This is a genomic window from Kitasatospora sp. NPDC034023, assembly GCF_055575795.1.
In genome coordinates, this window is the sequence record NZ_JBVIRY010000043.1 from 1 (window position 1) to 57,157 (window position 57,157).

Below are 57,157 nucleotides of genomic sequence, written 5' to 3' on the forward strand. Positions count from 1 at the left end.
CTGTCCGCTGCCTAATCAGACGGGCTTGGACCCTCTACCGCTGGGATACCCGGCCTCGAAGCCCCCGCATCCGATGACCTACTGGCGGACGCCCTTACCCACACCCAAGTGCCGGACCAGGAAGCGCTCCGAGGCCGCCACCTCGAAGTCCGGCACCTCCAGGTGGCCGCCGGGGTTGGCGTGCAGCGTCTTCTCCCGCGAACCGAACGCGCCGAACAATGCCAGCGCCCCCTCGCGCGGAACCAGCTCGTCGTCCCACTGCAGGACGAACTCCAACGGCACGCCCACCCGCGCCGCCGCCTCCGCCTGCGCCGCGTGCCCCGCCAGCCCGAACACCGCCGCGACGATGCGCGGTTCGGCCGCCGCGAGCGGAATGCCGACCGCACTCCCCAACGACAGCCCCCAGAACCCGACCGGGCCGAGGCCCTCCCCCACCGTGCCGAGCGCATCCAGCACGGCCACCCACTCCGGCACCGCCCGCTCCGCGAGCGCCGCCGTGTACCGCGCCACCCACGCGCTGATCGGCCGCCGGGCCGCCAGCAACTCCCCGATCTCCGTCACGAACCGCTCGTCCTGCGCGGTGCGCGGCCGCTCCCCGTGCCCCGGCGCGTCCAGTGACACCGCGCCGAAGCCGTACCGCGCGACACACCTCCGGGCCCGCTCCGCCACCGCCAGCTTGTCGCCGCCACCCCCGTGCCCGAGCAGCACCAGCGGCCGCCCGTCGAGCGGCCGCCCGTCCGGCCACCAGAGCACACCGGGCACACCGGGCACACCGGGCACACCGGGCACACCGTCGAGGGTAAAGCCGCGCTGCGTGACGCCGTCCGAGCTGATCTCCGAGGTGAAGTGCACCCAGCCATGATGGCGCCCGACACACGTTCGAGTCGCGGGTTTCCCCGCCCTGGCCGATTGTCGCCCCCGCCCTCGGGCGGCGAGGACGGGCCGGGCCCTGGCTGCCGGACCGGTCCCGCTGTCAGACCGGTCCGGCAGAGTGCCGATCATGTTCAACGGACTGCACGACATCGACTGGGAGCGGCTGTCGCACGCCTACGGGAGCGCCGAGGAGGTGCCGGACCTGCTGGCGGCCCTGGCCTCGCCGGACGAGCAGGAGCGGGCCGCCGCACTCGACCACTACTACAGCGCCGTCCTCCACCAGGGCAGCATCTACTCTGCCACCACGGCCACCCTGCCGTTCCTTTTCGAGCTGGTGGACGACCCCGCCGTGCCCGGGCGGGCCGCGATCGTCGAGCTGCTGGTGAGCATCGGCCGCGAGGCGGCGGACCACGAGGCGTACGGGTTCGCCGGTGGGGACGTTTCCGACTCGCTGGCCCTCCTGCGCCGGCGCGCGGACGTGTTCGTGCGGTTCGCCTCGGACCACGACGCCGACCGCTTGCTGCGGCAGGCCGCCATCCCCGCGCTCGGGCTGCTCGTCGACGACGTCCCGCGCGCGGTGGCGGTGCTGCGCGAGCGGCTGAGCGCCGAACCCGGGGTGGTCGAACGGCTGCTGCTGGTCGAGGCGATGGCCACGCTGGCCCTGCGCCGCCCCGAGGCGGTGGGCGAGGCGACGGCGTGGCTCACCGCCCTGGCCGACGACGAGGCCCTGGACACCACCACCCGGCTCGCCGCCCTCGTCCACCGCACCCGCTGCGCGACGGAGCCGGGCGGGGGCGAGGTCACGGCCGCGATCGGGCTGCTGCGGCGGGAGGCGGAGCCGGCCGACGGCTGGTGGGTTTCGCCCCGGCCCGTCCAGGAGAAGCCGCCGATCGAGCCGGGCAGCGCTCCGGGGTACGTCATCGCCGCATTCGAGGAGTTGGAGCGCCACTCGGTGGTCCACTCGCCGACCACCCGGCTGCTGCGCACCTTCCACCAGGTGCTGGACGCCCGGGTGGTCGACCGCACCGCACTGCTCGCGGAGCAGCTGCGCAGCCCGGATCCCGGCGCCCGCCTCGACGCCCTGCGGATGACCGCCGAGCTCGTCACGTCCTGGCGGGGCGACCACGGTTCGCTCATCGGCATGGTCGCCGAGCGGCTGGCCGACCCGCATCCCGAGGTGGTTGCCGAGGCCGCGGCCGTCCTCGGCACCTGCCACGCCGTCGCCGGCCCCGCCCGCGAGGCCCTCGCCGCCCTCGTCGCGGCCCAGCGCGCGGAGTTCGGGCCCGAGGTGTGGTCCTCGCCCCAGCCGCACCGGCGCCGGGCCCACCAGGAGGCGGTACTGGCGCTGGCCCACCTCGGCGACGAACGGGCCCGGCCGGGACTGCTGACGGCGCTGGACAGCGGAGCCGACGCCTGGCGGGCGGTCGGTGTCGCGCGCCATCTCCCCTCCGCTGCAGGGACCTTGGCGCCACGCCTGGCCAAGATGCTGCGGGGCTTCGACCTGGATACGCAGTGGAGCGACACGGAGGTGGGATCGGTCCTCGCCGCCCTCGGGGCGCTCGGGGACACGGCGGCGCTGCCGGCCGTCACGGAGGTGCTCGACGCGGCGGTGCGGGAGAAACAGTGGCGTACCGCCTCCACCGCGCTGCAGAACCTGCGGCGCTTCGGCCCGGCGGCCGCAGGTGCGGGCACGGGTACGGGTGCCGACTCGGGCTCGGGCTCGGGCTCGGGCACGTTGGCGCGGATCCGGGCGCTGACGACGGCCGCCGAGGCGGATCCGAGCGTGGTGGCCGCCGCCCTCGCCGCGCTGTGGGCGGTCGGAGGCGATCCGGCGGAGGTCCTGCCGCTGCTGCTCCCCGCGCTCGATGCCACCGGCCCCTTCCGGGTGAACGAGGCCGCCGACGTCCTCGGCGGGATCGGTCCCGCCGCGGCGGCCGCCCTGCCCCGGCTGCGCGCGTTGCTGGCCGACGACTACGACTGGGTGCGCGTCCACTGCGCCGCCGCGCTGTGGGAGATCGGCGGCGAGCCCGAGGCCCCGGCCGTCCTCGGCGCGCTGCTCCCGGCCTGGGAGAGGAACTCCGCGACCGGCGGCCACGTCGCCGCCTGCCTGGAGCGGATGGGTGCCGCCGCCGCGCCGGCCGTCCCGCTGCTGCGGGCGCAGCTCGAACTGCCGCGCCGGGGCGGCCGGTTCGGGACGATCGAGGAGGACGAGAAGCTGCAACGCCAGTGCCGCGCACTCCTCGCCCGCCTCGACGCGGCCGGCGTGACGTCAGCCGGTGTGACGCCGACCGGTCTGCCGGTGTGACACCGGCCGGTGTGCCGGCGGCCGGCGTGCAGGCGGCCGGCGTGCAGGCGGCCGGCGTGCAGGCGGCCGGCGTGCAGGCATGACGTCGGCCGGGCGGCGCCACTCTCCGGGGCGCTGAAACGGGCGGGAAGCAGGGAGCGGAAAGTCGGCCGATCCGACGTCCCGCTCCTCCGCCGTGGCCCGGCAACCGGGCCGCTACCGCGCGTCCGCGGCCTCCCGCAGGAAGTCCAGCACCAGGGCGGTCGTCTCCTCCGGCCGCTCCAGGCTCGGCAGGTGGCCGGACCAGGACAGTTCGAGGTATCGGGCGTTCGGGAGCAAGCCGGGGAGGGCGGCGGCGATCTCGCGGAAGTCCGGCACGTCGTGGGCGCCGCCGACGGCCAGGGTGGGGGCCTTGATCAGGGAGAGGTCGACGTCCTCCCGGTCCGGGCCGGTCGTCGCCTCCGCCTGCACGTCGAAGGCGTGCCGCTGCATCCGCCGGACGTTCGCGCGGACCGTCTCGTCCGCCTCCGGCCCCAGCCAGGTCTCGACGTTCAGCTCGACGGCCCCGTCGATGTCCCCGGCCTCGATCAGCTCGTCCTCGCGGCCCCCGAAGGCACGCAGCGTCTCGCTGGGCTGGTGCCCGGGCATGCCCGGGGCCAGCAGCACCAGCGCCGTCACCGCGTCCGGGCGCAGCGCGGCCGCCGTCAGGGCGATCCGGCCGCCGTGCGAGGAGCCGACCAGCGCCGCGGACTCGATGCCCAGGTGGTCCAGCAGGGCCAGGACATCCCCGGCGTCGCTGTAGGGGCCGTCCGCGAGCGGCGAGTCACCGAAGCCCCGGAAGTCGCACCGCACCGCCCGGTACCCGGCGTCGACCAGCCGCTGCCACTGCGCGTCCCACATCCGCCGGTCGCATACCGAGGAGTGCAGCAGCACCACGGCGGGCCCGCTGCCTGATACGTCATGAGAAAGGATCATCGGCTGGATGGTAGCGACCCGGCCCACGGATTCCCAAGCGGATTTACGCGCGGCCTTCAGGCCTCCTGCCAGGCTTTTTGCCCCGCCTTGTGCCCGGCCACCCGCCAGGCCTTCCGCCAGGCCTTCGGTCAGGCCGCTGCCCGCGCCGGCCCCCAGCCCCTCCGCACCTCGCGTCGATCCCCGGCGGCCCTTCCGGCCGTGGCTCTGCAGGAGGGCCCGCACGGGAGTAAGCGCTTCCGTCCGCACCTGGGCTCTGGGTGGGTGAGGAGGTGCTCATGGGAGAAGCGAAGAGCGGGCCGAACGACGAGTTCCAGGCGTTCATCGTCGCGGTCTGGCCGCGCCTGGTACGGACGGCGTACCTGCTGGCCGGCGAGCAGTACGCGGCGGAGGACCTGGTGCAGTCCGCGGCGGAGAAGGCCTGCGCGGCCTGGTCGAAGGTACGGCGGGCGGACGATCCGTACGCCTACGTGCGGCGGATCCTGGTCAACCAGCACGCCCGCCGGTGGCGGCGCCGGCTGCCGGAGCTGCTGGTGGACGCGGTGCCGGACGCGGCGGGACCGGAGGACGGGTTCGCCCGGTCCGACCAGCGCGGGGCGCTGCTCACCGCGCTGGCGACGCTGCCGCCGCGCCAGCGGGAGGCGGTGGTGCTGCGGCACTGGGAGGACCTGAGCGACAGCCAGACGGCGACGGCCATGGGGTGCTCGGTCGGCGCGGTGCGCAGCCACGCGGCGAAGGGCATCGCGCGGCTGCGGCAGGTCACGGAGCTGGTGGGACTCAAGGACACGACACACATCGGAGGAGCGGTATGAGCGCGGACGTGGACGCCGGCAAGGACCTGTGGATCGGGCTCGGCCTGGCCGAGGCGGCGGCGGAGGCGAAGGTCGGCCCGGCACCGGTCGCGGACATCGTGGCGGGCGGCCACCGGCGGCGGAACCGCCGCCGTACGGTGGTCGGCGCGGTGGCGCTGGCCTCGGTGGTGGCCCTGACGGGCGGGGTGCTGGCGCAGTTGCACCCCGGCCCGGCGGCCACCCAGCATGTCGCCCCCGCCGGGATCGGAGCCCCCGCCGGCGCCGGAGCTGTCGGGACCGGAGCCGCCGGAACCGGAGCGGTCGGCGAGTCCGCCACCGTCCCGACGGCCGGAGCCGCCACCCCCGGCGCGCGCGACCCGTTCACCCCGGTCCGGGTCCGGCTCGGGCAGGGTGTCGCCAACGGCAAGACCTGGGAGATCTGGCAGGCGCTCTGGCCGGCGGCGCCGAAGGAGCGGGCGTACGAACAGGCGCTGGCGGTGTGGCAGGAGCGCACGCCCTTCGACTCCACCGTCCCCAAGCCCACTCCGGAGTACGTCGCCCAGTACTGGGACCCCGACTCCGATGTCATCAACACCTACTTCACCGTGGACGGGGTGCGCCTGGGCCACGACGCGGAGGGCAGCACCCCGTCCCCGGGCAAGCTCGACCCGCGCGAGCGGACCGTCCACGGCGGCGGCCTGTTCGGCCGCAGCAGCAAGGACGGCATCGTGCCGCCGGCGGACGTGGTGACGCTCTCCATCGGCCCCGACGTCGGCCGGGTGCTGGTGACCTGGGCGGACGGCACGACCACCGAGCCCCAGCCCGTCACCGTCGGCGACTCCCCGACCCGCCGCATGGTGGTCGCCCGCCCGGGGACGATGCGGGCGACGTCCTGGCAGTTCTTCGACAAGAACGGCAACAAGCTCCCGGACGAGGGCACCAAGTACCTCACCGAGCCGCCCTCCTGCCCTGCTGGGGGGTGGGAAGTCGGCCCCGCCGACTTCCCACTCCGCCCGGGGAACGGTTTCAGCCCACCGCGTCCAGCAGCAGCCTCGCCGCCACCGCGGTGCCGTCCGTGCGGATCTCGCCCGCGACGGCGGCGGCCCGCCGGGTGGTCTCCGGGGTCAGGGCCTGCCGGAGGGCGGTGGCCAGGGAGTCGGCCGTCGGGGTGGGGCCGTCGTGGGCGACGCCGATGCCCAACTCGGCCACCCGCGACGCCCAGTACGGCTGGTCGACGATCTGCGGGACCAGGACCTGGGGCACACCGGCGCGGGCGGCCGTGGTGGTGGTGCCCGCGCCGCCGTGGTGGACGACGGCCGCGACCCGACGGAACAGCGCCTGCTGGTTGACCTCCCCGACGGCGAAGCAGTCGTCCGCGCCGTCGACCTCGGCCAGCTGGGCCCAGCCGCGTCCCAGCAGCACCCGGCGGCCCTGCGCGCGGACGGCGTCGACCGCCGCCCGGGCCGCGCCCGGCGCGTCGCGCAGCGGCATGCTGCCGAAGCCGACGTACACCGGTGCCTCGCCGGCCGCCAGGAAGGCCTCCAGGTCGGCGGGCAGCGGGCGCTCGTCCGGCAGGATCCACGCGCCGGTCTGCTCCACCTCGAGGTCGGCCGGCAGCCGCCACGGGTCGAGCGTCGGGTCGGTGGCCAGCCACGGGCGGTCGGTGAGGACGTGGTCGCGGACGTTCTCGACCACCGGCAGCCCGACGGCCGCCCGGTGGTCGTTGACCGGCCCGCCGAACAGCGCGTTCATGGCCCCGATGTTGAGTTCCCACAGCTCCCGGTGGTCGGTCACCTCCGCCGGGTACGGCTGTATCGGGTACTCGAACGGCCGGTGGTGCGGGGAGGGAAGGACGGTCGGCTGCAGCGCGAGGTACGCGAAGCGCGCGCCCAGCTTCTCGGCTGCCGCCTGCGCCCCGGCCACGGCCGGGAACAGCCCGGTCGCCACCACCGCGCCACCCGGCTCGGCCGCCCCGAGCACCGCCTCGTAGAACTGCTCGACCAGCGCGGCCGCCCGCTTCGGCAGGTCCGACGGCGCCGGCGGCGGCCCGCTCACCAGCGAACGCACCGACTGGCCGACCGGCACCAGGTCCACCCCGACCTCGGCCAGCCGCGCCGCGAACTCCTCGTCCGGCGGCGCGCACACCCGCACCTGCACGCCGAGCTCCCGCAGCCGCAGCGCCAACCCGGCCAGCGGCTCGACATCCCCGCGCGACCCGTACGCCGACAACACCACTCGCATTCGTGACTCTCCCGTTTTCGCCGGTCCTTGGGCTTGAGTTGGTGATTCTGCGGCATGACGGGGGCCTTGCGGCAAGGCCCCCGTGGCTCTATATCTTGAGAGTGGCGAGGAGTGAGTTCACCTCCTCTGCTTCCCTCACCTCGTCCTCCATTCCCCTCGGCCGTTCGACCCTTCCGCCTTTCGCTCTGTCAGACTCTGTCCATGCGAACGATCATCGAGGGCATGGCCGATCAACTGACCACCGTGCCGGGCGTGGTGGGCGTGATGCTCGGGGGCAGCCGGGCGCGGGGCGAGCACAGTGCGGGCTCGGACTGGGATCTCGGGGTGTACTACCGGGGCGACCTCGACCTGGAAGCGCTGCGGGCACTGGCCGGCCCCGGCGTGGAGGTCGCCGGGCCGGGCGGCTGGGGGCCGTGGGTGAACGGCGGCGCGTGGCTGCGGGTCGACGGCGTCGCCGTGGACTGGATCCTGCGGGACCTGGACCGCGTCGAGCAGGTGTGGGCGGACTGCCGCGAGGGCCGCTACGAGGTAGGGGTGCAACCGGGCCATCCGCTCGGATTCTGGTCGCCCTGCTACCCCGGCGAGGTGGCGTGCGGGCAGGTACTTGCCGACCCTGCCGGCGAGTTGACGGCTCTGAAGCGGCAGGCCGCACGCTACCCCGAGCCGCTCCGCGAGGCCCTGACGGCGGCCGCCTGGGAGGCCGGGTTCCTGCTCGACGTCGCCGAGAAGGGAGCCGCCCGCGCGGACGCGCTGTACGTCTCGCTCTGCCTGTCCCAGGCGTTCGGCGTCCTGGTGCAGGCCCTGCACGCCCACGACCGCCGCTGGTGCCTCAACGAGAAGGGTGCCCTGGCCGTCGCCGAGCAACTCACCGCCGCACCCGAGGACTTCGGCCGGCGAGTCCGCACCCTCCTCGCGGCACCCGGCGGATCGGCGCACGACCTGACCGCGACGGTCTCCCGGGCACAGGAGCTGACCCGGGAGACCGTCGTGGAGCTCGGACGCTGACCGACCATCAGGCGGAGCGGCCCTCAGGCCGAGCGGCCTCAGGCAGATCGGACGGACTGCCGTCCGGACGGTGTTCCGCTCGGTTCGGCGTCACGGCGGACGGGGCTCCATGAGTCCCTCTCATGACCCCGGCCTATGAGTTCCTCGCATGACCCCGACCCATGAGTCCCTCTCATGACCCCGACCCATGAGCCCCGCTCATGACCCCGACCCATGAACCCCCCTCATGACCCCGACCCATGAGTCCCCCTCATGACCTTCCCGGTAGCGCCGCCGGCGGCGGCCCGGCCCGCCGCGCTCAGCACCGCCCGTACGCCGGCTGTGAGGACGGAGGTGTCCCGTCCGGCGCCCCAGACGACCCGGCCTCCGATCCGTGCCTCGACGTAGGCGACCGCTTCGGGCCCGGAGCCCACCGCGTGTTCGCTGAAGGAGAGGATCTCTGCCCCGACCGCGTCCGCGACGGCGTCCAGCGGTCCGACGCCGGTGCCGCGCCGTCCGTCGACCTCGGCCCAGTCGTCACCCACCTGCCAGGCCCATGAGGAACTCTCATCGAGGTACTCCGCCCGGAACAGCCGGTACAGCTCCTCGCCCGTCACTTCCCTGCCGCTGTCGTCGGTCGCCTGCTGTACGGTCCGCGCGAACTCGATCTGCAGTCGTCGGGGCAGCTCGAGCCCTTCGCCGGCGCGCAGCAGATAGGCGATGCCGCCCTTGCCGGACTGGCTGTTGACGCGGATCACCGCCTCGTAGTCGCGGCCCAGGTCGGCCGGGTCGATCGGCAGGTAGGGCACCGACCAGGGTGCCTCCCGTTCGGGGACGCCCAGTTCGGCGGCGGTTTTGGCGTGTTGCACGAACCCCTTCTTGATGGCGTCCTGGTGGGTGCCGGAGAAGGCGGTGTGCACCAGGTCGCCGGCGTACGGGTGTCGTTCGTGGACGGGCAGCCGGTTGCAGTGTTCGACGGTGCGCCGGATCTCGTCGATGTCGGACAGGTCGAGCATCGGGTCGACGCCCTGGGTGTGCAGGTTGAGTGCCAGGGTGACCAGGTCGACGTTCCCGGTGCGCTCGCCGTTGCCGAACAGGCAGCCTTCGATCCGCTGTGCGCCGGCCAGCACCGCGAGTTCGGCGCAGGCGACGCCCGTGCCCCGGTCGTTGTGCGGGTGGACGGAGAGGATCACCGCGTCGCGCCGTTCCAGGTGCCGGTCCATGTACTCGATCTGGTCGGCGTAGACGTTGGGTGTGGCGATCTCGACGGTCGCCGGCAGGTTGTGGATGACCGGACGGTCGGGACTCGCGTCCCACAGCCGGGTCAGCCCGTTGCACACCTCCAGCACGTAGTCGGGTTCGGTCAGGTTGAACACCTCGGGCGAGAACTGGAACCGCAGGCCGTCCCGGCCCTCCCCGAGCCGGGCCGTGTGGGTGGCGGCTTCGGTGATGAGCGCCCGCAGCTCCGCCCGTTCCTTGCCGAGGACGACGTCCCGCCACAGCGGCGCGGTCGCGGTGTAGAGGTGGACGACGACGTGCGGCAGGCCGGCGACGGCCTCGAAGGTGCGCTCGATCAGGTCCGCCCGGGCGGCGGTGAAGACGACGACCGTGACGTCTTCGGGGACGGCGCCGGGGGTGGTGGCGAGTTGGCGGACGAAGTCGAAGTCGGCGCGGCTGGCGGAGGGGTAGCCGACTTCGATCTCCTTGAAGCCCATGGCCAGGAAGAGGTCGAACATCCGTTGCTTGCGCGTCGGGTCCATCGGTTCGGCGAGGGCCTGGTTGCCGTCCCGCAGGTCGACGGGCACCCACAGCGGCGCCCGCTCGATGCGCCGGCCGGGCCAGCGCCGCATCAGGGCGGGGACGTGGACCCGGTCGTGGGCGGGGCGGTAGCGGTGGGAGGGCATGGCGCCGCCGCGTTGCGGGTTCCAGGCGGGGGTGTCGGCCGGGACGGGCCCGGCGGGGGCGTGCAGGGTCGGGAAGATCATGCGAGTTCCTCATGACGCATACCGGTGACCGGCAGGTCGGCGCCCCGCAGCGGGGTGCCGGTCCGGTCACGCCCCGCTGCGGCCACCAAGAAGAAGGCCCCCCACGGGGAGGATCCACGGCTGCATGTTGGGTAGAGTACCCACGACACAAGTCCTCAGACAACCTGACAGGTGAGCCCGATGATCCCGCTCCGCCCCTCCCCCCTCGCCGAGCAGGCCGCCGCGCGGATCGAGGAGCAGATCCGGTCCGGCCAGTGGCCGGTGGGCGGGAAGCTGCCGGGCGAGGTCGCACTGGCCAAGGAGTTGGGTGTCGGCCGCTCGACGATCCGGGAGGCGCTGCGCACGCTCGCCGCGGCCGCAATGGTGCAGAGCCGCCAGGGCTCCGGGGTGTTCGTCACCGCCGACCGCCCCGCCGAGGACTGGCCTGCCCGGCTGCGCCGCGCCGAACTGGCGCACGTCTACGAGGTGCGGACGATGGTCGAGGTGCAGGCCGCCCGCCTCGCGGCCACCCGGCGCACGGAGGCGGACCTCGCCGCCCTCGACGCCGCACTGGCGGCCCGCCGCGCGGCGGGCGGGGCCGACGACACCGCCTTCGTGGACGCCGACATCGCCCTGCACACCGCCCTCGTGACCGCTGCCCACAATCCCGTCCTGGACGACCTCTTCGCCCAGTTCGCCCCGGTTCTGCGGGAGCAACTGGTCACCCTGATCGGCCTGTTCGACCTTCGGGCCGAGGACCCGAACCAGGGCTACGACTCGCACGCCGCTCTCGTCCGCGCCGTTCACGAGGGCGACCCGGAGGCCGCCGGTCGGGTCCTGGCGGCCGAGCTGGAGGCCACCCGCTCCCGCCTCCTGGCGGACTGAGCCTTCCGACGGACCGCACCGGCGAACGTGCCCGGTGAACCCGCCGAGGCCCGGTCCCGTTGAGTCCGGTGGAGCACCTGCCACGGGCGCTCCCGATACGGCGTCACACAGTTTTCACACGGCGGCCACCCGCCGGCCGCGCGACGCGTTGACACTGTGTCAAGCGAGTCCGGAACAGCCTGCTCCGCATGCATACAGTCAACGACTGAATGACATTGTGTCCCATGTGTGTGCAAGCACCGCCCAGGTGGCGAACGGGCTTTCACTCCAATCACACGGTATGACTAGTATCGCTTCGTCAAAAACCCGTGCCCGGACGGCCCGGCCCCTTACCGGCCGGCCGCCAGCCCCAAGGAGTCTGCTCTGCGCGCGCGTGCGAATCGGCGGCCCCCGACGCCGAAGGGCCCCCGCAGGCGTCCACGCCTGTCCCTGCGGACGGCGCTGCTCGTCCTGGCCGTCGTCCCCAGCATCGCCCTCGTCGTCCTCTGGGCGGTCACCAGCGGCGAGACCGTCTTCGACTTCCAGCGGCAGGCCGCCCAGGGCCTCCTGGCCCAGAAGGCCGGCCAGCCGTCGAACATCGTCTACTACAACCTCCAGGAGGAGCGCCGGCTCAGCGCCGAGGCACTCGCCCGGCCCGGCGCCAACACCGACCAGCTACGCCGCCAGCGGCAGTCGACCGACGACGCGGTGCGCCAGTTCCAGAGCCTGTCCGGCGAGACCGCCGACAGCGCGCCCGGGGAGGTGCGCAGCGCCGTCGCCGAGGCCCGCCAGGCCATGGGCAAGCTGGCCGAGCAGCGCGCCGCCGTGGACCGCGGATCGGTCGACCAGCAGACCGTCTACGCCTACTACACCGACCTGATCGCGGTGGACCTGCGGCTGTTCACCGCGCTCAGCCACGTGGACACCGGCGAGGTCACCTGGATCTCCAAGACCCTGGTCAACGCCTTCTGGGCGAAGGAGATGCTGGCCCGCGAGGACGCCGTCCTGGCTCGCGGCTGGCCCACCGGCCGGCTGAGCACCGCCGACTACCAGGCCGTCCAACAGGCCATCGGCGCGCAGGACCACCTGCTCACCGTCCAGGTCCTCCCGTACATCCCGGACGGCGAGGCCCCCGCCTGGCACGACCTGATGAACAGCCCGGCCTGGCAGGCCAAGGCCGCCGTCGAACAGCAGCTGACCAAGCCCACCGCCGCCGACGCGGCCGGCACCGTCAAGCTGCCCGCCGCCCAGGACCAGTGGCGCCAGGCCCTCGACCAGCTCAACCCCCCGCTGGTCAAGGCGATCGAGACCCGCACCAGCGGCATCGTCGAGGTCGGCAAGGGCACCATCCTGAGCCTGCTGACCCGGGTCGTGCTGACCACCGTCATCGGCCTGATCACGGTCGTCGCGGTGGTCATCGCCTCCTGGCGGATCAGCCGCTCGCTGCGCCGCCGCATCAAGGAACTGCACACCCAGGCCGAGGAGATGCGGCGCACCCTGCCCGAGGTGGTCGAGCGCCTCGGGCGCGGCGAGCAGGTGGACGTCGAGGCCGAGACCCGCACCATCACCGCCGGCCCGCACGGCAACGGCACCGACGAGCTGGCCCGCCTCGGCCTGGCCCTCAACCTGGCCCGCGCCTCCGCCCTGGAGGCCGCCGTCGGCCAGGCCGAGCAGCACCGCGGCTTCGAACGGCTGCTGCAGCGCATCGCCCGCCGCACCCAGCTGCTGATCGGCCGCCAGCTGCGCAAGCTGGACGAGCTGGAGCGCAAGCACGAGGACCCGGAGGTCCTGGAGGGCCTGTTCGACCTCGACCACCTCACCGCCCGTCTGCGCCGCTACGAGGAGAACCTCGTGATCATGGCCGGCGGCCAGCCGCAGCGGCGCTGGCGCAAGCCCGTCCCGCTGCTGGACGTGCTGCGCGCCGCGCAGGGCGAGGTGCAGGACTACCGCCGGATCATGCTCGACGTCGAGGGCCACCCGTGGCTGTCCGAGCGGGCCGTCGGACCGGTCGCGCACGTGCTCGCCGAGCTGATGGAGAACGCCACCACCTTCTCCAAGCCGCCCACGCCGGTCGAGGTCCGGGCCGCCCTGGTCGGCCGCGGGCTCGCGATCGAGATCGAGGACCGCGGCCTGGGCATGGACCCGGCGCAGTACGACGCGGCCAACGAGCTGATGAGCCGTCCGCCGCGCACCGACGTGCTGGCCCGGGCCGACGACATCCGCCTCGGCTTCCACGTGGTCGCCCGCCTCGCCACGCTGCACGGGCTGAAGATCGAGTTCCGCCCGTCGGCCTTCGGCGGTACCCGGGTGGTCGTGCTCGTCCCGGACGAGCTGGTCATCGACGGCGACACCGGGCTGCCGGACGGCTCCCCCGGCGCGCCCGCCGAGCCCATCCCGCTGGTCCGGCGCTCGCGCCGGGCGGTGCGCTCGGCCTCCGACGAGGTGCCCGCCCAAGAACCGGCCGGACCGCCGGTCGCACCGGTGGAGTCCTTCGGACAGGGCCACTTCGTGCCGCAGGCCGCGCCCGTGCCACTGGCGGTGGCGGCGGCTCCCTACCCGGCGGGCCCCTACCCGGCGGGCCCCTACCCAGCGGGCCCCTACCAGGCTGCGCCCGAGCAGGAGGTGCCCCACCCGGCAGCCCCCGCGCACGAGGGTCCCGTACCGGCGGATCCGGTCCAGGAGGCACCCGTACAGGAGGCAGCCGTACAGGAGGCCTTCCCACCGGTGCCGGCGGCCCCCGCCCTGGAGGCGCCGTACCCGTCGGTTCCCGTCCAGGAGCCGTTCCCGCAGGGGCCCTCCTCGCAGCCGCCCTTCCAGGAGCAGCCCCTCCCGCAATCCGCCCTCCCGCAATCCGCCCTCCCGCTGTCCCCGCTCCCGCCCGAGCATCCGATCGAGCACAGCTCCCCCGGCGACCCCGCGCCCGCGGGGGACACCCCGGCCTACCCGGACATCGCCTACGCCCGGGTCACCGAGGCCGAGGCCCCGTACGCCGACGAGCAGTACCGCCCGGCCGACCACTACCGGCTGGCCGAGCGGCGCAGCACCCGCGAGTACCCCACCTCGGTGCCGTACAGCCCGGCCGAGGGCGGGCAGCCGCCGCTGCCGCAGCGCGTGCGGCAGGCCAGCCTGGCCGCCGAGCTGCGGGTGCCGCCGCCGGCCCCGCAGTGGGTCGAGCGCCCCGCCGATCGCCCCGTCGAGGCCGGATCCGGGGCCGGGTCCCAGGCCGGGACCGGGGTCACCGCCGACGCCGCCGCACCGCCCGCGGGCCCGTTCCAGCGCTCCGACCGCCCGGTGCGGCGCGCGGGTGCGGCAATCGGTGCCTTCCAGCGCCAGTCCCGTGCCGCCCGGGCGCAGGACAGCGGCGAGCACCGGCTGCCCGCGGGCCCCACCCCGGCGGCTCCCCCCGCCCCCGGCGCCCCCGCCGGTCCCCCGGCTCCCGCGCCCGGCCCCTCCCCCTGGGCCCTGCCTGCCGCGGACTCCCGAACCACACGAACGGATGACCAGTGATGAACCGCACGATCGCCACCCACCAGGACCTGGACTGGCTGCTGGACGGACTCGTCGACTCGGTGCCCGGGACCAGGAACGCCGTCCTGCTCTCCGACGACGGTCTCGTGGTGAGCCACTCCCGCACCATCGAGCGGGCCGACGCCGAGCGCCTGGCCGCCGTCGCCACCGGCCAGCAGAGCCTGGCCCGCGGCGTCGGGCAGCTCTTCGACGGCGGGCCGGTGCACCAGGTGATCGTCGAGCTCGCCGAGTGCTGGCTGTTCATCATCGCCGCCGCCCAGGGCACCCACCTGGCCGTGGTCGCCTCCCAGGAGGTGGACGCCGAGGTGATGTCCGTCGCGATGCACACCCTGGTGCAGCAGGTCGGCCAGAAGCTCACCACCCCGGCCCGCAGCGAGAACGCCCCTGGTGCCCCCGCCTCGTTCGACGTGTTCGCCGCCCGGAACCGGGGCTGACCCGGGTGGGCCCGTACGGGAACGACGCCGCGCGGGAGGACCCCCTGCGGCGCGGCGCGGTGCCGCACTGGAGCGAGCTGGAGGAGGACGCGGAGGACGAGACGGGCAGCATGGTCCGCCCGTACACCATCACCCGCGGCCGCACCGCGCCCGAGCGGGACGACCTCACCCTCATCACCGTGCTCACCACGGTCGAGGAGGAGGCCGCCGTGGCCCTGGCGCGGGGCAGCCGCGCCGGTGCCCGCGGCCTCCAGCCCGAGCACCGTCTGATCCTCGACCGCTGCCGGCGCCCGGCAGCCGTCGCCGAGGTGTCGGCCGGCCTGGACCTCCCGGTCTCGGTCACCAAGATCCTGCTGGGCGACCTGGTCGCCCAGGGCCTGCTGAAGGCCCGGGCGCCGCTCTCGGTGGCCCGGGCCGCCGGGGGCGTGGACCTCGGCCTGCTCACGGCCGTACGCGAAGGACTCCGGAGACTCTGAACATGGCAACCCCCCGCTCCGCCATCGGCGACCCCACCGCCACCCACTCCGCCACCCACTCCGCCATCGACAGCCCCGCGGCCGCCCCGGCCGCCCCGGCCGCCGTCAAGATCCTCATCGCCGGCGGCTTCGGCGTCGGCAAGACCACCCTGGTCGGCTCGGTCAGCGAGGTCACCCCGCTGCGCACCGAGGAGTACCTGACCCGGGCCAGCGTCGGCGTGGACGACCTGTCCGGCGTCGACCAGAAGGACACCACCACCGTCGCCCTGGACTTCGGCCGGATCACCGTCAGCCCCGAGCTGGTCGTCTACCTGTTCGGCACGCCCGGGCAGGAACGCTTCTGGTTCATGTGGAACGACCTGGTCAACGGCGCCCTCGGCGGGATCGTCATCGCCGACACCCGCAGGTTGGAGACCAGCTTCGCCTCGATCGACTTCTTCGAGAGCCGGGGCATCCCGTTCGTGGTCGCGATCAACTGCTTCCACAACACCAACACCCGTACCCCCGACGAGATCCGGGCCGCGCTCGACCTCGACCCGCAGGTGCCGATGCTGCTCGGTGACGTACGCGAGCGCGCCTTCGGGCGGGACCTGCTGCTCGCCCTGGTCGACCACCTGATGGAACTCGCCGCCGCCTCCCCCGTCGGCTGAACCGTCCTTCCTCCTCCCCCGGCTATACGTCATCCCAGCTTCACCCGTCATCCCAGCCTCACACGTCGTCCCAGCCTCACCCGTCCCCCGGCTGAACCGCACTTCCCTGGGAGCACCAGCATGACCACACCCCTGCGCGTCCTCGTCCACGGCGGCGGCATCGGCGGCCTCACCCTCGCCACCGCCCTGGCCAAGCGCGGCCACCACGTCGATGTCGCCGAGCTGCGCGAGCAGTTGGAGGCGCTCGGCGTCGGCATCATCCAGCCGTCCAACGCCCTGCACGTGATGCGCGAGATCGGCGTCCTGGACGCCTGCCTGGCCGCCGGCTTCGAGTGGGAGGTGCTGACCATCTGCGACCCGGCCGGCGCCACCCTCGCCAAGATCCCGCAGCCCCGGATGGGCGACGCCCCGTCCAACAACGGCATACCGCGTCCCGCCCTCGCCCGGGTCCTCGCCGACGCGGCCGCCAAGGCCGGCGCGACCGTCCGCTTCGGCACCACCATCGCCTCGATCTCGGACCACACCAGCGGCGATGGTGGCGGCGCAGGCGCAGGCGGCGGCGCAGGCGCAGGCGGCGGCGCAGGCGCAGGCGGCGGCGTCGACGTCACCCTCACCGACGGCCACGCCGCCCGCTACGACCTGGTCGTCGGCTTCGACGGCATCGGCTCGCCGCTGCGCAAGCACCTGTACGGCGAGACGTACGCCCCCGAGTACACCGGCTTCGCCAACTGGCGCGTGACGCTGCCGCGTTCCCCCGAGGTGCGAGGCGTGGTGATGTCCGCCGGCAACCTCGAGGCGAAGGCGCTGCTCACCCCGATCAGCGAGGAACTCATGTACCTGGGCTCGGTGTTCGCCGAGGCCGAGAACTTCCGTCCGGACCCGGAGCGCGCCCACGAGCAGCTGCGCGAGCGCCTGGCCGGCTTCGACGGCCCGATCGCCGAGGCGCTGGCGCAGGTCACCGACCCGGCCGCCGTGGTCTACTCGCGGATCTCCCAGGTCACCGTCGAGGACCCGTGGCACGTCGGCCGGATCGTCCTCGCGGGCGACGCCGCCCACGCCTCCACCCCGCATCTGGCCCAGGGCGCCGCGATGGCCGTCGAGGACGCGCTTGTGCTCGCCCAGAGCCTGGACGCCGCCGACACCGTCCCGGCCGCCCTCACCGCCTGGGAGGAGCGCCGCCGCCCGCGCGCCATGTGGGTCCAGGGCCTGTCCCGCGCGATCCTCAAGCAGGAGACCGGCACCCCGACCACCCCGGAGGAGGACGAGCTCCTCAAGGTGGGCATCCCGGGCGCGGCGCACGTCCTCGTCCAGCCGTACTGACGGCTACGCCTGGTCGGCTGCCGGCAGCCGGCAGCCGACAGCCGACCAGGCTCAGCGGAGTGCTTCAGCGCGCCGCTGGGTCTGCCAGCTGCCGATCCGGTGGATGGTGTAGATGATCAGCACCCCGGCGAGGACGTCGAGTGCGGCGGCCACGGTGCCCAGGTACACGGCACGGCGCAGATCGTCCTCCGAGAGCGCGTCCTGCATGACCTGGTACGTGTAGGCCCGCCCCACGTAACCCCCGATCACCCACGCTCCCCACCAGGCGGCGAGCAGCGGACCGGGATTCGACCGCCGGGGCGCGCTGGCCTTCCAGATGTCCGTCACGACCTGGTACGGGATCCACAGGTTCGCCACCGGGGTGATCCAGGCACCGACCGTCCAGCCCCGGGCCCGGCGCTGGCTGCTCGGGCCGCCCAGCGACTCCGCGTTGATCCGCGCCCGCCACAGCCAGGCCAGGAACACCACGCCGGCCGCGACGACCAGTACCAGGCCCTTCCAGAAGGTGAAGAAGCTCGAGAAGTCATCGGCCGCCTGGAGCTCCGACTCGGTCGCGTTCCCCGCGAGGGCGTCCTCGACCGCGAGGTAGACGCGCCAGTCTGCCACCGTGAGCAGGACGTCGTACAGCAGCGACAGGAGGATCAGGACCGTCACGGCGACACCCCAGCCGGTCACGGCCCGGCGCTGCCCCGTTCCGCCCCCGCCCGTGCTCTCGAACGTGCTGCCTTGCTGCGGATGGTCCACGTTTCCCCCAGAGTTCGTGTTCACCAGAGTCCGATCAACTGCAGTGCCCGATAGCCGAGCCAGCCCGCCAGGACCACCGCGACCACCAGCCCGAAACCCGTGTGAGCAGCGATGTGCGTCACGAACCAGGCTCTCAAGACCATCGTCCGCCGACGCGGCCCCGAGGACGCCAGCGCTGTCCCCACCGCACGAGCCACCTCGGCTGCGGGCGTTTCCCTCGCGCCGAGACTCGCTCGCTGGTTCCAGCCCCGCCACCCCTTGAGCCGGAGCCCCACCGGGAACACGCGGGGCGTCCAGGAGCCGTCGAAGACGATGACGGCGGAGATCCAGTGCTCGCCGGTGCCCGACCCTTCCGGCGGTACGGGCTCGGGCAGGTACGCGCTCAGCCGGGCGACCAGGTCGGACGGGGCGCCGCCCGGAACCAGCAGGACCAGTTTCTTCGCGGGCTGGGTGGTTCGCGCCTGCTCGACTTCCCACCACAGCCCGTCCCCCTGCCCGAGGCGCAGGACGATGAGCTGGGACAGGTCCATCAGCCGCAGCACGGTGGGCTTCCAGTCGTCCAGCGGCAGGTAGAAGCGGGCCGCGCCGAGATGCGGCAGGCGCTCCTCCGGCCGGCCCACCGCGATCACGGGGCCGACGGCGCCCAGAGCGCCCGCGAGCTGCTCCTCCCGCGTGTGGAGGTTGATCTCCGCTACGTCGTCGACCTGGGCGGCGCTGTCGTCGTCACCGAAACTGCGCAGGTAGAGGACGGGTTGGCGGCCGCTCAGCAGCAGGGCCCGGGCCGCCGGTCGAGCCGCGTACGGGCGGGTGCGGCGCAAGATCAGGAAGCCTGCCGCCAGGGCCGCCAGACCGCCGAACAGCAGCAGGAACTGCGCCTCCAGCGGCATCTTGTGGCCTTGCTTCTCCGACTCGGTGACCGCGTAGAATCCGCCCCCGAACAGCATCAGTCCCAGGCCGTTGGCCAGCCGGAGCGCCCTGTGCCACGGCTGCCGGCGCGGCACGTACCGGCTGACGATCCGCACGAGCTCCGCCGCCCCCGACCGGCGGCGGTGGCGCAGCCACAGGACCGGCCCGAGCAACACCAGGGCGGGCGCCCCGAACCAGAGTGCCAGGGTCGCGTTCCGGCCCACCTGCTGGCCCATGCCCACGCTGACCAGCAGGTGCAACGCGACGTAGGCCGACAGGGCAGTGAGCCCCGTGACCAGTCGGGCGAAATTCCGCAGGCGCGACGACACTTCGGCTCACCCCCAAGCTCTCCCCCGACAGTGTGAGCGGAATGCCCCGAGTCCATACCACTTTTGACTGATCGTCATGCACGCGGAGACCGTCTTGTATCCGTACGGGACGGCGGGGCACGGCAGCACCCCGGCGGACGGCCTGCACGCCGGTCGAGACCGGGTACTTCCGGTTCGCCCGGCCTGCGGCTCCGGGCGATCGGCTGCTCGCGCTCGATCAGCGGCGCTTCGAACTCACCGGGCACGACGGGTTCGTACGGATCAACCTGCTCAACGAAGCGGCGCTGGACGGGCTGACGGCCCTCGCCCGTTCATCTCCCCGCCGAGGGTTCCGCTGACGGCCCCGCCGGTGGCCCCGCCGACGGCCCTGCTGATCTGCCCGCGTCGTGCCCAGACCGCCGCCGAGATGCGGGCCAGGAGGCGGGCGGCCGGATCGGTGCGGTCGGTGCCGGAGGCGAGCGGGCCGGTGTAGCAGACGGCGAGGAGGTACGACGGGCAGTCCCTGGGGTGAATGAGGCCCACGCTGTGGCGGACGCCGGGGAACCAGCCGTTCTTGAACGCGATCCGGGTGCCCGGGGGGAGGCCGGCGGCGAGGTCCACCCGGAAGTCGTTGTCTTCGAGGAGCGCGAGGAGTTCGGGCTCCCCGGCGAGCGAGTGCAGCAGCCGGACCAGGTCGCGGGCGCTGACCCGGTTGTGCACGCCCGCTTCGCGCGCCGCGTAGTCCTCGATCCCGCGCGGGCTGGCGCTGCGGGTCGCCCCCGCGCGGCGCCAGACGTCGGCGACGGCCTGCGGGGTGGTGCGGGCCAGGCAGAGGTTGGTGGCGAGGTTGGAGGAGTGCGTGATCATCCGCTCGGCGAGGAGGCGGAGGGGCACGTGGGTACCCAACAGCTCCCAGGGAAGCGGATCGCTGTCCCAGTCCGGATCGTTGCCGAAGTCCCCGCCCACGACGGACGCGAAGCGGTTCACCACCGGAACCTCGGCATCGAGGTTCACCCGGCTACGGGTCAGCGCGGCCAGCACCGCGACCTTCATCGTGCTCGCGGCGTCGTGCAGTTCATCCGGATTACGGACGAATACCGGCTCCGCCACGCCCGCCCAAGGGGCCACCACCACAGAGAGCATGGAGGAAGAGTAGGGGACGGTGAGGCCGCTCCGACCCCCACCGCCACCGCGTGAAGGAAAAGGAGTGGGAAGTCGGCCGACCCGACTTCCCGCTCTCCGCCACGGGCTCTCGGCAAGGCAACGCGTCAGGCGAGGGCGCCGAGGATAGGCGCCCAGGTGGCACCGGTGAGTGCGGCCACCGCCTGCTGCTCGGTGAGCGGGGGCGCGGCCCGGGTCGGCTTCGGCGTCTCGCTGCCGGTGCCGCCGCCGGTGCTGTTCCACTGCACCATCTGGAGCTGCGCGCCGGTCGACTTCAGGGTCACCGTCACCGTCCAGCGGTGGGCGGTGTCGGCACCCGCCGGGTGCTTGGCCGCGTTCTGCTCGGCCATCACCACGGCACCGCCGGGAATCGCGGCACTGCTCGGCAGCTCGCTCAGCGTGCAGATGTCACCCTTAGCGCGCGCGGGCGTCCGATCGCAGCTCAGCCCGTCGCCGTCCCTGAGCGGCAGCTTGAGCCGCACGGCAGAGACGCCGACGAAGGCGGCGCCCTGACCGTCGTCCAGGACCAGTCCACCGTTGGCGACGTACCCGCCGGACGGGTCCGAGGGGTTGTTGCTCTGCCCGGTCTCCTGGCTGAACCGGCCCCCGGGGAACGTCGCCTCCAGGGCCTGGATCATCTGGGTGTCGGTGATCGCGGAACGGGGCGTCGCCAGCGCAGCCACGGTCTCCATGTCGGATCCCGCGGAGCGGCCCCAGGTGAGCGCGCCGGGCATCACCAGGCCGGCGGCCGCGAGCACGGCGCAGGCACCGACCCCGGCGATGACGCCGGCGGTGCGCAGCCGCCGGCGGCTGCGCCCGCGCTCGACGGCTCCGCGCATGAGCGTGGTGAGATCGGGGTCGAGGGAGTCGGTCGTGCGGTCCAGGGCATGTGCGAGGTCTGCTTCGAACGGCATGCTGGCGTCACCTTTTCTGTCGCTGCTGGGGGCTGTGTGGCGGCTTTGACCTGCGTGCACCGGTACTCGGTGCGGCACTCGGTGCGGCACTCGGTGCGGCACTCGGTGCGGCACTCAGTGCGGAACCAGGTCGGACAGGCTGTCGCCGAGCAACGCACGCACCCTGCCGAGCGCGCGGGTGCCCTGGGAGCGGACCGCGCTGCTGCTCAGCTTGAGCATCCGGGCGGTCTCCTCGATGCTGCGGTCCTCCCAGTAGCGCAGCAGCAGCACCGCCCGGTCGCGGGGCGGCAGTTGGCCGAGCGCGTCCAGCAGGGTGAGCCGCAGCGCGGTGTCCGGACCGGACGCCGCACTGTCGGGCATGGTCCCGACGGGGCGCTCCCCGGTGCTCCGCCGACGCCGCAGGCTGAGGAAGGTGCGGACCAGGACCGTCTGCGCATAGGCCTCCGGGCTGTCCGCACCGGCCACCCGCTTCCAGTGCACGTACACCCGGCTGAGGGTTTCCTGGACCAGGTCCTCGGCGAGGTGCGCGTCGCCGGCCGCGAGGACGTACGCCGAGCGGTACAGCGCCTTCGCCCTCGCCGCCACGAACTCCAGGTACTCGGCCTCCTGTGCTGATTTCACGCGGTCCCCGCCCGTTCTCTTGTTCCGTGATCCCCGTGCATACCCCTGATGACTACGTGGGGCGCCAGGATGTCGCGCGGGCGGGAACCCTTTCTTCAGGGAGCCGGAATACGGTCGGCCCCCGAGCGAAGACCTCCGGCGACAACCGCCAGGTCTCGGCTCAGGGGCCGACGTACGCGAACACGCCTCCGCGAGGGTGTCACATCACCGTGTCACAGCAAGGCGTCACAGCAAGGCGTCGCACCAAGGCGTCGCAGCAAGGTCAGGCGTCGGCGCTGCCGCCCCGGCCGCGCTCGCGCAGCGAGATGCGGTTGCCGTCCGGATCCACGGCCTCGATGGCGATGCCGAACCTGTAGTCCTCCGGCTCCGGGCGGTCGAAGGTCACACCACGGTCGCGGAAGACCTTGAAGTCCGCCCGCAGATCATCCGATTCGAGGATGACCGGACCGGGCGCGGCGCCCAGCAGCACCTCGGACGGCTGCCCCGCGGCCGCGTCGTCGGCCCACAGGATGATCTCGACCGGGCTGCCGGGGACGCCCACGGTGAGGAAACGCCCACCCGGGTTCGGGAAGTCGATGCGCTTCTCCAGGCCGAGCTGCTCCGTGTAGAACCTCAGCGCGCGGTCCTGATCGGTGACGTAGAGCGTGACGTACATGACGTTGGTGAGCATCACGGTGTCCTTCCATCTGTCGGTCTGCGGTACTTCACCGACGGACCCCGGCAGACGAATGTGACGGACGGACGAGAGAAGGCTCCGCGATCCGCCGGTCCGGTCGGCCGTCAGGCGCCGGTCAGCACGGCCGGCACGCCGTCCGTCTCCCTGAGGGAGGCCGACAGGGCGCGCGCCTCGTGCTCGGTCATCCGGGGAGTGTCGTACGGCACGGCGTTGACCCAGCGCTGGGTCAACCGGGCGATCCGCTCGCCGTAGCGCCGCGCGGTGATCCGGTCGCCGCGCGATCCGGCGTGCTCCGGCCCCAGATCGGCATGACTCTGACTCATCAGACCCAGCCACGAACCCAGCCGGTTCACATCGTCGCGGGTGCCGCCGCTCCAGTTGTTGCCCGGCATGTCGCCCACGCCGATCCACTGCATGCCCAACTGCGCGGCGAAGACCGCCAGCTGCTCCAGGACCGTCAGCTTGTCGCCGCTCTGCGACGCGGACATGGTGAACCCCCCGGCCAGCTTGTCCTTCCACGCCTGCGTGACGAACGGCGTGAACGCCGCCTCCATGAACGCCTTGAACACCGCCGACACGCTGCCCATCAGCGTCGGGCAGCCGAGGACGATCGCATCGGAGCGCTCGAGCAGCGCCAGCACCTCGGCATCGTGCCAGCGGCCCGCGACGACGTCCTCGGGCCGGACCTCGACGAGATACACCCGGGCGCCCGGCACCTGCCGCGCCCCGTCGGCGAGGTGCTCGGCCAGCACCCGGGTGTGCCCGTGCACCGAGTGGAAGACCACCGTCACCGTGACCTCCGGCGGCTCCTGCCCACGGTCAACGCCCGCGCCCTGCGTGCGGTCAGCACCCTCGCCCTGCCCACGGTCAACGCCCTCGCCCTGCGCACGGTCAACACCACTGAATGCCATGTCTCTTCACTACTTCCGGTCGATCGTGGGGAAGCTCCCCGCTTGCCCACCCATCACAGCCCGCGCACGGCACGGCATCAACGCCGAACTCCGGCACACAGCGATCGGCCCCACCGATCGATCGCGTTAGCCTGGTCCCGTGGACAGGATCGAACTGGAAGCATTCGTCGCCGTCGCCGAAGAACTCCACTTCGGCCGCGCCGCCGCCCGCCTGCACCGGGGGCAACCCACCGTCAGCGACGCCGTCAGACGGCTGGAGAACACCCTCGGCGGACGGCTGTTCCACCGCACCAGCCGCCGGGTGGCGCTGACCGACCTCGGCGAAGCACTGCTGCCCGACGCCCACGCCACCCTCGCCCAGCTGCGCCGCTTCCACCAACGCGGACGTTCCCTCGCCGCCGGCGGCCGGACCCGCGCCACCCTCGTCGTCGCCCACGCCGAATACACCGGCCACCAGTTGCTGCTGCACTGTCTGCCGCAACTGCGCGACCGCTTCCCCGACGTGGCGATCGTGCCGGAGGCCATGCCGACCACCGCCCAACTCACCGCCCTGCGGGCCGAGACCATCGGGCTGGGCATCGGCTGGGCGACCGGCGACATCACCGGCGTCCGGGCGAGGGTCCTGTCCACCGAGAGGTTCGTGGCACTCGTCCCCGCGGCCCACCCCTTCGCCGGACACGCCGAGCTCCACGCGTCCGAACTGTCCACCACCGACCTGCTCACCTGGCCCCACCAGATCAACAGCGGCCTCTGCGACCGGCTCCTGTCCGCCTTCCACATCGGCGGGGCCGACCTGCGCATCATCAGGACCGCCGACAGCGTGCACGCCATCGCCGCCCACGTCGCCGCCGGCACGGGCATCGGCATCACCGTCGAATCCGCACTCGACCACCAGCCGCCCGGCCTGCGCGTCATTCCCCTCGCCGGTCCCTCGACCACCGTCGACCAGGTCGTCCTCACCCCCACCGAGCCGTCGGACACCGCCACCGCCCTGCTCGACCTGCTGCTGCGCGCCGCGGCACAGTCACTCCCACGCCCGGCATGAGCAAAGCTCATGGAAGAGCATCCCCCTTCGAACCCATCCGACTGCCGGTCGCCCCCGCAGGTGACCGGCGGGTCAGCGGGCCGGGTCCTCGAACTGCCGGATCTTGTCACCGGCGGAGAAGACCTGCCGCCCGCCGGCGTCGAGGGCCGTGAGGTCGGTGGCGGTACCCGGCTTCACCGCGTAGGCGAAGAACCCCCGCCCGCCGGGTGCGGCCGTGATGGCGACCGGCCGGGGTGCGCCCGCGCTGCTGTGGGCGAGGAGGCCCGCCACGCTGGGGTCGGCGGCGCCGTACACGAGCAGGACGCGGTCGTCCAGGCCGTCGACGGCGACGTTGACCGGAACGGTCTTCGAGACCGGCGGGTCGCAGCCGTGCCCGGTGGCTCGGTGGTCGACCGAGGCCTGGGTGCAGAGTTGCCCGTTCTCGGCCAGGAGGTCCACCTGCCAGGGGATACCGTCCACTTCCCCCTGGGCGATCACCGCGACCCGCGGTGCGTCCGTGCCGGGGAGGGTGGTGGCGGCCGCCGGGGCGGGGGCCGCGGGCGAGCCCGAGCCCGCGGGGCCGCAGGCGGCGAGCGCCGCGGCCAGGGAGAGCAGGATGACGGGGCGGGTCCGGCGCATGACCGTTCCTTCCGGTACCGGAGCGGAGGGCGGGGCCCGCGCCCGACGGCGCGGGCCCCTCGTGCTGGACGTCCTCGGTCAGTTCGTCGCGAACGCCTTCGAGCAGGGCGCCGAGCCGTTCCCGTACCACCGCAGGTAGTACGCCGTGCTGGTGTTGACCCCGATGCCGCGCGGGTCGACGTGGTCCCTGCCGTCCACGTCCCAGCTGTAGCTGGAGAACACCTTCTGGGAGCCGCTGGTCTTGACGAGCGAGACGTAGAAGTTGTGGGCGGAACCGCCCTCGCAGGCCCAGCCGCCGATGTGCACCAGGCCACCGCTGGGAACGAAGTCCGAGCTCGCGTGGTACGACCCCGCGCCCCAGGCCTGCCAGAAGTCGGTGGCCTGCGCCGAGCCGGTGGCGAGTCCGGCCGCCAGAACCGTGGTGGCCGCGATGGTGGCTGTGCTCAGGACCTTTCGGAACATGTGCGTTCTCCTGTCATCAGAGTGATTCACACGCCGGATTGGCAACCTCGCATGAGCTTCGAGCGCGACGGCCTCGACACCATCCGGCTTCGACACCATCCGGCCTCGACACGATCCGGCCCCGCCCTCGGAGGAAATCCTGCGCGGGCGACCACGACACCGAATTGTAGAAATGCGCATGACAGAAGAGGCTCGAGCGGCGGCCCCACCCCCCACCCACCGGCACCCCCTGGGGCCCGGCGCCCGGAGGGCGACAACGACAGCGGGCCCCTCGACCGGTGAACAGGTCGAGGGGCTCGTGGTGATGACGGTTGGTCAGCTCGCGCTGGGCTTCGGCGCCGGCAGGGTCGCCGAGCCGGCGATCAGCGGCCATTCGCGGTGGAACGGGGGCAGCGGCAGCTTGCCCTCGATGATCGGGGTGCCGAAGATCTTCAGATGGGCGGTCAGCGCGCCGTTCAGGTCGACGCCGCCGAGCAGCGACCAACTGCCCTGCGCCTGCGGCGGGTTGCCTGAGGAGACGGTCAGGGAGCCTTCGGCCTGGGCCTTCAGGTAGGGGGCGACCGTGGTCTCCACGCCGACGGTGTCGTACAGGCCGACACTGATCTCGGCGCCGAGCGCGGCCCGCACGCCGGCCTTGCCGTTGAGCCGCACGTGGACCGGGGTGACCTTGGTCTCGGCGTTGGTGACCGGGGTCCAGCCCTTGCCGCCGGTGTAGTCGGCGCGGACGGCCCAGGTGCCGGTCGCGTCCTGTTCCGCTTCCAGGTGCACCTGGCCGTCGGCGCTGACCTCCAGGTAGCAGGTCAGGCCGAGGTTGACGACCACAGGCAGGCCGGCGACGGTCAGTACGGGGCTGGCCTGCAGCTTGGCGAAGGGCACACGGATGGGCGCCGCACCGGTGTTGCGGATGACGTCGCCGGTGACCTTCCACTGGGCGTGGGCGCCCAGGTCGAAGCCGATCGACGCGGTGCGCGGGCTGCCTGCGGCGGCGCCGTGGTAGGCGAAGTGGACGGCCGGGTGGAGCTGGAGCGAGCCGGAGGCGTCCAGGCTGGCACCTTCGGGCAGCGGCACAGGGGCCTTGAGGTTCACTTCCAGGGTGCCGGAGGCGTCGGCCTGCACGCCGTTGAGGTCGGCGCCGACGGTCGCCTTGAGGTCCTTGACCAGCGGGGTCACCGTGATGCCGTGCGGGTCGACGGGCACACTGCCGTCGGCCTCGGTGCCGCCGAGGAGTTCGGCGAGGGTGGCGGGGCGGGTGGCCAGGTTGAGGGTGTTGCCCGCGCCGGGGTGGACGGCGGTGACGGCGACCAGCGCGCCCTGCGGCGCGGCGGCGGTGGGCGGGCTGGCGATCAGCTGGCCGGGCTGGACGGCGGCCGCAACGGGAGCGGCTGACGGGGCGGCAGCGGTCGACGGGGCAGCGGGAGACGGCGCGGCGGGAGACGGGACAGCGGCAGCGCTCGGGGAGGCCGCGCCCGTCGGGGCCGGACCGGCGGCCGCCGCCAGGACGGCCGTGCCGCCCGCCGGGTCGTACGCGGTCAGCTGCAGGCTCTTCGTCGCCGCCGTGACCGCGGCGCCGTCCTTGCCGGGGCTGCCGATCGCGGCTTGCCGGTCTCCGGCGGGTGCGGCGGTGACGGCCGCCTGGCCGGCGGTCGGTCGGCTGGTGGCGGGCGGGGCCGCCTTGGCGCGCGGGGCGCCGCCTGCGGGCGCGGCCGCGGCCGGGCTGCCCCCGGCGGCGGTCGGACTCGCGTCGGCGACGGTGGCGGCCGCCGGGGCGGCGCCGGTCTGGGAGGTTCCGGGGCTGGTCGGCCCGCACGCGGCGGCCCCGGCGAGGATGACGGTGAGGACGGCGGGGCCCGCGGCCCTGCCTATGGAGCTCTTGAACACGCGGCGTCATGTTACTGACGAGGAATAAGTTTGTCGAAGGCAGGCCAAACGGACGACCAACGCCGGGTGAACCAGTGGTCACCCTAGGCGTGCCGCTCGTCCTGCCGCCGGCCCCGTCGCTCGCCCTGCCCCCGGCCCTGTCGCTCGTCCCGCCACCGGCCGCGCCCCCAGCCGTGCCACCGGCCGCGCCTCGCCGGGCAGTGGGCCCGCCGCGTCGCCCCCGGCGGCCAGCTCCGCGAGGTAGCGCGAGCGCGCCATCGGCTCCGCCCCCAGGCTGCGCACGTGCGGTCCGTCCCACTGCGCGTCGAGCAGCCGCCCGCCGGCCGCACCGAACCGCGCGCCGAGGTCGGCGACGGCGACCCGGGCGGCGTCCGGGCGGCGGTGGAACATCGAGTCGAGGCTCAGCACCGGCCCGACCACCACCCCGAACACCCCGCCGATCAGCTCCTCCCCCTCCCACACCTCCGCGCTGTGTGCCGCCCCGAGCGCGTGCAGCTGTGCCATCATCGACGCCAACTCATCGGTGAGCCACACCGGTTGACGCCCATCGGCGCAGGCCGCCAGCACCTGCCCGAAGGCCCGGTCCGCGCTCGTCCACCACGCCGACCGGTTGCGCAGTCGCCGGGCCAGCCGGCTCCCGAGCCGTACGCCGTCGGCCGCGATCACCGGCCGGGGGTCGGGCGACCACCACGCCAGCGCGTACGGGTCCTCCGCGCCCGGCAGCAGCGGCAGCTCCCCCGCTTCGACGGCGTCCCCGTACACCGCCTCGTTGTACGCGCTCGCGTACATGTCCGCGGCCGGCAGCGGGAACAGTCCGCGCCGGTACGCCGCCAGCAGCTCCCGCGGCCCGAGTGCGCCGCCGAACGCCACCGGGCCGTCGCCCGGGGCGAGTCGGAGGTCCAGCGCGTCGAAGGTGGCGGCGGCGTCGGGGCGGCCGCTCATCGCGCCTCCCCCAGATATCCTTCCGCCTCCAGCTCCGCCAGGTAGTGGTCGATCAATTCATCGCCCACCGGCGGTAGTTCGATGCCGCTCCCGACCAGCGCCGCGTCCGTGTTCGCCCGGTCGAACAGGGGGAACGTCGGCCGGAAGTACATCTCGCTGATCGACAGCTCCGACCCGGGCGCGCGATCCACGAACAGGGGGACGAACGGCGCGATCGGATGGGTCGGGTTCCCGGCCGCGAACCGGACCAGGCCCTGCACCCATTCCCCGTAGGGCAGTTGGACGATCCGGTGGCCGCGCGCCCGCAGCCGGTCGGCGAGGTCGGCGAGGACGCCCGGCTGCGGCGAGGTGAGGTGGTAGACCTCTCCGTCGGCGGGCGCGTGGGCGGCGATGTGGGCGATGGCGTGGGTGAAACGGTCGGCCGGGACGAAGTCGAGCAGCAGCTCGACGTCCGGGCATGTCCCGCTGTCCGCCAGGTACTTGATCAGCGCGCAAAGTTCGGTACCGGTGTTCATCACGCCGTTGGTCAGGTCCCCGGTGACGTCGTTGGTGCGCAGCACGGTGACCGGCAGCCCGACCTCGGCCGCGTTGTGCAGCAGCTGCTCGGCCACCCATTTGCTCTCGACGTAGCCGACGCCGATCCGTTCGGGGTGGGCGAGCTGGGTCCGCTCGGTGACCTTGCCGACGCCCGCCGCTCCGAAGCCGGCCAGGACGGCGAGGGTGGAGAGGTAGTGCACGGGGATGCCCCGACTGTGCCCGGCGAGCCGGACGATCTCGCGGGTGCCGCCGACGTTGGAGTCGCGCAGCTGGCGGTACGGGTAGAGGAAGTTGACCTGCCCGCCGAGGTGGTGGATCGCGTCCAGGTTGCCCGCCATCCAGTGGAACCGACGTTCTGTGAGCCCTATTCGGTCCTTGGTGAGGTCGCCCACCAGCGGCACCACCCGGCTGTCGGCGAGGTCGTGCCGCAGGAAGCGCTGCTGGGTGGCCCGCAGCCGTTCCAGGGCGTGCTCCTCGTCGGGCGCCCGAACCAGGCAGTGGATCCGGGCCCGGGTGGTGGCGAGCAGCGCGTGCAGCAGGTGCGCGCCGCAGAAGCCGGTGGCGCCGGTGAGCAGGATCTCGGCGGGTTCAGCGCGGGAGGGCGCGGGGCTCCAGGACTGGCCGACGGGGTCGGTGAGCCGGGCCTCCGCGAACCAGTCGACCGGTGCTTCCCTGGCGCTCGGGCCGCCTCCGCCCGGTTCCGTGTGCGCGCCGCCGCCCACGCCACCGCCGCCCCTACGCGCCTCCTGCAGCGCCGCCGCGAAGGGCCGCAGCTCGGGCTCGCGCAGCAGCGCGCGGGTGAGCGTCCGCACCCGGCCGACGTCGACGCCGAACATGATCCGGGCGCGCGCCAGCATCTCCATCGCCAGCAGCGAGGTGCCGCCGAGTGCGAAGAAGTCGTCGTCGGGGCCGACGGTCTCGACGCCGAGCAGCTCCGCCCAGAGGTGCCCGACCGCCTCCTCGATCGGATAGCCCTCGCCACCGCCCGCGTCCGCCGCCTTGGGCGCCGTCCGTACCGGGGCGTCCGGCAGCCGGCGCCGGTCGATCTTGCCGGCCGCCGTGAGCGGCATCGCCTCCAGCGGCACGAACTCGGCCGGCACCAGGTACTCCGGCAGCCGCTCGGCCAGGAACGCCCGGATCCCCGCGGCGCCGTCCACCGCCCCGGCCGCGAGCGTGTAGTAGGCGGTGAGGGCCCGGCTGCCGTCCGCCGCCGTCCCGCCGGCCGAGACCCGGGCCTGCCGGACGTCCGGATGCGCGGCCAGCACCGCCTCGATCTCCGCCGGGTCCACCCGGTGGCCGCGCACCTTCATCTGGTCGTCGAAGCGCCCGAGGATCTCCAGCTGGCCGTCCGCCCGCCACCGTCCGGCGTCGCCGGTGCGGTACATCCGCTCGCCGGGCAGCGGCGCGTACGGGTCGGGCAGGAACGTTTCGGCGGTGAGCCCGGGGCTGCGCCAGTAGCCCCGGGCGAGACCGGGCCCGCCGAGGTGGATGTGTCCCTTCTCGCCGGGCCGGACCGGGCGCAGCCGCGAGTCCAGCACGTGCACCCGCACGCCCGGCAGCGGCCGCCCGATCGGCACCGGCGCGGCCGGGGCCCCGCCCGTGCCCGCGCCGTCCAGCAGCTCCGCCGTGACCTCGCAGAGCATCGAGGTGACGGCCGCCTCGGTGACCCCGTACGCGTTGAGCAGCCGCGTGCCCGGCAGCCGCTCCAGGCAGCCTCGGCAGTCGGCGGCGTGCACGACGTCCCCGCCGACCACCACCAGGCGCAGCCTTTCCGGGCCGCCTCCGCCGGACGGGAGCAGGTCGAGCACGTGGTGCCAGTAGGCGGGGGTGAAGTCGGCGACGGCCAGGCCGAGCCCGGGCAGCCGGCCGACCAGCTCGGTGGGCGCCCAGGTGCCGCCCCCACTGCCGCCGCCCAGGACGACCGTCGCGCCCGCGAGCAGCGCGCCCAGCACCTGCTCGAGCGCGGTGTCGGAGCCCAGTGCGGCCAGCTGAAGGACGCGCTCGCCGGGCGCGAGCCGGTATGCGTGGACGATCCGGTCGAGGGTGAACACCAGCGCACGGTGGGTGACCGGGACGCCCTTGGGGCGGCCGGTCGTGCCGGAGGTGTAGATCAGGTACGCGAGGTCGTCCGGTACGACGCCGTCGCCGAGCCGGGCTTGCCCGACCTCGGTCCCGGTCCTGGTGCCGGTGCCGGTGCCGGTCCCGCTGAAGTCGTCGGGCCGGGGCTGCCCGGGCCCGGCGCCGCCCTTCGACGGGGACGGGGCCGAGGCCGGGGCGTCCCCCACGCCGCCGCCGTCCGCCCGCACCGCCGTCACCCCCGGAAACTCGTGACCGTCGGTGATCACCACCCGGGCCCCGCTGTCCTCCACCAGCCGCGCCAGCCGCCGCGGCGGATGCGCCGGGTCCAGCGGCAGGAAGGCCCCGCCCGCCTTGAGCACGCCCAGCCAGGCGGTCACCAGCCCGGCCCCGCGTTCCAGGCAGATCGGCACCACCTGCTCCGGCCCCGTTCCGTACGCCCGCAGCTCGGAGGCCAGCCGGTCGCTGCGCAGGTCGAGTTCGCGGTAACTCAGCGTGGTGCCCTCGGCGATGACGGCGAGCGCCTGCGGGTCGTGCGCCGCCCGCGTGCGGAACAGCCCGTGCACCGTGTCGGCGAACCCGGCCGGGGCCCGCCGGACGCCCTCGGAACCCGCGAACCCCAGCTCCGCCGGCCGCCACTCCCGCTCCACCCAGGCCCGGCAGTCGGCCCGCTCGGCCGGGCCGTACACCTGCCGCCACCCGCCGGGAACGGTCAAGTCCCCCGGCCAGACCGCGTACTGACCGTTGTCGTTGCGGACCACGGCGTGACGTCCGGAACTCGCATCCGTTCGTACGCCCTGTGCGCTGTCTGCTGCGTCATCCACCGGCTTGACCTCGTGCTGTGGCGGCAGAATGCTTGGGGGTGCGACATTTCCGACTATACGCACTCACGGCACATTGAGTAACGTCCGGTCGCCCACCGACCGGACGCCGCGCACGTGCGCGAAGAAGCGCCGGTCCGAGCACGAGTACGCGCCCGGTCCCGACCGCCGACACGCGCCCAGTCCCCAGCCCTCGGACGCCCGGTGACACCCGGACCGCCCGGGCCCCGCCCTCGCCCGAACTCCCCCGCCCGACCGGCGGGGCGATGTCGCGGAGGAGGTAGCCTCGTTGACACGCCGGCGACAACGCCTGATGGCCTGTTACCTGCTCTGGATGGTGCTGTTCACCGGCATCTACTACACCAACCCGGGCCAACGGATCATCTGGTGGACGGGCATCGGCCTCGGCGGCGTCGCCGCCATCGTGGTCGGCATCCGCCTCAACCACCCCGCGCACGCGCGCTTCTGGTACCTGCTGGCGCTCGCCAACCTGAGCTTCACCGCAGGCGAAGTGGTGCAGGCGGTCCAGCTGGACATCCTGCACCTGCCCAACCCGTTCCCCTCCGTCGCGGACGGCTTCTACCTCGCCGAGTTCGTGCTGTACGCGGCCGGCGTGCTCGGCTTCATCCGCTGGCGCACCGCCCGTCAGGACCGCGCCGGACTGCTTGACGCGCTGATCCCCACCATCGGCCTGGCCCTGCTCTCCTGGATCTACCTGATCCTCCCGTACACCCACAGCCCCGACCTGACCTGGTTCCAGCGGGCCGTCTCGATGGCCTACCCGCTCGGCGACGTGGTCGTCCTCGCCCTGCTGCTGCGCCTGCTGACCCCGCGCGGCGGCAACTCCCGCTCGCTGCAGCTGCTCGCCGTCGGCACCGTCGGCCTGCTCGTCTCCGACGTGCTGTACGGGCTGATCCAGCTGCACGGCACCTGGCGCATCGGCACGCCCGTCGAACTCGGCTGGGCCGCCTTCTACACCGCCTGGGGCGCGGCCGCCCTGCACCCGTCGATGGTCGAGCTGACCAGACCCGTCCCCACCCAGCAACCGGACCTCAGTGCCGCCCGGCTCGTCCTGCTCACCCTCACCTCGCTGATCGCCCCGGCGATCCTGATCATCGAATCGCTGAACGGGAACACCGGCAACGCGGGCGTGATCGGCGCCTTCTCCGCGCTCCTCTACCTGCTCGTACTCGCCCGGCTCGCGGTGGTCGTCTCCGCCCGCAGACAGGCCATCGCCCGCGAACGGGCGCTGCGCGAGGCGGGCGCCCGGCTGACCGCGGCCGTCACCGTGGTGGAGGCCGCGGACGCCGTCCAGTCCGCGGCCTCCACCCTGATGCCCGCCGAACCCGGGCACGTCGCCCTGCTCGCCGTCGCCGAGGCCGGCGTGCTGCACGTCCGGCACGCCGAACACGACGCGGCCGAGCATCGGCTGGGAACCGCCTCCGACTCCGACCAGGTGCTGGCCCTCGCCGCCTACCGCGAGAGCCGACTGCTGCCCGTCGAGTCCGTCGACCTGCCCGGCCACGAGCTGACCGGGCACCTCGACAGCCTGACGTACGCCCTGATCTGCCCGCTCACCCTCGCCGAACGCCCCTCCGGCGACCCGCTGATCGGCGCCCTCATCGTCACCGGCACCGAGCAGGAACTGGCCAGCCTCTGGAGCTCACTGGAGATCCTCGCCGCGCAGGCCGCCCTCGCCGTCGAACGGGTCGTACTGAGCCAGGAGGTCAACCGCCGCAACAGCGAGCTGTACTTCCGCACGCTCGTCCAGAACGCCAGCGACGTCATCCTGATCCTCGACGCCGACGACGGCGTGCGCTACGCCTCCCCCTCCGCCGAGTCCGTGCTCGGCAACCCCGCACTGGAAGGCACCCTGCTCATCGACCTCGTCCCGCCCGAGGACAGCCGGGACGTCAGCAAGGCGCTCGCCCGGATGCGCGGCTCGACACCCCCGCCCCGCGGCGAGCAGCCCCGCGAACAGTCCAGGGAACAGCTGCGCGAGCACTGGCGGCTGCTGCGCCAGGACCGCACCCCGATCGAGGCCGAGGTCCGCTTCAACGACCTGCGCGCCGACCCGACCGTCGGCGCCCTGGTGCTCACCCTGCGCGACGTCACCGAGCAGCGGCAGATGGAGCGCGAGCTGACCCACCGGGCCTTCCACGACTCCCTCACCGGCCTTGCCAACCGGGTGCTGTTCCAGGACCGGGTCGGGCACGCGCTGTCCCGCGGCGAGCGCAGCGGGTCCGTCACCGGGGTGCTCTTCATCGACCTGGACGACTTCAAGGTGGTCAACGACACCCAGGGTCACGCGGTCGGCGACGAGCTGCTGGTCGCCGTCTCCCTCCGGATCTCCACCACGCTGCGCTCCTCCGACACAGCCGCCCGGCTCGGCGGCGACGAGTTCGCGGTGCTGGTGGAGGACGCGATGCGGACCTCGGACGTGGACACCATCGCGGCCGGCGTGCTGGAGGTCTTCACCGAGCCGTTCAAGCTCAAGGCGGGCGCGGTCCGGGTGAACGCCAGCATCGGCGTGGCGACCACCGAGGACAGCGTCGACGCCGCCGAACTGCTCACCCACGCCGACCTCGCGCTCTACTCCGCCAAGGCGGCCGGCCGCCGCCAGTGGTGCCACTACCGGCCGGCCCTGCAGGCCGGGCTGGTGGAACGGCACGAGATGAACGAGCACCTCGACTCCGCGATCGCGGAATCGGCGTTCCAGCTGTACTACCAGCCGATCGTCGACCTGCGCACCGGCGACCTGGTCGCCTTCGAAGCCCTGGTCCGCTGGCCGCACGACCGGCGCGGCATGGTCCTGCCCGACGAATTCATCGCCCTCGCCGAGGAGAGCGGCCAGATCGTCCCGCTCGGCGCCTGGGTCCTCGAACGCGCCACCCAGGAGGCCGCCGCCTGGCACGCCGCCAGCTCCACCGCCCGCACCACCGCCGGCCGCCTCCCGCTCCGGGTCAACGTCAACGTCTCCGCCCGCCAGTTCCGCGACGCCGGCTTCGTCGACGTGGTCCGCCACGCCATCGCCACCTCCGGCATCGACCCGCACACCCTCGTCCTGGAACTCACCGAATCCGTCCTGATGCGCCGCGACGACCGCATCCACGCCGACATGGCCATCCTCTCCGGACTCGGCGTCGGCATCGCCATCGACGACTTCGGCACCGGCTACTCCTCGCTCTCCTACCTGCGGGAGTTCCCGATCTCCCTACTCAAGATCGACAAATCCTTCATCGACGGCCTCGGCCACTCCCACCAGCAGTACGCCCTGGTCGAGGGCATCGCCCGCATCGCCGACACCCTCGGTGTCCAGGTCATCGCCGAGGGCATCGAACACCCCGAACAGCGCGACCTCCTCGCCGCCATGGGCTGCCCCCTCGGCCAGGGCTACCTCTTCGCCCACCCCATGGACTCCCCCCACGCCCGCTCCCTCGTCCGCAACACCACCTACGAACCGGCGTGAGGGGCCCGCGTGAGGGGAAGGCTCGTCGGGAGGCCCGCCCGGTGATCCTCGTGCAGCGCCCTCGACAGCACCGTCAGCAGCGCGAGCGTCGGCATCGCGTGTCCGGCCTCGATCGCGCGCAGGTGGGTCTCGGGCAGACCGGAGCGGGTGGCGAGGTCGGCGAGGGTGAGGCCGAGGGCGGCACGGCGGTCCCGGACGGCGCGGGCCAGGGTTGCGGCGGGATCGCCGTCGGGATGGGCGGGGAAGTCCTCGATCAGGGGGCGCGCGTGGTCCACCGGGGTCTCCTCATCGTCCTGTGAGGGCGCACAGTTTGACACACCGTCACCAGCCGGAAAGGCCAAGGGGCGGTCAAGGTTCCTTGACCGCCCCTTGGTTCCGGACGCCCGCCCGGAGAGCTCAGGGGTTCGCGCGGCTCAGGGGTTCGCGCGGCTCAAAGATTTGCGCGGCTCAGGGATTTGCGCGGCTCAGGGATTTGCGCGGATCAGGTCGAGCAGTCCGGGGAAGCGCTTGTCCAGGTCCTCGCGGCGGAGGGTGGCCGCGCGACTGTTGCCGCGGTCGACCTGACGGACCAGGCCGGCCTCGCGCAGGACGCGGAAGTGGTGGGTGATCGTGGACTTGGAGACCGGAAGGTTGAAGGAGGCGCAGGTGCGTGCCGCCCCCTCGGCTTCCTGCAACAGGGCGGAGATCACCCCGTAGCGCAGCGGATCGGCGAGTGCGTTCAGGACCATCCGCAGATCCATCTCCTCGGTCGAGGGGTGGCCTTCCGGGTCGGGCATCGGATCCTCCTTCCTCAGACATCCTCAGGTATGGGTTGCATCGTACCTCGCCCGCATGGCACCGTAAGGTTCGAAAAATTCCTTACCTGGCCGTTCCGCGGTCGGGCCGAGCCTGGAGTTGTGCCCCATGAGTACGCAGACCACGTCGTCTGCCACGCCGCCGGTGGTAACGGAAGCGCAGCAGCCCGGCCGAACGCTGACACTGGCCGCGGTTCTCCTCGCAGTGTTCGTCGTGCCCATGTCCATCTCCGGCACGGCGGTCGCCCTCCCCGACATCGGCACCAGCACCCACGCCGACCTCGCCCCGCTCCAGTGGGTGGTGAACGCCTTCAACGTCGCGTTCGCCTGCTTCACCCTGGTCTGGGGCTCGATCGCCGATGTCATCGGCCGGGTCAAGGCCTTCGCCGCCGGTGTCGCCGTCTACGCCGTCGCCTCGCTCGCCAGCGCCGTCGCCACCGACGTCATCTGGCTGGACGCCGCCCGCGCCCTCACCGGCATCGGCGGCGCCGCGATCTTCTCCTGCGGAGCGGCGATCGTCTCCACCGTCTTCGACGGCCCGGCCCGCGCCAAGGCCTTCGCCATGTTCGGCACCATCGCCGGCATCGGCGTCGCCATCGGACCCTCCCTCGCCGGCGTACTGGTCCAGGGCCTCGGCTGGCGCTGGGTGTTCGCCGTCCACGCCGTCGCCCTCGCCGTCGTCCTGCTCGCAGTGCCCGCGATCTCCCGCGCCATGCCCTCCGACAGCGGCAGCGGCGGACGGATCGACGTCCCCGGCAGCGCACTGTTCGTCGTCGCCATGGTGCTGCTCACCACCGCCATCGTGCAGGGCTCCCAGTGGGGTTGGGGCAGCGTCGGAGTGATCGGCCTGTTCGTCGGCGCGGTCGTCGTGCTGGCCGTCTTCGCGGCCGTCGAGAACCGCAGCGCGCACCCCATGCTGGACCTGAGCGTGCTGCGCAACCGCCGCTTCGTCGGCCTGTGCCTGGTGCCGGTCGCCGCCTCCTTCGGCTTCGTCACCATGCTCACCTACCTGCCGAGCTACCTGACCGCCGTCACCGGCCGCAACACCGGCGCCGCCGGCGTGCTGATGCTGCTGCTCACCGCCCCCGTGCTGGTCTTCCCGATGCTCGCCGTCAAGCTCGTCACCCGCGGCGTCTCGGCGCTCACCCTGATCTACGTCAGCCTGGTCTGCCTGGTCGTCGGCGACATCGCCCTCACCCTGCTCTCCCCCTCCGTCACCGTCCTGGTGCTCGCGGCCCCGATGCTGATCACCGGCGCCGGCATGGGCCTGTCGGCCGGCCTGGTCGACGGCCAGGCACTGGAACTGGTCGACCCCGCCAAGGCGGGCATGGCGGCCGGCTTCCTCAACACCCTGCGCCTGGGCAGCGAGGCCGTCGCCGTCGCGGTGTACGGCTCCGCGCTGGCCACCGTGCTCGGCACCCGCATCACCGACGGCATCGGCGCGCACGAGGGCGCCTCGCAGGCCGACAAGGTCGCCGACCAGGCAGCCGGCGGCGACCTCTCGGGAGCGGCCGACCTGTCCGGCGCCACCGACCACAAGGGCTTCGTGGACTTCCTCGCCAGCGCCTACGACTACGCCTTCCACTCCGTCCTGTGGGGCCTCGCGGCCGTCGGCGTGGTGCTGATCGTCGTGATCGCGGCCATGCTGCGCGGCGGCGGGCAGAAGGCTCAGGCCTGACGGTCCGGCTCTGACGGGACGGGCCTGACGGTCCGGGCCTGACAGCCCCCGATGACCACGGCCGTGAGGCCGTTCCGAGACGCGGGAGGGCGGCTACCCCCGGGCCGCCCTCCCGCACCATCTCCCCGAGACCGGGCCCGGCGCCGACACCCCCGAACGGCGCCGGGCCCTCACCCATGCGCCGACCACCATGAGCTCCGCGCATGCGCGCGGCCATGAGCGGAGCTCATGCAGTTCGCCCATGAACGCCACTCATGTACGCGGCCCATGAGCACCGCTCATGCACCTGGGCCCATGAGCGTCACTCATGTCGCCTTGCCCATGAACGCCACTCATGTGGACCCGCTTATGAACTCCGGTCATGCCGCCCACCCATGAGCGCCGCTCATGTCCGCGCCTACCCCACCCGGAAAGGACCTCCGCACCCATGGATCCCGCCACCACTTCCCGTGCCCAAGTCGTCGTCATCGGGGGCGGCCCCGTGGGCATGCTCGTCGCCGCCGAGCTGGGCCATCACGGCATCTCCACCGTCGTTCTGGAGACGAACCCGGAGACCGTCGACCAGCCCAAGGCCGGCACCCTGCACGCCCGTACCGTCCAGGGCCTGGCCCGCCGCGGCCACCTGCGCGCCCACCAGGCCACCGACACCGGCCTCGCCCGTCCGAACGCCGACGCCTTCCACTTCGCGGGCTTGCCCGGCCTGGTCATCACCGCCCCCGGCACCGAGCCCGCGCCGATCTACGGCCGCTCCCAGGCCGACCTGGAGCGGGACTTCGAGGCCCGGGCCCGCGCCCGCGGCGTCACCGTCCTGCGCGGCCACACCGTGACCGACCTCGTCCAGGGCCCGGCCACCGTCGAGGTCGTCGCCGAGGGCCCGGACGGCGTACGGCAGCTGACCGCCGAGTACGTCGTGGCCGCGGACGGCGCCCGCAGCACCGTGCGCGACCTGCTCGGCTTCGCGAGCGAGACCCACCCGGCGACCGTCTCCGCCCTGCTCGGCCTGGTCCGCCTCAGCGACCCCCACCGGGTGCCCTCCGGCTGGAACCGCACCCCGCGCGGCTGGACGATCGCGGGCGTGAACCCGTACGGGCACAGCCGCTTCTTCACCATCGACTTCCGTGGCCCGCACCGCGACCGCCACGCCCCGCTCACCCTAGGCGAGCTGCGATCCGAGGCCGAGCGCATCCTCGGCCACGCGGTGCCGATGACCGACCCGGTGTTCTTCTCCAAGTTCAACGACTTCTCCCGCGTGGTGTGCGACTACCGCAAGGGCCGGGTCTTCCTGGCCGGCGACGCCGCCCACGTGCACTTCCCGGTCGGCGGCCAGGGCCTCAACCTCGGCCTGCAGGACGCGCTCAACCTCACCTGGAAGCTCGCCCACACCCTGGCCGGCACGGCGGGCAAGGACCTGTTGGACACCTACAGCGCCGAGCGCCGCCCGGTCGCCCGCCGGGTGGTCGACAACACCCGCGCCCAACTCGCCCTGATGCGGCCCGATCCGGGCCTGGACCCGCTGCGCGACCTGGTCTCCGAACTGCTCGGCGTCGAGGGTGCCAACACCCACCTCGGCAACATGATCAGCGCCCAGGACACCGTCTACCCGGCGCGCATCTCGGACGGCTCCCCCTGGGAGGGACACTTCCTTCCCAACCTCCCCCTCACCACCGAGGACGGCCCCACCGACGTCATCCGTCTACTGCTGGACGGACGCCCGGTGCTGCTCCTGCTCGGCGCCGACGAGGAGGCGCACCGCAAGCAGGCCGAGGGCTGGTCGCACCTGCTGCGCGTGGTCCGGGCCGAGGGCAACCGCAAGCTGCCGTGGGACGCCGTCCTGGTCCGCCCGGACGGCTACGTGGCCTGGGCGTCCGACGGCGGTCCGCTGGCCGGCACGCTGCGCGAGTGGTTCGGCGAGCCGTAGCGGACGCCGGCCCGACCGGCCATGCCCGAAGGGCGGGTACGGCTTCCCGTACCCGCCCTTTCACGCACCTACCGGACCGCCACCGCGACTACCGGCGCGGCTACCACCGCACCGGCAGCGAGGTCGGCCGCCGCAGCACCGTGCCGATGTCCCACGGCACGTCCGCCGGCTCGACGGCCAGTGCCAGCGTCGGGAACTCCTGCGCCAGGCGGGTCAGCACGGACACGATCTCCATCCGGGCCAGCGCCGCGCCCATGCAGTGGTGCATCCCGTACCCGAACTGCAGGTGCCGCTTGGCCGGTTGGCGGTCGGGGTCGATCACCAGCGGGTCCGGGAACACCTCCGGGTCGCGGTTGGCGGCGAAGGCGTCCGGGTAGACGACGCTGCCCTCGGGCACCAGGCCGACGCTGGTCTCCAGGTCCCGGCCCGCGATGCGCGGGAAGGCGGAGATGGTGCCGAGCGGGATGAGCCGGATCAGTTCCTCGGCCAGCCGCGGCGCGATCTCCGGTTCCTCGGCGAGCCGGCGCCACAGCGCCGGGGCGGCCAGCAGGGTGTAGAGCGACTTGGTGAGCACGGACACGATGTTCTGGTCCGCGCCGAGCAGGGAGCCGAAGAAGATGCCGGTCAACTCGGCGTCGTCCATGGCGGGTTCGACGCGGTCGCGGTTGGCCCGGAACTGCTCGATCAGGCCGCCGGGCAGCACCGGCCGGGCGCCGGTGACCAGGTCCTGGACGTAGCCGTAGACCTGGTAGAAGTGCTGGACGAGGTCGGGCACGTTCTCGTGGGAGGCGATCTGCACCACCCGCGAGGACGGCCGGAAGTAGTCGACGTCGTCCAGCGGCACGCCGAGGAAGTGGCAGTTGACGGTGATCGGCACGCGGTCGATCAGGTCGCTGAACAGGTCCGGGGATTCGGCCGTGCGCAGCCGCGCGATCCCCTCCTCGATCACCCGGTCGAGCACCGGGCGCAGCCGCTCCACGCCGGTCGCGCTGTAGTCGGCGGCGACGAAGCCGCGCACCCGGGCGTGGTGCGGGGCGTCCAGGTTGAGCAGCAGTTCCTTCGGCATCACGGTGGGCAGGAAGCTCGGCCCGCCGTCGACGTTGGTCTCGGTGCGGCCGGAGGCCGGGTCGGTGAGCAGCTTGTGGACGTCGGCGTAGCGGGTGAGGTGGACGGCGGAGTGGCCGCTGGGCAGCTCGATCAGCGGCACGCCGTTTGGTCCGGGCTCGGTCAGCGGGGTGAAGGCCGGGACGGGGTCCAGGTGCGGGATGTCCGTGACGGTGGCGGTCGCGGACGGGACGACGGTGGTCATGCGTTCTCCGGTGGGAGGTGGGGGTGAGGGAGCGCGGCCGAGGACAGCCGAGGACAGCCGATGAGCGGTCAGGTGAGCGCGGGCAGTCCGATCAAGCCGGTCAACTCCCGTACGGCCTGGGCACTGTTGCGGAAGTGCACCGCGCGCCAGCCGCAGCGGCGGGCGGCGACGCAGTTCTCGGGGAGGTCGTCGATCAGCACGCACTCCTCGGGCGTCACCCCCGCCTGCTGCTCGGCGAGGCGGAAGATCTCCGGGTCGGGCTTGCGGAACCCGACCTTGCAGGAGTCGACCACGCAGTCGACCTCCCCGGCGGGCGCCACGATGGCCTGCCAGTACGGCTCCCACTCCACGACGTTGTTGCTGAGGATGCCGACCCGGAAGCCGTTCTCCTTGGCGTGCCGCACGGTCGCGGTCATCACCGGGTTGGCGTTGACCCCCTCGAACCACTGCTCGCCGAAGCGCTCGAAGCGGGCGCGGGTCAGGTCGATGCCGGGGTTCTCGTCCCGCAGGACGCGGACCATGGCGTCGCCCCACTCGGCCTCGGTGAGCATGGCGAGTTCGATGGGCGCGAGCGGTTCGACGCCGAGCTCGCCGGCGACGGTGCCGAGGGCGGTCTTCAGCTGGCGCGGGGTGATGCCGGTGCGGGTGTGGTACGAGTCGAAGAGGTCGTCCAGCGGCGGCGAGAGCACACCGCCGAAGTCGAACCAGATCATGGGCTTGGACATGGCGGTGTCTCCTTGCGGTGCCGTGACGTGGCGGCGCCGTGACATGGCACAGTGACGTGGCGCCGCGACTCGGGCTGTTCGGGCTGTTCGGCTTTTTCGCGCTGCTCAGGCTTCTCGGGCTGCTCAGGTTTTTCGCGCTGCTCAGGCACTGGCCGCGGCATAGGCGAAACTATTCTCCAGAGCACCCGTGATCGGGCTGGTACGGGCGAGGTGCACCCGGGCGCGGGCGATCTGCTCGTCCTCCTGCACCATGCTGATCTCGAACGCGACAGTGTCCGCCGCCGGCGACTCCACGACCCGCACGACACAGTCGGTCGGCAGCTCGAACTCGCCGAAGCGGGTGAAGTCCGTCTCCACCCGGGAGAGCAGCAGGCTGCGCGACGAGAGTCCGAACAGCTCCTGCGCCGCATACATCGCGGACTGGCGGAAGCCCTCGAAGATCAGCGCGCCCGGGATGTGGTCCAGCGGGTGGTCGAACAGCGCCGGGTTGCCCTGGTCCACGACGACCTGGGCGCGCAGCTCGTGGCCCCCCAGCTCGACCCCGGCCAGCACGACGTTCTGCCCCGAGGCGCGGCCGACGGAGATCGACGGCACCCGGCGCCCGGTGTGGTGCGGCCGGGCCGGGGCCAGGGTGAGGGCGGCGCGGCCCTTGTCACGCATCCGGTCCCAGGCGGCACCCGGCATCCACTGGCACACGGTGCGCATGGTGGCGGCCTCGTCGCCGTCCACCGAGAGGACCAGGTCGAGGGTGCTGCCGGTGACGACGCCGTCCCGGCGCTTCAGGTCGACCTGGTGGGCCCGGATCTCGGCCTGGCCGGGGCGGGCCCCGATCCGCAGAGCCTCCGGGTCGGTGATGTTGAGTTCCCCGCTGACGAAGATGAACTTGTTGTCCAGCGGCGCGTCCAGGAAGGTGTGCGCGGCGTAGATGGACGCCTGGCGGAAGACCTCGACCAGCAGCAGCGGGTCGTAGGCGGCGGGCGCGGTGACGTTGTCGCTGTAGTAGCTGTGCACCCGCGGCAGCTGCGCGGCGATGAGGTACTCGCCCTCGGCGACCCGGGCGGAGTCGGTGAGGAAGACCTCACAGATGGCGGCCCGGTGGACGGTGGCACGCGGGACGGTGTTCGAGTAAGTGAGAGTACCGTCCAGGATTGCGGACATGACTGAGCTTCCCCCTCTGGGCTCTTGCATGTAGGTACCCCTCCGATCGGAGGTGCGAGCGTGATCGTACCTCTGTTCGCGGCGAGGTTACTGTGGCGTAGGCCACGTGAAAGCGAACAGGTGTGTTAAAAGTTCGCGTGGACCTTGTTGCGGGGATTGCCCAGGTCAGCGGCCGATCCAGGACGGCGACCAGGAGAACGCCAACGGCCCGCCGCAGGTTGGCGACGGGCCGCTGACGGAACAACGGGTCAGCCGAGCGGCAGCTCCAGGCTCGCCTCGCTGCCGGTCTGCGAGCTGATCGTGGTGGTGCTGCCGTCCACGCTCGCGAAGGAGTACAGCTGGTCACGGCTGTTCACGACCAGGGCGAGGCGGTGCCCGGCCGGCAGGTCGTAGGCGGCCGGCTGCAGCTCCCAGCTGACGGCACTGTTGACGTTCGGGGTCAGGTCCGCCGCCGTGTACGGTTCGTGGGTGATGATCCGCGCGGTGCCGTCCGGCGCGACGTCGTACAGGTAGGCCACCAGCGTGGTGGCGTCAGCCGTGCTGCGCATGGTGAGCTTCACGGTGGCGGCGCCGCGGATCCGCCGCGCCACCTCGCCCTGGCCGGTGAGCGGGTCGGTCGACCAGACCAGCAGCTGCGCGCGGTCGAACTTGGCGACGTCGTAGACCTTGGGATTGCCGAACCACTCCTGCTGCCCGGTCGCCATGAGGGCGTTCACCGCGGTGGCCTCGGTCAGGTTCCCGGCGGTGAAGTCCCGCGACCACCCGGCGGTCGGCTTGTCGGACAGCGCGCCGTCGCCCGCACCACCCGTGCCGGTGAGATACCAGGACTCGCTGCCGGTGGTGACGTCCTCCCAGGCCCCGTGCGGCTCGCGGCGCGCCGGGACGGTGATCAGCTTGGTGCCGCCGGGGATGACGATGGTCCGGTAGGTGAACATGGTCTGGTTGTTCACCGCCGTCCAGCTCGGCACGTCGTTGTCCGCGCCGAGCAGGTGGCGGTCCAGCCACTCGTAGGCCTCCCGCATCGGCACCGCCAGACCGGGGAACGGCAGGCCGCCGACCAGACCGGCCAGCCCCGGGCCCTCGGGGGCGCCGTGGTCGCCGATCCACAGGTTGAGGCGCTTCGGGACGGTCAGCCGGGTGAACGTGTCGATCACCGAGGCGACCGGGAACAGCGTCTCGTGCCAGGTGTTCGAGACGAAGGTCGGAATGTCGCGCTCGTTGGTGATGTCCAGGTAGGCCTCCGGGGAACGCTCGGTGCCCCAGGCGACCACGCCCTCCAGGTTCTGCCCGCTGAGGAAGTCCTTGAGGAGTTGCTGGGTGGCCTCGTCGAACTTCTCCTCCAGCGCGCCGCCGGTGAAGCCGATCAGCGCCTGGACGGCCGAGAGGTGCCGGGTGTCGTTGTGGAACAGGCTGGTGGCCAGGTTGCCCCAGGTGCTCAGCGCGACGACGGCGTCGACCCGGTCGGCCGGGTCGTGCGCGGCGACCAGCTGGCTGATCCCGGAGCCGTAGGACTCGCCGAGGAAGCCGATCCGGGAGGGGGTGAAGTGCTCCTGCGCGTAGTCGATCACGGCCGAGCCGTCGGCCCAGTCGTTCGGCCCGGCCACGTCGATGAAGCCCTCGGAAGTGGACAGCCACCCCGCGATGCCGATGCCGCGCGGCGAGTAGGCCAGCACGTGGTAGCCGCGCCGCGCCAGCGTGAGGTACGCGTAGAGGAACGGCAGCCAGCCGTACGGGTTCCAGCCGGCGGGCACGATCACGACGGGGTGCGGGTTGCCGTCGTTCAGCTTGATGCTGAGCGCCGACAGACGGACGCCGTCGGGCGCCGTGATGCGGGGCAGCTCGACCGTGGCGGCCTGCCGGATACCGGCCACCAACTCGGAGAGCTCCGACGGGAGTTCGCCGACGGGCTCCCCCCGGAGGGCCGCCAGCAGCGCCTGGGCCACTTCGACGACGGACGGGTTGACGGTGAGACCGGCGCCCCAGATGCCGTTGGTGGCGATGTCAGTGAGTGTCGCGTCGGTGATCGACGGGGTCTGGTCGGTCATGCGGAACCACCCTCTCGTGAACGGATACCGAAGCGCTTCTTGGCCACAAGGGACGTATCCAAACTGATGGCATGGCAGCTTCGCCCGAACGAATGAGCCGCAGAGACCCTCACCCACGGACCTCCCCGGCCTGTGGTAGTCGCCGCCTCCGAGGCCATGCCATCCGCATGCCTCATCCGCTGCCGCGACACTCGCGGTCACTCGTGCGAGTGAGATGCCGTGCCGTCGCCCCGAGTCGTCCGCCCGGTCGGAAGACTGGCCCGCGCCAGTAGGACCGACCGAAGGATGTGCCATGGCAGAAGAGCTGTACGCGACGCTGAAGACCAACCAGGGCGACATCGTGATCCGGCTCCTGCCGCATCACGCCCCCAAGACCGTCCGGAACTTCGTGGAGCTCGCCAAGGGCGACCGGGAGTGGATCAACCCGGAGACGGGGCAGAGGACGACCGACAGGCTGTACGACGGCACGGTCTTCCACCGGGTCATCGAGGGCTTCATGATCCAGGGCGGCGACCCCCTGGGCAACGGGACCGGCGGGCCCGGCTACAAGTTCGCGGACGAGTTCCACCCGGACCTGGCGTTCACCAAGCCGTACCTGGTGGCGATGGCCAACGCCGGGCCGGGCACCAACGGGTCCCAGTTCTTCATCACCGTCACGCCGACCACCTGGCTCACCGGCAAGCACACCATCTTCGGCGAGGTCGCCGACGAGGCCGGCCGGAAGGTCGTCGACGGCATCGCCGCGGCGGAAACCGGCCGCAACGACCGCCCGGTGAAGGACGTGGTCATCGAGTCGGTCGCCATCGAGACCCGCTGACCGGCGGAGGCCCACCACCGCCCGGAGTGGGAGGTCGACCCCGCCGACTTCCCACTCCCACCGCCGACGGCTGATCGGCGACCGGCTGCGCGAGCGTGAACCCGGCCCACTGCCCCGGGGAGACACTCCTGCCTCAGCACATCACCGGGTCGGTAGTCGTGACTCATGGGCGGGCCCCTCGTACAGTGGACCCGCCGACGCCGAGGCCGCGTTCGGAGCAGCGACAGCGCACGTCCCAGCCGATCCGAAGGCCGAAGGAGCCACGCCATGGGCATCGCACGTCGTGATCTTCTCAAGTGGGGCGCGGGAGTCGGCGGGGCAGCCGCCCTGGGAGGCGGCCTCGTCCTGCCGTCCACCACCTGGGCCGCCGCGCGGACCACTCCACGCGGACTGCCGACCGACAACTGGATGAGCCGCCTGGACGGAAACGCCTCCCTGCTCGGCCTCACCATCCCCGGCACCCACGATTCGTGCTGCGAGAACCCCGGCTACGGCACCGAGTGGTCGCACACCCAGAACTGGGGCATCCCACAGCAGTTGCAGGAAGGCGTTCGCTTCCTCGACATCCGCTGCAACGGCCTGCAGGGCGCGCCCGACGAACTCGGGATCTACCACTCCGACAACTACCAGCACATCCGGCTGCAGGACGTCCTCGACCAGTGCCGGTCCTTCCTGCAGGCACACTCCGGCGAGACCATCGTGATGCGCCTCAGGAACGAGCGGGCGGGCGGACAGGCCCTCGGCGACGACGAGTTCATGCGACGGGTCAACTACTACTTCAACGAGTTCGGCTTCCGGAGCCTGTTCCACCTCTACGGCTGGCCGACGCTCGGCACCGCGCGCGGAAAGGTCGTCCTGCTCGCCGACTTCGCCAACCCCTGGGGTCTGATCGACTGGTCCAGCGGCCAGAACGAGTACCTCGACACCCAGGACGTCTGGGAGATCGGCGGCAGCGACCCGCTGGGCAAGAAGGGCCAGTACATCGTCACCCAGTTCGACAAGGCGTTCCTCAACCCGAACTACTCGAAGATGTTCGTCAACTTCCTGAGCTACGCCGGTGGTTACTGGCCCAAGAGCAGCTCGCAGAGCCTCATGGACCGCACCGTCTACCCGTACCTGAACTCCCGCACCCAGCAGCGCGCCCGGTTCGGCATCGTGCCGATGGACTTCCCGGACTTCCACGTCAACGTGCTGCAGATGCTGATCGACAAGAACTTCGTCTGACCGGGACAGGCACACGGTGAACACCGAGCCCGAGCCCGAGCCCACGCCCGGCGCACCGGCGCACCGGCGCACCGGCGCACCGCCAGGCTGTCGCTTTCCGCTCCGCATCAGCCCAAGGACGTAAACCCGTGGGCCAATGCCCGGTGACGGAGGATCAATCGGCGGGCTGATGCTGCCCGCCCGCCCCGCGTGACAGCGTTCAGCGCATGGACACCACGCCGTTCGCAAGCCGTACCGGACTGACGCGCCGCCGCATGATGGGCACCGCCCTGGCCGTGGGCACCGCCGTGCCGCTCGGCCTCGCCGGCGCCGCCTGGGGCGCCCCGGCCTCCTCCGGCGGTCCGGCCACGCCCACCGGGTCCGCCCCCGCCCGACTCACCCTTCCCGCGCCCACCGGCCCGTGCCTCGTGGGCATGGTGCCGCTCCACCTGCGTGACACCTCCCGCCCGGACCCGATCGCCGGCCCCGGCCGGTACCGCGAGCTGATGGCCACCGTCTGGTACCCGGCCCGGAGCGCCGACACCCACGCGTACCCGCTCGCCCCCTGGATGACCGACGGCGCCCTGCGCGCCTTCCTCGACGACGCCGGCTACCCGCTCGACCCCTCCGTCGCCCCGCTCACCGCCGGCCACCAGGGCGCGCCCGTCCACCGGACCGGCCACCGGCTGCCCGTCGTCGTCTTCTCGCACGGCTCCGGCAGCCACCGCGCCGACCACACGGTCATCTGCCAGGAGCTCGCCAGCCACGGCTACGCCGTCGTCACCGTCGACCACACCCACGACGCGTTCACCGAGTTCCCCGACGGCACCGTCTCCACCCCGTCGGACCTCGTCCCGATGGCCCCGAAGGACTACGCCGCCGACGTCCGCTTCCTCCTCGACCGCGTCGACGACCTCGCCGCCGGCCGCAACCCCGACGTCGACGGTCGCACCCTTCCGGTCGGCCTGCTCGGCGGCCTCGACCCTTACGCCGTCGGCGCGTTCGGCTGGTCCAAGGGCGGCACCGCCACCGCCCTCGCCATGGCCGCCGACCAGCGCATCCGCGCCGGACTCTCCCTCGACGGGCCGATGATCGCCAACCCCGCCCCCACCACCGACCTCGACCGGCCGTTCATGATGATGACCGCCGTCTGGGCCCGGGCCACCAACCCCGCCGCCGAAACCTTCTGGACCCACCTGCGCGGCTGGCGGCTCGACATCCAGGCCACGGGCGCCATCCACGCCTCGTACGGCGACAACATGACGCTGATCCCCCAGGCGGGGAAGCTGCTCGGCATGACCGAACAGCAGATCCAGTCCCAGGTCGGCACCCTGGACCCCGACCGGGGCATCCGCATCCAGCAGGCCTACCCGCTCGCCTTCTTCGACCTCCACCTGCGCCACCGAGGCCGCCAACTGCTCGACGGGCCCTCGCCGGCCTTCCCGGAGGTCACCTACCACCCGTAGGCCGCAAGCCCGGACGGGAGGGGTCCAGGTGGGAGGAGCCCGGGGCGAAGGTCCGGGTGGGAGGGGCCCGGGTGGGAGGGCGGCCGCCACGGGGGTGCGGCCGCCCCTCTCACCGGCTGCCCGCCAGCCGCTCACCCGTGCGGTACAGCTCCACCAGCAACGGGCGCAGCGCCTCCCCCGCCGGCGTCAGCCGGTACGAGGTCCGCACCGGAAAACCGGTCAGCCGCTCCCGCACCACCAACTCCCTTTCCCCCAGGGCCTGCAGCCGCTCCGCGAGCACCTTCGAGCTGATCTCCGGCAGCCGCGCCCGCAACTCCCCGTACGAGGCGGGGCCGTGCATCAACTCCCGCAGCACCAGGGTCGTCCACCGGCCCGCCACCGCCGCGAGCGCCACCTCCACCGGGCAGTCCGTCTCCGGTCGCACCGTACGGCCGCGCTCGCCGGGCACCAACTCCGCGTCCCAGCTCCGGCTTTCGGCGCGCGCGTCGCTTCCCGTTTGGTGACCTACGGCACGCCCGTCTTCACTGCTCACATGACTCACCCCACCAGCCTCCCCGCGAGCACCGACCCGGCACAACACCCGGCAGCCTTCGCCGCCGCGTTCAACTCCGGCGACCCGGGCCTCCTCGCCCAGGTCTACGAGCCCGGCGCCGTCTTCGTCCCCTCCCCCGGAGCCGCCGTCACCGGATCCGAACTCCACGGCGCCAGCGCCGAGTTCCTCGCTCTCGGCCTGCCCATCACCGTCCGCCCCCGGCACACCTACGTCGCCGACGACATCGCCCTCCTCATCGTCGACTGGGAGATCACCGGCACCGCCCCGGACGGCACCCCCGTCCACCTCACCGGCACCGCCACCGACGTCGCCCGCCGCGACCCGGCCGGCCACTGGCGCTACGTGATCGACAACCCCTTCGGCACAGCGAGGCCTTGAGAGGCGAGGCCTTGAACGGCGCGGCTTTGAGAGGCGCGGCTTTGAGAGGCGGGGCTTTGAGGGGCGCGGCCAGTCGACTCGCACCCTCCGGTTCACCGCGCAGGAGCAGACCTGGCCGGTCTGCGGGTCGAAGGAGAAGCTACCCAGGTACCGGCCCCGGGTGACCGACCGGTCGAACAGCTCGCTGTGCTACCAGTTCCTGGGCCCCAGTGGCCGTAGCCGACGTCCTCCACCGCGCCGTACCGCCAGGTGTCGGCGAGCGTCACCGCCGTGCACGATGTGTCCCCACCGCACGCGGCGAGGCACGCGGCGGGGAGCAGGGCCACCTCGAGCACACGTCCTTCAGGAACCCGACCGAAGTCAGACCCGCATGCCCTGGGTGGCCACGACGGTGGGCGGGGTGGTGCTGCCGGCGGTGGTGCCGAGGGTGCGCTCGACCTTGGCCACGGCGGTGCGGTACTGCATCGAGGCGGTCTGCGAGGAGGCGCCCTCGCGCTGGAAGTAGCCGAAGGCCATCGCGACCGTGCCGAAGCGCTCGATGCCGATGAAGGCGTTGAGTTGGACGCCGGCCAGGGTGCCGTCGAGGCGAACCGCGGGGGCGTCCTGGCGGTCGCCGAGGGTGATCGGGGTGACGGTGAAGGTCACCGTGTCCTCGGTGCCGGCGTTGAAGGTGATGTTGTGGCAGCTTCGGAGGGCGTCGGCCACGCTGTTGAAGTCGGCGGCGAGCCGATCGGGCGCCTCGGCGGCGAGGGCCTCGGTCACCATCGGGTTGCCGTCCGGGCCGTCGAGTTCGGTCTCGGCGCGCGGGTTCGCGAGGCCGGGCTGGGTGGCGTGCATGTTGATCAAGGCACTGAGCGCGTCACAGCCGCTGACCGGGCTCGGGTTGTCGCCCGGGCTGGGGCTCTGGGTGGCGGGTGCCTCGGTGAAATCTGGGCCGAGGTCGGCCGCGGTGAGCAGGGCAGATTTCAGCTGGTCGGCGGAGGGGAGCTCCTGGGTGGGCGCGGCCGACGCCAGGTGGGCCGGGCCCAGAGCGACCGCCACGACGACGGCCGCGGCGGTGATGGCGTGGAGAGGCCTAGGAAGAGACATACGGGCCCCCGGTCGAGAGTTCGGGCAGGGACAAGGCAACCAGTGTCCCACCGGCGGCTGGGCGCGGCGCGCGGGGCGGGCATCTTCGCAGGTCAGGGCCGGGTGCGGCGAGGGTCAGGCATGGTCCGGGGAGAGGGCTTCGAGGGTCTCGGCGAGCCACTCCAGCCAGAAGGTCTCCAGCCCGATCCCGGCCCGCAGCACCGCGTGCTGGAGCCGGTTCTCGCCGTCCGCCTTCTCGGCCGGGAAGTCGCGTCGCTCGATCTCCAGGTAGTCGGCCAACTGCGCGCGGTGAAGCGCCAGATGGCGCTCCAGCTCGGCCGTCAGGCCGTCCGCGCCGACCACCGCCGCCGCCCGCAGCCGCAGCAGCAGCGGCTCCCGGACGGCGCGCGGGGCGGCGCCCTCGGCCGTCCAGCGGACCAGTTCGGCACGGCCCTCCGGCAGGACCTCGTACTCCTTCTTCTGCCCGCGCACCGGCGCGTCCGGCCGAAGGGCCCGGATGTGACCGGAGGCCTCCAGCCGGCCCAGCTCGCGGTAGATCTGCTGGTGGGTGGCGGGCCAGAAGAAGGCGATCGACTTGTCGAACCGCCTGGTCAGTTCCAGCCCCGAGGACGGCTTCTCCAGGAGGGCGGTGAGGATGGCGTGCGGCAGCGACATGCGGACGATCCTAGGGGCGCATGAGCGGGTCGGATGGCTGCGGGCCGTGAGCGGGTCTCATGGAGCGAGGCCATGAGCAGGCCTCATGGGGCACGCTCATGAGAAGGTCTCATGGCCGCGCGCATGAACAAGTCTCATGGGGCACGCCCATGAACGGATCTCATGACCGCCCCCCATGAGCAGGTCACATGGCCCGGTCACATGAGCGCGTGCATGAGCAGCCCTCATGCACGCGCCCATGAGCCGCTCAGAGCGAGGCGGCCAGTTCGGTGCCCTGCTTGATGGCCCGCTTGGCGTCCAGCTCGGCGGCCACGTCGGCGCCGCCGATCAGGTGCACTGCCAGGCCGCGCTCGCGCAGCGCCTCGTACAGGTCGCGGCGCGGCTCCTGGCCGGTGCAGAGCACCACGGTGTCGACCGGGATCAGCTGGCGCTCACCGTCCACGGTGATGTGCAGGCCGGCGTCGTCGATCAGGTCGTACGTCACGCCGGGGACCATCACCACGCCGCGGTGCTTGAGCTCGGTGCGGTGGATCCAGCCGGTGGTCTTGCCGAGCCCGGCGCCGACCTTGCTGGTCTTGCGCTGCAGCAGGTGGACGCTGCGCGGGGGCTTCGGGCGCTCGGGGGCGCGCAGGCCGCCACGCTCGCGGTATTCCGGGTCGATGCCCCACTTGGCCTGGAACACCGGCGGGTTGAGGCTCGCCTGGTCGCCCTGGTCGGTGAGGAACTCGGCCACGTCGAAGCCGATGCCGCCCGCGCCGAGGATGGCGACCCGCTCGCCGACGGGCGCGCCGTCGCGCAGCACGTCGAGGTAGCCGACCACGCTGGGGTGGTCGATCCCGGGGAGGTCGGCGGGGGTGCGCGGGGTGACGCCGGCGGCGAGGACGAGGTCGTCGTAGCCCGCTTCGGCCAGCTGTTCGGCGGTGGCGGTGGCCCCGAGGCGCAGCGTGACGCCCAGTTCGGCGAGCCGGGTGCGGTAGTAGCGCAGCGTCTCGTCGAACTCCTCCTTGCCGGGGATGCGCCGGGCCACGTTCAGCTGTCCGCCGACCGTCTCGGCGGCGTCGTACAGCGTGACCTCGTGGCCGCGCTCGGCGGCGGAGACGGCGAAGGCGAGGCCGGCCGGGCCGGCGCCGACGACGCCGACGCGCTTGCGCACCTTGGTGGGCGCGAGGACGAGTTCGGTCTCGTGGCAGGCGCGCGGGTTGACCAGGCAGGAGGTGATCTTGAGGCTGAAGGTGTGGTCCAGGCAGGCCTGGTTGCAGCCGATGCAGGTGTTGATGGCGTCGGCGCGGTCGTCGCGGGCCTTGGCGACGAAGTCGGCGTCGGCGAGCAGCGGGCGGGCCATCGAGACCAGGTCCGCGTTGCCCTCGGCGAGCAGGCTTTCGGCGATCTCGGGGGTGTTGATGCGGTTGGTGGTGACCAGCGGGATGCCGACCTTGCCCATGACCTTCTTGGTCACCCAGGCGAAGGCGCCGCGCGGCACCGAGGTGGCGATGGTCGGGATGCGGGCCTCGTGCCAGCCGATGCCGCTGTTGATGATGGTCGCCCCGGCGGCTTCGACGGCCTGGGCGAGCCGGATCACCTCGTCCAGGGTGGAGCCGCCCGGCACCAGGTCGAGCATGGAGAGGCGGTAGACGATGATGAAGTCGTCGCCGACCCGCTCGCGGACCCGGCGGACGATCTCCACCGGGAAGCGCATCCGCCGCTCGTACGGGCCGCCCCACTCGTCGTCGCGCCGGTTGGTCGCGGCGACGATGAACTCGTTGACCAGATAGCCCTCGGAGCCCATGATCTCGACGCCGTCGTACCCGGCTCGGCGGGCGAGTTCGGCGCAGCGGGCGAAGTCCTCGATGGTCTGCTCGACCTGTTCGGCCGTGAGCTCGTTGGGCACGAAGGGGCTGATCGGGGCCTGGAGGGCGCTGGGGGCGACGAGGTCGGGGTGGTAGGCGTAGCGGCCGAAGTGCAGGATCTGCAGGGCGATCTTCCCGCCCGCGGCGTGCACCGCGTCGGTGACCAGGCGGTGCCGGTCGGCTTCTTCCTCGGTGGTCAGCATCGCACCGCCTTCCCAGGGGCGTCCGGCCTCGTTGGGGGCGATGCCGCCGGTGACGATCAGGCCGACGCCCCCACGGGCGCGCTCGGCGTAGAAGGCGGCCATCCGCTCGTAGCCGTGGGGGGCTTCTTCCAGGCCGACGTGCATCGAGCCCATGATCACGCGGTTGGGCAGGGTGGTGAAGCCGAGGTCGAGTGGGCTGAGCAGGTGCGGGTAGCGGCTGCTGCCGGGGGTGGCGCTCATCGACGTCTCCTGGGGCGCGGGCTGGGTGTCGTGGTTACCGCAGGGTAAGGGGACGGGTCGATCGGTTGCAACTAGTTGCATAAAGCGGGGGAAGCCCAGCGGCCACGGCCCGAACCGGCCGCCCTGCGGCTCGGACCTGCCGCCCCGGACCGAACCGACCGAACGCCGCGCGGACGGCGGGACGCCCGCGTATCGTCGTGTCCCGGACATCGCGGGCTCGGGAGAGGGGGCGGCCGTGCGGGGTGGTTCGGTGGCCGTGGTCGGGGGCAGCATCGCCGGGAGCGCGTTCGCCGGGGCCGCCGCCCGGCTGGGCGCGGAACGGGTCGTGGTGCTGGAACGCAGCCCGGGCCGACTGGAGGACCGCGGCGTGGGCATCTGCACCCACAACGACCGCTTCGACGAACTGGTCCGCGCCGGGCACCTCGCCGCGGACACCCGCCGCCACCGCCTCACCGTCCGCCGCTGGACCACCCGGGGACCGGCCGACGAGGGCGACGGCCCGGACGGGCGCGGGCGGGTGCTCTGGGACCAGCCGTTCCCGTTCCACTCCCACCACTGGGCCGTCCTCTGGCAGGCCCTGCGCGAGCGCAAACCCGAGCAGGTCGAGTACCGGCTGGGCACCACCGTCACCGCGGTCGGCGGCGACGAGCAGGGCGCCTGGGCCGAGGACGCCGACGGCGGCCGCCACGCCTACGACCTGGTGATCGGCGCGGACGGCTACCGCTCGGTGGTCCGCGCCGCCGTCTGCCCGCAGGCCGCGCCCGAGTACGCCGGGTACGTGTGCTGGCGCGGCAGCTACGACGCCGCACTGCTCGACGGGCTTCCCGGCGGGGCCGCGGTCTGGCCGGAGGAGGAGTGCATCACCGTCTGCTACCGCGGCGGACAGGTCGTGATCTACCGCATCCCCGGGCTGGACCCCGGCCGCACCCAGGTGAACTGGGTCTTCTACGCACCTACCCCGGCCTGGCTGCGCCTGGACGGCCCGACCAGCCTCCCGGCGGGCGCCCTCACCGACGGGCGGCTGGACGAGCTGCGGCAGCTCGCGGAGCGGCACCTGCCGCCGTACTGGGCTGGGCTGGTCACCCTCACCCCGCGTGAACGGACCTTCCTGCAGCCCGTCTACGACCTGGCGACCCCGCGCCGCACGGCCGGGCGGCTGCTCATCGGCGGGGACGCGGCCACCGTCGTGCGCCCGCACAACACGAGCGGGGCGGTGAAGGCTATGCAGGACGCACACGCCTTCGAGCAGGCCGGACGGGCCGCCGGCTCCTGGTCGTCCCTACTGGCCGCGTACGACCGCGAACGGAGCGCGGCCGGCCGGGAGTTGGTGGACCTGGGCCGGACGCTCGGCCGGGCGCAGGTCACCGAGGCACCGGACTGGTCGACCATGGACGAGCCCGCGATGACCGCCTGGTGGCAGCACCAGCTCACCGGCAGCGGGGGTTTCGGCGGCCACGCGCTCGGACGGACCGAACCTTCCGCGTGACCACCGAAACCCGCCGGCTCCGGCGCGAGGATCAGACGTTGACGCCGTAGTCGGTCGCGATGCCGCGAAGGCCGGAGGCGTAGCCCTGGCCGATGGCGCGGAACTTCCACTCGGCGCCGTTGCGGTACAGCTCTCCGAAGACCATCGCGGTCTCGGTCGAGGCGTCCTCGGACAGGTCGTAGCGCGCGATCTCCTGGCCGTTGGCCTGGTTGACGATCCGGATGAACGCGTTGCGGACCTGACCGAAGCTCTGCAGCCGGGCGTCGGCGTCGTAGATCGACACCGGGAAGACCACCTTGGCCACGTCGGCCGGCACCCGGTCCAGGTCGACCTTGATCTGCTCGTCGTCGCCGTCGCCGCCACCGGTCAGGTTGTCGCCGCTGTGCTCGACCGAACCGTCGGGGCTGCGAAGGTTGTTGAAGAACACGAAGTGCTGGTCCGAGATCACCTTGCCGAGCGCGTTGCACAGCAGCGCACTGGCGTCCAGGTCGTAGTCGGCCCCGGTGGTGGTGCGCACGTCCCAGCCGAGACCCACGATCACGGCGCTCAGACCGGGCGCCTCCTTGCTCAGCGAGACGTTGCCGCCCTTGGCCAGTGAAACTCCCACAATGCCCTCCTCTGATCTCTCCCTGCGGACGAATCTACAACACTGTAGAGATCACGAGAATCCGCCTGAAGGCGGGCTCCGCCCCGGGAATTTCTCCGGGTCCTTTTCAGGGACTCCGACGGGAACCGATCGAGGGGAACCCGAGGCCGGACCGACCGGACCGACCGGACCGACCGGGGCGCCGGGGCGGTGCGGCCGACCTAGACTGGCGGTGGTTCCCCGATTCCCGGTTCCCCCGGCTGCGGCGCCCTCGCGGGAGGTTCCCATGCGCCAGCGGTACAGCTTCCACGTCGACCAGGGCGGACACTCCGTGACCGTCAACGTCCGCTCCGGCTGGATCACCGAGACCGAGCTGCTGGTGGACGGCAAGGAGTGCGCCTTCCACCGCGTCCACGGGCACGGCAGCTACCCGCTGACCCTCGCCGCCCAGCTCGCCGAGGAACCGCCCCGGCCGCTCGCGGTGACCCTGGACCGCACCGGCAGTGCCGAGCAGCCGCTCTCCTGCGTCCTGGAGCTCGCCGGCACCGAGCTCCCCATGCCGGAGCACGCGGCCCGCTGAAACCGTCCGTGCGGGTGGTTTGCCCGTGAATGCGCCGAAACCCTACGATCTCCCATTCGCATGTTCCACCCTCCCCCATGAGAGCCCCGCATGCCCTCCTCCGCGACCCCCCACGCCTCGGACTCCCCGGACGCCTCGGGCTGCCCCGACGCCCCGGACTCCCCCGACGCCTTCGCCGTCTTCGACGACCTGCTGCGCGAAGCGATGACCGGAGCCGAGCGCTTCGGCCACCGCCGGCACGTCCGCCTCACCTGGCTCGCGGTCCGCCGGCACGGCGCCGCCACCGCCCTCGGCCTGATCGGCGACGGCATCCGGCGCACCGCCACCAAGGCCGGGGCGCCGCAGAAGTTCCACGTCACCATGACCCGGGCCTGGGTCGAGCTGGTGGCCCACCACGCCGACGGCGCACCGGTTTTCGAGGAGCGCGAGGACTTCGAGGCGTTCGCGGCCCGCCATCCCGAGCTGCTCGACAAGGAGCTGCTCGCCCGCCACTACCGGCCCGGAACGCTCGCGAGCGAGCAGGCCCGGACCAGCTGGGTCGAACCGGACCTGACGCCCTTCCCCTGGGCCGATCAGCCGTCCTGACACTCCGTCAGAATCTCTTCGACCACCTTCCGTGCCCGTTCCGCGTCCTCCGCGACCAGCCCGATCCGGGTGCGGCGGTCGAGCACGTCGGCGGCGTCCAGCGCGCCCTCGTGGGTGACCGCGTACGCGATCTCGGCGCGCGTGACGTCCAGACCCTCGGTCACCGGCACCGACTCCCCCGCCGCCAGCACCTCGTGGGCGGCGCCGCCGTGCCGGGCGAGCAGTGAGGAGGGCGCCTTCTGCGCGGGCAGGGGTCGGCTGTCCCGGTGTCCGGGGGCGCCGACCAGTGGCAGCCGCGCCGTCCAGCAGGTCCGAGCGGGCAGACCGCGCAGCCGGACGGCGGCATCCACCGCGTCCTCGGCCATCCGGCGGT

Annotated in this window: 49 protein-coding genes (1 of these 49 cut by a window edge); 20 read left to right on the plus strand and 29 right to left on the minus strand. The window is 72.8% G+C overall.

Annotated features, from left to right (window positions below; all coding sequences use genetic code 11):
- Positions 1-78 precede the first annotated feature (78 nt).
- Positions 79-852, minus strand: coding sequence for a dienelactone hydrolase family protein (locus tag ACZ52R_RS37370; protein ID WP_465755011.1), 774 nt, complete (start codon positions 850-852; stop codon positions 79-81).
- Positions 853-1,000: 148 nt separating this feature from the next.
- On the opposite strand from ACZ52R_RS37370, the gene ACZ52R_RS37375 reads away from it, so the two are divergent.
- Positions 1,001-3,178: a HEAT repeat domain-containing protein gene (locus ACZ52R_RS37375; RefSeq protein WP_465755012.1), complete on the plus strand. Its 2,178-nt coding sequence runs from the start codon at positions 1,001-1,003 to the stop codon at positions 3,176-3,178.
- Between the two features lie 195 nt (positions 3,179-3,373).
- Here the strand turns inward: ACZ52R_RS37375 and ACZ52R_RS37380 are convergent, their stop codons facing one another.
- Positions 3,374-4,132, minus strand: a complete 759-nt coding sequence (locus ACZ52R_RS37380) for an alpha/beta fold hydrolase (RefSeq protein ID WP_465621956.1) — start codon at positions 4,130-4,132, stop codon at positions 3,374-3,376.
- 275 nt (positions 4,133-4,407) lie between these two features.
- Between ACZ52R_RS37380 and ACZ52R_RS37385 the strand changes: the two genes are divergently transcribed.
- Entirely contained in the window at positions 4,408-4,941 is a 534-nt protein-coding gene (locus tag ACZ52R_RS37385) for a SigE family RNA polymerase sigma factor (protein WP_465621958.1), read from the plus strand.
- Between the two features lie 574 nt (positions 4,942-5,515).
- Here ACZ52R_RS37385 and ACZ52R_RS37390 read toward each other — a convergent pair.
- On the minus strand, positions 5,516-5,839 hold the full coding sequence (locus ACZ52R_RS37390; protein ID WP_465755013.1) for a hypothetical protein: 324 nt from the start codon (positions 5,837-5,839) through the stop codon (positions 5,516-5,518).
- 107 nt (positions 5,840-5,946) lie between these two features.
- Positions 5,947-7,161 carry a glycosyltransferase gene (locus tag ACZ52R_RS37395; protein WP_465755014.1) on the minus strand — a complete coding sequence of 405 codons (1,215 nt, stop codon included), beginning with the start codon at positions 7,159-7,161 and terminating at the stop codon, positions 5,947-5,949.
- A 201-nt stretch (positions 7,162-7,362) separates the two neighbouring features.
- Between ACZ52R_RS37395 and ACZ52R_RS37400 the strand changes: the two genes are divergently transcribed.
- The gene (locus ACZ52R_RS37400; RefSeq protein WP_465755015.1) at positions 7,363-8,166 is read left to right on the plus strand and encodes a DUF4037 domain-containing protein; all 804 of its coding nucleotides are present in this window, start codon (positions 7,363-7,365) and stop codon (positions 8,164-8,166) included.
- Positions 8,167-8,390: 224 nt separating this feature from the next.
- Here the strand turns inward: ACZ52R_RS37400 and ACZ52R_RS37405 are convergent, their stop codons facing one another.
- Positions 8,391-10,130 (minus strand): 2-isopropylmalate synthase, encoded by a 1,740-nt coding sequence (locus tag ACZ52R_RS37405; RefSeq protein ID WP_465755016.1) that lies wholly within the window; start codon positions 10,128-10,130, stop codon positions 8,391-8,393.
- Positions 10,131-10,310: 180 nt separating this feature from the next.
- Here ACZ52R_RS37405 and ACZ52R_RS37410 point away from each other — a divergent pair, with 180 nt between their 5' ends.
- The 6 genes from ACZ52R_RS37410 to ACZ52R_RS37435 all read left to right on the plus strand — a co-directional run bounded on the left by ACZ52R_RS37410 (position 10,311) and on the right by ACZ52R_RS37435 (position 17,381).
- Complete coding sequence (locus tag ACZ52R_RS37410; RefSeq protein ID WP_465662113.1) at positions 10,311-10,994, plus strand: FadR/GntR family transcriptional regulator; 684 nt, start codon at positions 10,311-10,313, stop codon at positions 10,992-10,994.
- A gap of 576 nt (positions 10,995-11,570) precedes the next feature.
- Complete coding sequence (locus ACZ52R_RS37415) at positions 11,571-14,480, plus strand: sensor histidine kinase (protein ID WP_465755032.1); 2,910 nt, start codon at positions 11,571-11,573, stop codon at positions 14,478-14,480.
- Positions 14,480-14,935 carry a roadblock/LC7 domain-containing protein gene (locus ACZ52R_RS37420; RefSeq protein WP_360490420.1) on the plus strand — a complete coding sequence of 152 codons (456 nt, stop codon included), beginning with the start codon at positions 14,480-14,482 and terminating at the stop codon, positions 14,933-14,935. The genes ACZ52R_RS37415 and ACZ52R_RS37420 overlap by 1 nt, the downstream gene beginning before the upstream one ends.
- 5 nt (positions 14,936-14,940) lie before the next feature.
- The gene (locus ACZ52R_RS37425; protein ID WP_465621970.1) at positions 14,941-15,411 is read left to right on the plus strand and encodes a DUF742 domain-containing protein; all 471 of its coding nucleotides are present in this window, start codon (positions 14,941-14,943) and stop codon (positions 15,409-15,411) included.
- Positions 15,412-15,413: 2 nt separating this feature from the next.
- Positions 15,414-16,061, plus strand: coding sequence for a GTP-binding protein (locus ACZ52R_RS37430; protein ID WP_465662111.1), 648 nt, complete (start codon positions 15,414-15,416; stop codon positions 16,059-16,061).
- A gap of 120 nt (positions 16,062-16,181) precedes the next feature.
- The gene (locus tag ACZ52R_RS37435; RefSeq protein ID WP_465621974.1) at positions 16,182-17,381 is read left to right on the plus strand and encodes an FAD-dependent monooxygenase; all 1,200 of its coding nucleotides are present in this window, start codon (positions 16,182-16,184) and stop codon (positions 17,379-17,381) included.
- Positions 17,382-17,432: 51 nt separating this feature from the next.
- Here ACZ52R_RS37435 and ACZ52R_RS37440 read toward each other — a convergent pair whose 3' ends face one another.
- From ACZ52R_RS37440 to ACZ52R_RS37470, 7 genes are all read right to left on the minus strand, one after another.
- A complete protein-coding gene (locus tag ACZ52R_RS37440; protein WP_465755017.1) occupies positions 17,433-18,035 on the minus strand; it encodes a DUF4328 domain-containing protein in 603 nt (200 codons plus the stop codon).
- Between the two features lie 110 nt (positions 18,036-18,145).
- Positions 18,146-19,360, minus strand: a complete 1,215-nt coding sequence (locus tag ACZ52R_RS37445) for a transferase (RefSeq protein WP_465662105.1) — start codon at positions 19,358-19,360, stop codon at positions 18,146-18,148.
- Positions 19,361-19,630: 270 nt separating this feature from the next.
- Entirely contained in the window at positions 19,631-20,482 is an 852-nt protein-coding gene (locus ACZ52R_RS37450) for a serine hydrolase (protein ID WP_465621979.1), read from the minus strand.
- 125 nt (positions 20,483-20,607) lie between these two features.
- Positions 20,608-21,414 (minus strand): hypothetical protein, encoded by an 807-nt coding sequence (locus tag ACZ52R_RS37455; RefSeq protein WP_465755018.1) that lies wholly within the window; start codon positions 21,412-21,414, stop codon positions 20,608-20,610.
- Positions 21,415-21,528: 114 nt separating this feature from the next.
- Complete coding sequence (locus ACZ52R_RS37460; RefSeq protein ID WP_360490434.1) at positions 21,529-22,035, minus strand: SigE family RNA polymerase sigma factor; 507 nt, start codon at positions 22,033-22,035, stop codon at positions 21,529-21,531.
- A gap of 262 nt (positions 22,036-22,297) precedes the next feature.
- Positions 22,298-22,705 (minus strand): VOC family protein, encoded by a 408-nt coding sequence (locus ACZ52R_RS37465; RefSeq protein WP_360490436.1) that lies wholly within the window; start codon positions 22,703-22,705, stop codon positions 22,298-22,300.
- Positions 22,706-22,815: 110 nt separating this feature from the next.
- Positions 22,816-23,622: a flavodoxin family protein gene (locus ACZ52R_RS37470; RefSeq protein WP_465621983.1), complete on the minus strand. Its 807-nt coding sequence runs from the start codon at positions 23,620-23,622 to the stop codon at positions 22,816-22,818.
- Positions 23,623-23,761: 139 nt separating this feature from the next.
- Here ACZ52R_RS37470 and ACZ52R_RS37475 point away from each other — a divergent pair, with 139 nt between their 5' ends.
- Entirely contained in the window at positions 23,762-24,667 is a 906-nt protein-coding gene (locus tag ACZ52R_RS37475) for a LysR family transcriptional regulator (RefSeq protein WP_465621985.1), read from the plus strand.
- A 72-nt stretch (positions 24,668-24,739) separates the two neighbouring features.
- On the opposite strand, the gene ACZ52R_RS37480 is transcribed toward ACZ52R_RS37475, so the two are convergent.
- The 5 genes from ACZ52R_RS37480 to ACZ52R_RS37500 all read right to left on the minus strand — a co-directional run bounded on the left by ACZ52R_RS37480 (position 24,740) and on the right by ACZ52R_RS37500 (position 32,004).
- A complete protein-coding gene (locus ACZ52R_RS37480; RefSeq protein ID WP_465662101.1) occupies positions 24,740-25,285 on the minus strand; it encodes a hypothetical protein in 546 nt (181 codons plus the stop codon).
- 78 nt (positions 25,286-25,363) lie between these two features.
- Positions 25,364-25,747 (minus strand): hypothetical protein, encoded by a 384-nt coding sequence (locus ACZ52R_RS37485; RefSeq protein WP_465621988.1) that lies wholly within the window; start codon positions 25,745-25,747, stop codon positions 25,364-25,366.
- Between the two features lie 315 nt (positions 25,748-26,062).
- The gene (locus tag ACZ52R_RS37490) at positions 26,063-27,625 is read right to left on the minus strand and encodes a hypothetical protein (protein ID WP_465755019.1); all 1,563 of its coding nucleotides are present in this window, start codon (positions 27,623-27,625) and stop codon (positions 26,063-26,065) included.
- Positions 27,626-27,703: 78 nt separating this feature from the next.
- Positions 27,704-28,567: a leucyl/phenylalanyl-tRNA--protein transferase gene (locus ACZ52R_RS37495; protein ID WP_465755020.1), complete on the minus strand. Its 864-nt coding sequence runs from the start codon at positions 28,565-28,567 to the stop codon at positions 27,704-27,706.
- A complete protein-coding gene (locus ACZ52R_RS37500; protein ID WP_465755021.1) occupies positions 28,564-32,004 on the minus strand; it encodes an amino acid adenylation domain-containing protein in 3,441 nt (1,146 codons plus the stop codon). The genes ACZ52R_RS37495 and ACZ52R_RS37500 overlap by 4 nt, the downstream gene beginning before the upstream one ends.
- Positions 32,005-32,290: 286 nt before the next feature.
- Between ACZ52R_RS37500 and ACZ52R_RS37505 the strand changes: the two genes are divergently transcribed.
- Complete coding sequence (locus tag ACZ52R_RS37505; RefSeq protein WP_465621996.1) at positions 32,291-35,470, plus strand: putative bifunctional diguanylate cyclase/phosphodiesterase; 3,180 nt, start codon at positions 32,291-32,293, stop codon at positions 35,468-35,470.
- Here ACZ52R_RS37505 and ACZ52R_RS37510 read toward each other — a convergent pair.
- The gene (locus ACZ52R_RS37510; protein WP_465621998.1) at positions 35,455-35,745 is read right to left on the minus strand and encodes a helix-turn-helix domain-containing protein; all 291 of its coding nucleotides are present in this window, start codon (positions 35,743-35,745) and stop codon (positions 35,455-35,457) included. The two genes, ACZ52R_RS37505 and ACZ52R_RS37510, sit on opposite strands and share 16 nt — an antisense overlap.
- Before the next feature lie 189 nt (positions 35,746-35,934).
- On the minus strand, positions 35,935-36,246 hold the full coding sequence (locus tag ACZ52R_RS37515) for an ArsR/SmtB family transcription factor (protein ID WP_465622000.1): 312 nt from the start codon (positions 36,244-36,246) through the stop codon (positions 35,935-35,937).
- Positions 36,247-36,373: 127 nt separating this feature from the next.
- On the opposite strand from ACZ52R_RS37515, the gene ACZ52R_RS37520 reads away from it, so the two are divergent.
- Both ACZ52R_RS37520 and ACZ52R_RS37525 read left to right on the plus strand, forming a co-directional pair.
- Complete coding sequence (locus ACZ52R_RS37520) at positions 36,374-37,942, plus strand: MFS transporter (RefSeq protein ID WP_465622002.1); 1,569 nt, start codon at positions 36,374-36,376, stop codon at positions 37,940-37,942.
- Positions 37,943-38,369: 427 nt separating this feature from the next.
- Entirely contained in the window at positions 38,370-39,860 is a 1,491-nt protein-coding gene (locus ACZ52R_RS37525; RefSeq protein WP_465622004.1) for an FAD-dependent monooxygenase, read from the plus strand.
- Between the two features lie 100 nt (positions 39,861-39,960).
- On the opposite strand, the gene ACZ52R_RS37530 is transcribed toward ACZ52R_RS37525, so the two are convergent.
- From ACZ52R_RS37530 to ACZ52R_RS37545, 4 genes are all read right to left on the minus strand, one after another.
- Positions 39,961-41,169: a cytochrome P450 gene (locus tag ACZ52R_RS37530; RefSeq protein ID WP_465622006.1), complete on the minus strand. Its 1,209-nt coding sequence runs from the start codon at positions 41,167-41,169 to the stop codon at positions 39,961-39,963.
- 68 nt (positions 41,170-41,237) lie between these two features.
- Entirely contained in the window at positions 41,238-41,894 is a 657-nt protein-coding gene (locus ACZ52R_RS37535; protein WP_465622009.1) for an HAD family hydrolase, read from the minus strand.
- Between the two features lie 141 nt (positions 41,895-42,035).
- The gene (locus ACZ52R_RS37540) at positions 42,036-43,052 is read right to left on the minus strand and encodes a ScbA/BarX family gamma-butyrolactone biosynthesis protein (protein ID WP_465755022.1); all 1,017 of its coding nucleotides are present in this window, start codon (positions 43,050-43,052) and stop codon (positions 42,036-42,038) included.
- A 248-nt stretch (positions 43,053-43,300) separates the two neighbouring features.
- Positions 43,301-45,097 carry an alpha/beta fold hydrolase gene (locus ACZ52R_RS37545; RefSeq protein ID WP_465755023.1) on the minus strand — a complete coding sequence of 599 codons (1,797 nt, stop codon included), beginning with the start codon at positions 45,095-45,097 and terminating at the stop codon, positions 43,301-43,303.
- A 292-nt stretch (positions 45,098-45,389) separates the two neighbouring features.
- Here ACZ52R_RS37545 and ACZ52R_RS37550 point away from each other — a divergent pair, with 292 nt between their 5' ends.
- From ACZ52R_RS37550 to ACZ52R_RS37560, 3 genes are all read left to right on the plus strand, one after another.
- Positions 45,390-45,914: a peptidylprolyl isomerase gene (locus ACZ52R_RS37550; protein WP_465755024.1), complete on the plus strand. Its 525-nt coding sequence runs from the start codon at positions 45,390-45,392 to the stop codon at positions 45,912-45,914.
- Positions 45,915-46,181: 267 nt separating this feature from the next.
- Positions 46,182-47,138 (plus strand): phosphatidylinositol-specific phospholipase C, encoded by a 957-nt coding sequence (locus tag ACZ52R_RS37555; RefSeq protein ID WP_465755025.1) that lies wholly within the window; start codon positions 46,182-46,184, stop codon positions 47,136-47,138.
- A gap of 206 nt (positions 47,139-47,344) precedes the next feature.
- Complete coding sequence (locus ACZ52R_RS37560; RefSeq protein ID WP_465622019.1) at positions 47,345-48,583, plus strand: alpha/beta hydrolase family protein; 1,239 nt, start codon at positions 47,345-47,347, stop codon at positions 48,581-48,583.
- 109 nt (positions 48,584-48,692) lie between these two features.
- On the opposite strand, the gene ACZ52R_RS37565 is transcribed toward ACZ52R_RS37560, so the two are convergent.
- Positions 48,693-49,031, minus strand: a complete 339-nt coding sequence (locus ACZ52R_RS37565; RefSeq protein WP_465755026.1) for a winged helix-turn-helix transcriptional regulator — start codon at positions 49,029-49,031, stop codon at positions 48,693-48,695.
- An 84-nt stretch (positions 49,032-49,115) separates the two neighbouring features.
- Here ACZ52R_RS37565 and ACZ52R_RS37570 point away from each other — a divergent pair, with 84 nt between their 5' ends.
- Positions 49,116-49,514 carry a YybH family protein gene (locus ACZ52R_RS37570; RefSeq protein WP_465662088.1) on the plus strand — a complete coding sequence of 133 codons (399 nt, stop codon included), beginning with the start codon at positions 49,116-49,118 and terminating at the stop codon, positions 49,512-49,514.
- A 360-nt stretch (positions 49,515-49,874) separates the two neighbouring features.
- Here ACZ52R_RS37570 and ACZ52R_RS37575 read toward each other — a convergent pair whose 3' ends face one another.
- The 3 genes from ACZ52R_RS37575 to ACZ52R_RS37585 all read right to left on the minus strand — a co-directional run bounded on the left by ACZ52R_RS37575 (position 49,875) and on the right by ACZ52R_RS37585 (position 53,547).
- Positions 49,875-50,603: a hypothetical protein gene (locus ACZ52R_RS37575; RefSeq protein WP_465622024.1), complete on the minus strand. Its 729-nt coding sequence runs from the start codon at positions 50,601-50,603 to the stop codon at positions 49,875-49,877.
- Between the two features lie 114 nt (positions 50,604-50,717).
- Entirely contained in the window at positions 50,718-51,257 is a 540-nt protein-coding gene (locus ACZ52R_RS37580; protein ID WP_465622026.1) for a PadR family transcriptional regulator, read from the minus strand.
- A gap of 247 nt (positions 51,258-51,504) precedes the next feature.
- Positions 51,505-53,547, minus strand: a complete 2,043-nt coding sequence (locus ACZ52R_RS37585) for an oxidoreductase (RefSeq protein WP_465755027.1) — start codon at positions 53,545-53,547, stop codon at positions 51,505-51,507.
- Between the two features lie 250 nt (positions 53,548-53,797).
- Here ACZ52R_RS37585 and ACZ52R_RS37590 point away from each other — a divergent pair, with 250 nt between their 5' ends.
- Positions 53,798-55,033: an FAD binding domain-containing protein gene (locus tag ACZ52R_RS37590; protein ID WP_465622029.1), complete on the plus strand. Its 1,236-nt coding sequence runs from the start codon at positions 53,798-53,800 to the stop codon at positions 55,031-55,033.
- A 31-nt stretch (positions 55,034-55,064) separates the two neighbouring features.
- On the opposite strand, the gene ACZ52R_RS37595 is transcribed toward ACZ52R_RS37590, so the two are convergent.
- Entirely contained in the window at positions 55,065-55,640 is a 576-nt protein-coding gene (locus ACZ52R_RS37595) for a TerD family protein (protein WP_360490494.1), read from the minus strand.
- A gap of 265 nt (positions 55,641-55,905) precedes the next feature.
- On the opposite strand from ACZ52R_RS37595, the gene ACZ52R_RS37600 reads away from it, so the two are divergent.
- Positions 55,906-56,199 carry a hypothetical protein gene (locus ACZ52R_RS37600; RefSeq protein ID WP_465622031.1) on the plus strand — a complete coding sequence of 98 codons (294 nt, stop codon included), beginning with the start codon at positions 55,906-55,908 and terminating at the stop codon, positions 56,197-56,199.
- Between the two features lie 90 nt (positions 56,200-56,289).
- Entirely contained in the window at positions 56,290-56,784 is a 495-nt protein-coding gene (locus ACZ52R_RS37605; RefSeq protein ID WP_465755028.1) for a hypothetical protein, read from the plus strand.
- Here ACZ52R_RS37605 and ACZ52R_RS37610 read toward each other — a convergent pair.
- A protein-coding gene (locus tag ACZ52R_RS37610; protein ID WP_465755029.1) for a glycerol-3-phosphate dehydrogenase/oxidase crosses the window boundary here: on the minus strand, positions 56,772-57,157 show its 3' portion. 1,174 nt of this gene lie beyond the right edge of the window; only the last 386 of its 1,560 coding nucleotides appear in the window; its start codon lies off the right edge, out of view — the gene reads right to left on this strand; the stop codon is at positions 56,772-56,774. The two genes, ACZ52R_RS37605 and ACZ52R_RS37610, sit on opposite strands and share 13 nt — an antisense overlap.

Excerpts from the sequence above, each read along its gene's own strand:
- ACZ52R_RS37525 (WP_465622004.1), top strand. The coding sequence starts at position 38,370 with ATGGATCCCGCCACCACTTCCCGTGCCCAAGTCGTCGTCATCGGGGGC.
- ACZ52R_RS37575 (WP_465622024.1), bottom strand. The coding sequence starts at position 50,603 with ATGTCTCTTCCTAGGCCTCTCCACGCCATCACCGCCGCGGCCGTCGTC.
- ACZ52R_RS37480 (WP_465662101.1), bottom strand. The coding sequence starts at position 25,285 with ATGCGCCGGACCCGCCCCGTCATCCTGCTCTCCCTGGCCGCGGCGCTC.
- ACZ52R_RS37380 (WP_465621956.1), bottom strand. The coding sequence starts at position 4,132 with ATGATCCTTTCTCATGACGTATCAGGCAGCGGGCCCGCCGTGGTGCTG.
- ACZ52R_RS37465 (WP_360490436.1), bottom strand. The coding sequence starts at position 22,705 with ATGCTCACCAACGTCATGTACGTCACGCTCTACGTCACCGATCAGGAC.
- ACZ52R_RS37495 (WP_465755020.1), bottom strand. The coding sequence starts at position 28,567 with ATGAGCGGCCGCCCCGACGCCGCCGCCACCTTCGACGCGCTGGACCTC.
- ACZ52R_RS37520 (WP_465622002.1), top strand. The coding sequence starts at position 36,374 with ATGAGTACGCAGACCACGTCGTCTGCCACGCCGCCGGTGGTAACGGAA.
- ACZ52R_RS37535 (WP_465622009.1), bottom strand. The coding sequence starts at position 41,894 with ATGTCCAAGCCCATGATCTGGTTCGACTTCGGCGGTGTGCTCTCGCCG.
- ACZ52R_RS37435 (WP_465621974.1), top strand. The coding sequence starts at position 16,182 with ATGACCACACCCCTGCGCGTCCTCGTCCACGGCGGCGGCATCGGCGGC.
- ACZ52R_RS37410 (WP_465662113.1), top strand. The coding sequence starts at position 10,311 with ATGATCCCGCTCCGCCCCTCCCCCCTCGCCGAGCAGGCCGCCGCGCGG.
- ACZ52R_RS37405 (WP_465755016.1), bottom strand. The coding sequence starts at position 10,130 with ATGATCTTCCCGACCCTGCACGCCCCCGCCGGGCCCGTCCCGGCCGAC.
- ACZ52R_RS37560 (WP_465622019.1), top strand. The coding sequence starts at position 47,345 with ATGGACACCACGCCGTTCGCAAGCCGTACCGGACTGACGCGCCGCCGC.
- ACZ52R_RS37555 (WP_465755025.1), top strand. The coding sequence starts at position 46,182 with ATGGGCATCGCACGTCGTGATCTTCTCAAGTGGGGCGCGGGAGTCGGC.
- ACZ52R_RS37605 (WP_465755028.1), top strand. The coding sequence starts at position 56,290 with ATGCCCTCCTCCGCGACCCCCCACGCCTCGGACTCCCCGGACGCCTCG.
- ACZ52R_RS37550 (WP_465755024.1), top strand. The coding sequence starts at position 45,390 with ATGGCAGAAGAGCTGTACGCGACGCTGAAGACCAACCAGGGCGACATC.
- ACZ52R_RS37600 (WP_465622031.1), top strand. The coding sequence starts at position 55,906 with ATGCGCCAGCGGTACAGCTTCCACGTCGACCAGGGCGGACACTCCGTG.
- ACZ52R_RS37455 (WP_465755018.1), bottom strand. The coding sequence starts at position 21,414 with ATGCCGTTCGAAGCAGACCTCGCACATGCCCTGGACCGCACGACCGAC.
- ACZ52R_RS37545 (WP_465755023.1), bottom strand. The coding sequence starts at position 45,097 with ATGACCGACCAGACCCCGTCGATCACCGACGCGACACTCACTGACATC.
- ACZ52R_RS37395 (WP_465755014.1), bottom strand. The coding sequence starts at position 7,161 with ATGCGAGTGGTGTTGTCGGCGTACGGGTCGCGCGGGGATGTCGAGCCG.
- ACZ52R_RS37450 (WP_465621979.1), bottom strand. The coding sequence starts at position 20,482 with ATGCTCTCTGTGGTGGTGGCCCCTTGGGCGGGCGTGGCGGAGCCGGTA.
- ACZ52R_RS37580 (WP_465622026.1), bottom strand. The coding sequence starts at position 51,257 with ATGTCGCTGCCGCACGCCATCCTCACCGCCCTCCTGGAGAAGCCGTCC.
- ACZ52R_RS37385 (WP_465621958.1), top strand. The coding sequence starts at position 4,408 with ATGGGAGAAGCGAAGAGCGGGCCGAACGACGAGTTCCAGGCGTTCATC.
- ACZ52R_RS37470 (WP_465621983.1), bottom strand. The coding sequence starts at position 23,622 with ATGGCATTCAGTGGTGTTGACCGTGCGCAGGGCGAGGGCGTTGACCGT.
- ACZ52R_RS37430 (WP_465662111.1), top strand. The coding sequence starts at position 15,414 with ATGGCAACCCCCCGCTCCGCCATCGGCGACCCCACCGCCACCCACTCC.
- ACZ52R_RS37375 (WP_465755012.1), top strand. The coding sequence starts at position 1,001 with ATGTTCAACGGACTGCACGACATCGACTGGGAGCGGCTGTCGCACGCC.
- ACZ52R_RS37400 (WP_465755015.1), top strand. The coding sequence starts at position 7,363 with ATGCGAACGATCATCGAGGGCATGGCCGATCAACTGACCACCGTGCCG.
- ACZ52R_RS37585 (WP_465755027.1), bottom strand. The coding sequence starts at position 53,547 with ATGAGCGCCACCCCCGGCAGCAGCCGCTACCCGCACCTGCTCAGCCCA.
- ACZ52R_RS37485 (WP_465621988.1), bottom strand. The coding sequence starts at position 25,747 with ATGTTCCGAAAGGTCCTGAGCACAGCCACCATCGCGGCCACCACGGTT.
- ACZ52R_RS37530 (WP_465622006.1), bottom strand. The coding sequence starts at position 41,169 with ATGACCACCGTCGTCCCGTCCGCGACCGCCACCGTCACGGACATCCCG.
- ACZ52R_RS37515 (WP_465622000.1), bottom strand. The coding sequence starts at position 36,246 with ATGCCCGACCCGGAAGGCCACCCCTCGACCGAGGAGATGGATCTGCGG.
- ACZ52R_RS37420 (WP_360490420.1), top strand. The coding sequence starts at position 14,480 with ATGAACCGCACGATCGCCACCCACCAGGACCTGGACTGGCTGCTGGAC.
- ACZ52R_RS37540 (WP_465755022.1), bottom strand. The coding sequence starts at position 43,052 with ATGTCCGCAATCCTGGACGGTACTCTCACTTACTCGAACACCGTCCCG.
- ACZ52R_RS37570 (WP_465662088.1), top strand. The coding sequence starts at position 49,116 with ATGACTCACCCCACCAGCCTCCCCGCGAGCACCGACCCGGCACAACAC.